We start from the raw sequence: 57671 nt of genomic DNA on the forward strand, positions 1-57671 counted from the left end.
ATTATGTATGTACTTCAATCCTGAATCCTTTACGCCTGTTCCCGTACCAACCACACCAACGTCATCCAGATACGTCATACGTCTTAGTTGATTGATAAGCTTACCCGTTACTTTCGGATGGATGTAGGCATGTCCTGCAACAACAGAACGAATCGCATTAATCAGCGACTCTGCTTCCATATCCTTCAGCAAGTAACCTGAAGCCCCTTTACGAAGGGTCTCAAACACATAGCTTTCATCATCATGAATAGATAGAATGATGACTTTAATATCTGGAAAAATAAGTTTCAGACGTTCTGTTGCAATTACTCCGTTCTCAAGAGGCATGTTGATGTCCATGAGCACGATATCAGGCGTAATTTGATTACACAATTCAATAACTTGGATGCCATCGCCACACTCACCGATAACTTCCATGTCATCTTCCATATTAATAATCCGTTTAACACCTTCACGAAAAAGCTGATGATCGTCTGCAATGACAATATGCACATTGCGTTTGTGACTCGCCGTGTTGTCCATTCTAGTTATCCTCCTTGTTCTCTCCAACGCCGCCGATAGGGATGAGCATCGTAATTTTTGTTCCTGAATCTTTCTCGGACTCCAGAACCATGGTACCTTCTAGCAGCTCCACACGCTCTCTCATTCCCAGTAAACCAAAGTTATTCCCCTTGGCTATTCTTTGTTCTGTTAGCGGAACATCAAAACCGATTCCGTTATCCACAACATAAATCTGTACTTGATCTGGTTCTAGCGTGAGTTCAACAGATAAGAAGGTTGCTTTAGCATGTTTGTTTATATTCGATAAAGCTTCCTGTACCAAGCGGAAAATAGCAATTTCCAACCCAGACGGTATGCGTGTTTCTTTTCCGACCAAGTTAAACTGTGTGTGAATTCGATGTTTATCTTCGAAATCCTGCACATATTTCCGTAATGTAGGTACAATCCCTAAATCATCGAGCGCCATTGGTCGGAGGTTGAAAATAATTTTGCGCACCTCTTCAAGGCCATTTCTGACTTGTCCCTTTAAATCAACTAACTCATCCTTCACCGCAGAAATATCTTCCTTGACGAGCATCCGATGGGCAATCTCAGTCCGAAGGACAACATTCGCAAGGGTTTGAGCCATCCCATCATGAATTTCTCTCGCGATCCGTTTGCGTTCTTCTTCTTGGGCCAAAATAATTTTCAACCCCAGCAGTTGTCGATTCTTAGCAGACTCAATAATACGCGTTAGCTGATTGAGATCGCCCGATAAATATTCTAAAGCAACATTCATCTGTGAGACGATCGTTTCGGCCCGTTCTACCTGTTTGTCCACATTCTTCATGCGAACCTGCAAGTCATTGCGGCGGATCTTGAGATTATTCTCCTTTTCCCGCGCAATAGTTAACTGTAATTGAAAAGCGATAGCGGCTTCATAAGCAATCTTGATATCTTCTTCACGATACTTATTGAAATCCCGACTAACTTCCGTAAGCCTAATCCGCGACCGCTTGTATTCTTTCTCTAACATATCCACGAGATCAATCGTGACACCCGTCTCATGCTTAATGTCATTAAGCTCCCGAGTAAGCGACTCCTTCTCTAAGCGTGATGACTCAGCAATCTCAAATAATTGATATTTGCTGCTTTCCATGACGTTAATGGCGTTGGTTATGACCTTGTCTATAGCGTCTGGTTGCACATGAAACGAGCTCCTTTTATTGAAACCTTATAATAGTAAGTTGTCTACCCCATATTGTAGCATAGTTCTCGCCATTTGCCGTGTACTTCTAGTACTATTTATTCAATAGAAATTCCGTAATTTTGGGGATCCCAGCCTACTTTGAACCCTAACCTCTCTGAAATGAGGCGTAATGGGACCATTGTCACATTATTCATGATCGCTGGAGCTACTTCTGCCGTGACGCGAACGCCATTTACAAGCAGATCCGCTTGGTCAATCCATAGGTCAATTAATTTATCGCCACGCAGGACGGTTACCTTGCGCTCTTTATCGTCCCACTTCACAGTGCCACCCAATGCTTCTGTAACAAAACGAATCGGAACCAACGTATTATCCTTCACGATCGTCGGTGCTTGTTCCAATACCATCGGTTTGCTATTTAGTGTTGCTTGTTTCTTATTGACCGTCAGTTTAATTGCATTCTTCGGCAGTGTTGGCAATTGTCCTTTATAAATAAATGAAATATCGTCAATATTAATTTTCCCTTTAGTGGCTCTTTCATCCTGCCCGTTGAGTGGATTAGCCACATAAATACTTTTTACAACAAGGGGAGCCTTCAGACCCGAAACATCCGCCGTCACCTTGCGCCAGCCTGTCCAGTTCATATTTTCCGTAAAACTGACATAATTCAGCTTGCCATCCGCATCAATAACCTCTGCACGTACCCAATTGAAGCTGCCATCTCCCATGACTTTAGCCGTGATAAATTCAGGAGCACCTTCGATCGGAGCGCCATTTCCATTATTAAACCTTGCATAAGCAGCTTTCGTCCCTAGCCCTTTGGAGAAATCATAGGCGATTTCCAAGTTCTTGTTGCCATTGTTAGGAACGATATTAACCGTCGAAACAACCTCTGCCGGATATTTGTCCCCTGTTGTCATGACAGCAAACTTATCTAAATCGTACCACACTTTCTCCTGCCCTACAGGCAAAGTTACCATAGTGCTGTATCCATCATAGTGTGCAATGACCTGCGCCGTCTGCGCACCAGCAGTGCTATCTACGTGGAGGACTCCGTTGGTGATTGTCCCCTTAACTCCGCTTAGCTCCCAAGTCGCTGATGCCGCGGGTAATTCTCTTGTTGCTCCACTTCGTGTTGTAACGGTAATCGGAAGCTTGAAATCGCCGCCCTCTGTCAATGAGAAGGACCCCGAGCTGAATGCCATCGATGTAATCTGGTCACGCCCGACAACTTCAACATCCATCGTTGCGGATCCTTTGCCTGACTTGGCGACAATTTGGTTTTTTCCAGGCATTGTAGGTGTATAAACATTATCCTTGAACGAGCCATTAGCAACCGTGCTGCTCCATTGTGGAACAACTCCTGTTACAGCGATCGGATTATAATAATCATCATAAGCTTTAAATTGATAAGTGCTGGATTCATTTACGAATAATAAGGATTGTCCTTTTAAAATAAGACCTAACAACTCGCCCTTCGGCGCTGTCGAATATACGCCCAAACCATTGGCTACCGCACGTTGATTCCCATTCTGTGTTTTGTTCACCAGCTTCGGATCTACATCCCCAAGTGGCCTAGACACCATCTGTGTCGATCCACCGCCATCGAGGACCATCCCTCGCCAAACTCCAGCATCGATCATGAATTGCTGCAACTCTGGCAGCGTCATCCCGGCACTAGGACCGTTCCGATCTGCTGTAATGATATATGCCTTCTTCAGATCCTTGGAGTAACCGACTGCTGTCCTAGAAACAGGACTATATCCGCTAAAATCATTAATATTCCGCGTAAAATAACTCGGCTTCGCTTCATCAACTAGCAATGTGCTCCCACCGATAAGCATTTTGAAGTTCTTCCAATCATAGGTCTTCGACGCATCATGTGGAATCATGTCGTACTTCGTCGTGATTTTATCGCCAACTTTGAGATGGTTTACAATAAACTCTCTAGCCAAACCGGAGCCCCTTAGGATATAACCATCCGCTGGCGCAATCATTTTCACATTCGTATCCACTTGAATTTCCTTGACGATATCATTCTGAATGAGAGCCTCAGTAGGCACATGCGTGCCATCCACAGCGCGCTGCGTCATCGCCCAAGCACTTGTATAAAGGAAAAGACCGTCTGCAATAAGGGGAACGTCATTATCATCCCAGTAGAACGTTTTATTCACGCCACCCAGCTCGAACTTAGTCCCATCCTTGGCCGTAACCGTACCTTGGAAATCGAAAATATCAATAATCGGCTGATTCGTCTTCGTAATAGCAAAAGAATACAGCCCCGAAATCTTCGCCGGCGTCGCCATCACCTGACCGTTCGTAATCTGTGCACCCTCTGGCACTCCTTCTGCCTGGGTATTGTAGAAATCCCCGTTTACTCCGGCTACAGCACCTGTATCCTTCACCATGCCGAGCACACTCTGGTTCTTCGTGAATTGATTATTCGTTCCTGCCATTGCGTCTATCTTCACGTTCGGGTTCGTCAGATCCACTTCGATCACATTGGCGTTCACCGATACTTCCTTATTGCTTCGCGTTGTCGACCATACGTAGTTCTTCATAATTGCACCTGATGTGATCGTCTCCTGCGAGCTCAATGTTAGCTTTGATCCCGCGGCGCTCACTGTTACTCCCGACACCAACTGCCACACCATAGCGCAAGCCAATGCAGCCACTCCTACTTGCCTCTGTACCTTCACGTTGCCGTTCCACTCCTCTTATTATCTAATTCTTCCATGTCTATCTTTATAGCGATAACTATATAGACTCTTAAACTATGGAAAAAGTTACGATATTCACCATGTTGTATTCATATGTCATAGATAAGCTGTGAAAAAGTAAAAAAGAGCACAACCCTCCGGGGTCTGCTCTCTGCTTGAGATGCTTATATGTGATATTTATATGATCTTTTTAAGTTTGGCTTCTTGTTCAATCGAACGCGCTGAAAGGAGCTCAATAATCCTGTGTTGTTGCTCTTGCACATTTTCCAAACGCTTCACAATTTCATTCGTTTCCAGCACGGCTTGTTTGATTTGGGATTGTTCTAATTCTAGTCTGTCTAGTCTTGTGTCAATGCCATCTAATCGAGTATCAATTCCATCTAATCGAGAATTAATTCCAACAAGTAGTGGTGATAATTCTGCCTTAAGTATAGCGGTAAGTGCGTCTTTCAATTCGTTTTCCAATACATCGCTCTCCCTTCTCTTCTAATAAAACAGAACTTATCTAATATTCATCATAACATAATTCCCTATGAATTAGCATCAGATGACATATACATATTATACCACATATATTAGCAAAAGAATACAATAATATTTACTGTAGCAAATTATTACTTGGCGAAATGCACAACAAAAAAGCCGCCCTATAAAGGACGACCTCTCTATATTAATGCTTAAGCTCTAATGCTTGTGCTTTCAACGACTCAGCTTTATCTGTACGCTCCCAAGGAACATCTAGATCGTTACGGCCAAAGTGACCATAAGCCGCAGTTTGACGGTAGATCGGACGACGAAGATCAAGCTCTTTAATGATACCCGCTGGGCGAAGGTCAAAGTTATTGTGGATCAGCTCAACTAGCTTCTCTTCACTCACTTTAGCCGTACCAAATGTATCTACAGCAATAGATACAGGGCGAGCAACACCAATAGCATAAGCCAATTGAACTTCACATTTCTCAGCAAGACCAGCTGCTACGATATTCTTCGCAACGTAACGCGCCGCGTATGCGCCAGAACGGTCAACTTTTGTCGGATCTTTACCGGAGAACGCGCCGCCGCCATGACGAGCATAACCACCGTACGTATCAACGATAATTTTACGACCTGTAAGACCTGCATCCCCTTGAGGTCCGCCAATAACGAAGCGTCCAGTTGGGTTAATGAAGTAATTCGTCTTCTCATCCAACAAGTGAGCTGGAACGATTGGAAGGATAACATGTTCTTTAATATCTTTTTGGATTTGCTCCAAAGTTGTGTTCTCATCATGCTGTGTGGATACAACAATTGCATCTACACGAACTGGTTTATCATCGATGTATTCAACCGTTACTTGTGTTTTACCGTCTGGACGCAGGTATGGAAGAGTCCCATTTTTGCGAACTTCAGTCAAACGACGAGCCAACTGGTGAGAAATTGAAATTGGAAGAGGCATAAGTTCAGGTGTTTCGTTAACTGCGAAACCAAACATTAAACCTTGGTCACCAGCTCCAATTGCTTCGATTTCTTCATCAGACATAGAACCTTCTCTTGCTTCAAGAGCTCTGTCAACACCTTGTGCAATGTCAGGGGATTGCTCGTTCAACGAAACGAGAACCGCACATGTTTGGGAGTCAAAACCAAATTTCGCACGTGTATAACCAATTTCTTTAATTGTTTGTCTTGCAATAGCTTGAATATCAACATATTCAGACTTCGAAGTGATTTCACCAATTACCAAAACCAAACCAGTTGCTACAGATACCTCACATGCTACACGAGCATTCGGATCATTAGCTAGAAATGCATCCAAAACCGAGTCAGAAATTTGGTCACAAATTTTATCTGGATGACCTTCTGTTACGGATTCGGATGTAAATAAACGACGTCCACGAACTTGAACCATATTATTCATCCTCCTACATTACAATTAGTATGTTTGAAAAGCTTCTACTCGATGCCTCTATGATAAAAAAAGTGGGCCCGGCTTTAGCGGAGCTTTTCTCGCCAAACGGAATCCCTCTTTTGCGCTCATGCGCTGACAAGATCTTTGAATTCCGCACTGTTACAAATGGATAACACATAAATAAAGACAATACATGAATAAAGACAATACATGAATAAAGACAACATTAAAATGAACCTTCCCCTATAGGAAAAGGTTAAATTGAATATTGACCTTCAATTAACCATCCTACTTTATTTGTCGTGTATTGTCAATTTATAATTTCAAAACTAAGCAATTTTCTTATTAAGTTTACTTTAAGGTACGCTTCACTTTTTTTTCACAGCTAATATCTATAATACTCTTTATATGAAACTACAGCATTCGATAATTTTCGTAATCTCCTCAATTTGAAGAAAGAGGTCAGCCTATAGCCGACCTCTTTCTCATTACAATAATAAAAAGAATAATACCTCTTACAATGTAAATAAGGTTTCTTCTGCTCTTTGAATCAGACGCTGTGTCATGCGGCCACCAACGGCCCCGTTATCTCTAGACGTGATATGGCCCCAGTAGTCTTTTTTCGTGGGAGCTGAAGGGATAGAGCCAAGCTCACCAGCAAATTCAGTATCAGCATGAGCTGACATCGAATAACCTACTGGGAGACCTAACTCAGATGCAATTTCGTATTTTAAGATATCTAACGCCTTTTTCGATTCCGGAACCACTTTACTTCTAGCCATAGCCAAACGCCTCCCTAAGAGTTTTAGTTCAGATCATGCACTCGATAAGCAGCTACCCGATCTATGGGGTACGCTAATAGTATGGCTAGAATCGGCTTGCTGAAACGAATAAGAAGTTGTCATTTTGGGTAAAATTATGGAGTAAACATTTATTGCGAAACTTTACTTCCATCCGCATTTAAAATCAAATATGCACCACGTACCATGACATAAATGGTCGTGTCATTTTTTGGCGAAGGCTTGATGCCGCGGCCCTCGGTCGGGAAAATCAAAAGATGATTCAGCGCGACTTCCGTCCCCGCTGGCAGATCTTTGCCTCCCGTGACATCCGGGATGCCGTTCTCATCGTTGCTCACTGCTAACACCTTGCCGCTTCGCACGATAAATTCAGAGCCAGCGCCAGCATACAACGTTTGTCCATTTGCCAATTGGACAACCTTCATATTCGCCGCTGCCGTAGGGGTAGTGCTCGTGCCTCCGTTGCTCCCGCCAGCATTCGCTGCGATCGCGGAGGCCACAATTTCCTTCACCCTTGCTTCGCTTAAGGTGTTTTGCACGAAATAGCTCTGCGTGATCAACGGGTCGGTTGTTCCTGGAGATGGGGCTTCGGCTTGGGAAGTCGACGAAAATGTTAAAACTATAAAACTGCAAGCACTCAGAAGTAGGAGCTTTTTCTGTTTGTTCATTTGGCGTTCCTCCGTTTGAATGAATAAGAAAAGAGACCCCGAAGGGTCTCTCTCTGTTCTTATACTATACCACAGCTCTTAAGATGCAGGTACAGTTACAAGAGTTGTAGTAGTTTTACCATTGCTGGAAATAGCTTTCAATACAAACTCGTTAACAGTTCCAGTAAGTACAACTTTACCATTAACTACTTTAGCAGTACCTCCGCCTTGAACATTAGAGATAATGTACTGAACACCGAAGAAATCGTTGTAATAGTTGATGTAGTTTACATCTGCTGCTCCACCAGTTCCAACTACATATTTGTACTCAACACCATAGTTGTCAACAACTTTAGCATTAATAAATTGTTCGATATCTTTTGTTGAACTGTATGGCGCGTTCGCATCAGCAGTCAATGTTGCAACTACAGGTAAATCAGCTTTTACATTTACAGTGTATGTGAAGTCTTGTGTTTCGCCGTTTGCTTTGTAAACAACAGCAGTAACAGTAGTTGTACCTACTCTTTGACCAAGCACTTTACCAGCAGGTGTTACAGTTGCAATATTAGAATCTACAACATAAGCTGTCTTAACTTCTTTCAAAGCATCTGTAACTGCAACAGTATCGCCAGCTTTATCTTTAACTGTGACACCTACAGCTTTAGCAAACTTACTTTTACTTCCAACAGAAGAGTCGCTAGTAGTTGATTTTGCTTTGTCATTTGTTTGAATAGCAAACAAATCGGAAAGCGTGTTAGCGGAGTAAGTCAAATCTTTATTCTCGATTACTTCTACAGTTCTCTTGAACGGAGTAGAAATTTCTGCACCACCAACGTTTTTAGTAATCGTAAATTTAAGAGTAGTTTTACCTAACGTGGAGTTCGCAGTAAACTTAATCTCTTTATCATTCACTTTACCTTTAAGGTCAGTATAAGTATCCCCATCATGAATATCTACACCACCAATTGTGATTGCAGAAGTAGCGCCTTCGATATTAGCTTTAACTGTATAACCAGATGTTGTTGTGTCTAGGTTCTCACCGTACTGGTCTTTTACTAGTACTTTGTAAGTTGTACTTGCACCATTCAATGCTTTTTTAGCTGGTTCAGTTGTTCCAGAAAGAACTACGCTTTCAGGTGTACGAGCAGCTACAACCGTTAATGGTAATTGAGCTTGCGTTTGAATGTTAGCATTGTAGATTGACATGTAGAGGTAAACTACACCTCTCTCTTTTGCAACTACATTGTTAATTTTCAATTTACCTTTGTTCTCACCATACTTAACAATACCTTTAGAAGTTACATCTGGACCAGTACCAACAGATGCGCCGGAAACTGTGAAGCTAATGCTATCGGAATTATCAACAATATCTTGTGTGGAAAGTTGTTTACCTTCAGCATCGTAAGCTACGATAGGAATAAATTTATCAGCTGTATCACCATCTGCAATTGTTCCAGTGAAAGTACCAAATTCTAATTTAGTAGGCACGCTTGCTGCTTTCAAGGATAGTTTTCCAGTTGCTGAAGCACCTGTATCATAATACGTTACAGTGTAATCAGCAGTTTTATCCACTTTTTTACCTGCAGCAACTGTAACTTTCAACTTGTTATCTTCAACTTTTTTATCTAGGATATTCATGTCAGTTGGTGTGATAACAGGAGTGATTGTTGTTGAAGCATCGTCTACCATTTTGAAACCATATTGGTCATATCTTGTGATATCGAATGTAGCTTGGTCGCCTTCTGAAGATAGCGCAGTTTTACCATTTGTATAAACTGCATCTTTAAGCTCAACTTTGGATACTAGCTGTTTTGTTCCAATTTTAAACGTTTTGGATACAGAAACAGCAGATTGATTCAAACTTACTGTAACTGGTAGAACGCCAATTTCAGTTGGATATAATGTTGCGTCATGCGTGTCTACTTTCAAATCAAGGTAGCCTGTGTCAGCATTACGAGTCAATGCGCCAGAAGTTGAAGGGAATACGGAGTAGTTACCACCGTTCAAAGTAGCATTCTCACCATATTGGTTTTCAGCTTTAATTGAAAGAACAAGGTTAGCTGCTTGTGGAATCTTGTCACTAGCGTTAACGAAGCTAAGTTTAGTAACTTTTTCGTTTTCAGCTGTGAATGTTGCAGTCGTTTTGTCAACATTAGCTGCATCAAGACCGGATAGTGTAGCTGTGTAGCTACCTTCAGTAAGTTTTACACTTGTCAAAGTCAATACTACGGACTTCTTGTCATCTGCAAATTTTGCAGTTGTTGCTACTGCTAGGCTACCTTTTGTCAAAGCAACTTTAGCTTTAGTATCGTCAACTGGTTTGTTGAAAGAAACAGTTACTTGTTGTACGCCAGTAGGTTTCGCCTCGGAAACGGATACTTTACCTGGGGATACGTATTGAGCTTTCGCTTCGTAAGCACCAGTCAAAAGAAGATCGCGAGTCGCGTTGGATGTACCACCGAATTTACCGTCTGCTCCATTGGAGAGAAGTTTCAATTCAAGTGCAAGTGCTACATAACCTTGTGCCCAATTAGTTACTGTTGTATCAGTACCTGTTTTGCCTTTAGCATCAGCATCTTTACCAAGAACGCGAACCAAGAAAGTAGCAAGTTGTTCTTTTGTTACTTTACCAGCTGGGTTGTAAGTGCCTTCACCGTAACCATCAGTGATACCAGCAGTTTTCAAAGCTTCGATGAAAGGAAGCGCGTAGCCGTTAGCTGCGTCATCAGCTTTAACATCGGAGAAGCTGGAAGTTTTAAGGTCTTTGTTAACTTCGATACCTGTGATCAAAGCTGCAACTTTCGCAAATTGAGCACGGTTCATTTCTTCTTTCAAACCGAAAGTTGATTCGCTCACGCCATCGAAAATACCAGCGCTGATAAGAGCGTCAAATTTTGCTTTTGTAGCTGCGTCAAGATCTTTAAGATCTGTGAAATCAGCGGATGTTTTACCGAATGCTACGGAAGAAAACATGGATAATGCCATTGCTGCTGTTAGAACTACGGATAAACTTTTTTTCATAACCTTTTTTTCTCCTCCTTGAATATCTGTATAATTTTTTTCTTTAAAACCATCATTTTTTGAGCTCGATGTACTCATTTTTGGTTCACCTCCTTTCCAGAGTTAGAGCAAAAACTATAACTAAGTTCATTAGTAGCTCTATTGGCTACTTTAGAAACTAGTAATTTCGCGATAATATCCATTCATACCAATTCACATTATACAATGGTCGAATAGCTCCGTAAAGTTTTTTTTATTTTATACACATCATTTTGTTTTCAAAGTATTAAACGCATATAATCTTAAAAAGTTGCGTTTACTACGAAATAAATTAAAAATATTTTAAAATCACCTCACCTTCTATAATGAATGAAACAAAAAGAGCCATCCTCGGGATATTCCCAAAGATGACTCTTTTTTATTAATTATTAGTTCGACACTACAGTGCTTGTTGTTTTACCATTAGATGCGATTGTTTTTACAACAAACTCATTAACAGTTCCACTAATTGTTATTTTATCAGTGCTAGGGTTGTATACTACAGTTCCGCCACCTTGAACATCAGAGATAATATATTGTACCCCTAAGAAGTCTTGGTATGCCTTAACTTCATTTACACCGCCATCTGTATATTTGTATTCTGTGCCATAGTTATCAACAGCTTTTACATTCAACATTTGAGCAGCATCTTCAGTTGAACTATATGTTGCACTTGCATCAGCTGTTAATGTCGCTACAGTCGGCGCGTCTGCTTTAACATTTACTGTGTAAGTGAAATCTTCTGTTTCTCCATTTGCTTTATATACAACAGCAGTAACTGTCGCAGTACCAACGCGTTGGCCTAATACTTTACCATCTGTCGTAACGGTAGCAATGTTAGAATCAGTTGTATAAGCTGTTTTCACTGCTTTAAGATCACTTGGCACAGCAACTGTGTTACCCGATTTATCTGTTATAGTAACACCTAATGATTTTGCAAATTTACTTACTGAACCATTTGCAAAGTCACCTGTTTTTGCTAGTTCATTTGTTGTGATTGCGAATACATCTGATACAGCTTTTGCTTTATAGACTAGATCAGAGTTTTCTACAACTTCGACAGTTCTTTTCAACGCAGGCGCTACTTCTTGCCCACCTTTTGTAAGTACTACTTTAACTGTAGTTTTACCCAAGGAAGCTGCTGTGAATGTAATTTCTTTGTCATTGAGCTTTCCTTTTAGATCAGTCTTGAAGTTATCTCCAGCTGCTTGTGCTACGGAATCCACAGTCACACCAGCAGTTGCTCCATCTACATTTACGTTTACTTCGTAGCCTGTAGGAACTGTATCAAGCGTTTCACCATATTGATCTTTTACTAGAACTTTAAATGTTGTTGTAGCATTCACCAATGCTTTTGTTGTTGGCTCATCACCTGTTAACAGTACGCTCTCTGGAGTACGAGCAGCAACCACAGTCAATGGAAGTTGCGCTTGAGTTTGTACATTAGCATTGTAGATCGACATGTACAGGTATACGACGCCTCTCTCTTTTGCTTCGATCGAGCTTAGTTTTAGTTTACCCTTGTTTTCACCATATTTTACAATACCATTCGAAGTTACATCTGTACCTGTCGCTACTGTTGCACCAGAAACCGTAAAGTTAATGCTGCCTGCATTGTCAACAATATCTTGTGTGGATAGAGCATTACCTTCAGTGTCATATGCTACGATTGGAATGTATTTCGCACTAGTATCCCCATCAGCAACAACTCCGTTATAAGTGCCGAATTCTAGTTTAGTTGGTACAGCTCCTGCTTTCAGAGATACTGTAGCCGTCGCAGAAGCGCCGCCTTCGTAGTAAGTTAATGTGTAATCAGCTGTTTTATCAACTTTTTTACCAGTTGCTACTGTAATTACTACTTTGTTATCTTCAACTTTTTTGTCAAGAATATTCATGTCAGTCGGTGTAATAACAGGCATAATTGATGCAGATGCATCCGCTACTACTTTATAACCGTATTGATCATATCTTGTGATATCATAAGTTGCTTTATCGCCTTCACTTGATAGAGCTGTTTTACCGTTTTCGTACGTTGCAGTTCCTAGCTCAACTTTAGAAACACGTTGTTCAGTACCAATTTTAAACGTTTTGGATACCGATACAGCAGATTGGTTCAAGCTAACTGTGATTGGTAAAACACCAATTTCAGTAGGATATCTAGATGTGTCGCTTGTATCTACTTTAAGCTCAAGGTAACCATTATCTGTGTTACGCGTAACTGAACCTGTGTAGCCGAATACTGAGTAGTTACCACCATTTAATGTCGCATTCTCACCATATTGGTTCTCAGCTTTCAGTTGAATTACGAAATCTTTCACTTGTGGAACTACATCACTTGCATTTACAAAACTTAGTTTTGATACTTTTTCATTTTCAGCTGTAAATGTTGCCGTAGCTTTCGCTACACTGCTTGCATCAAGACCAGAAAGTGTTGCTGTATATTCGCCCTCTGATACTTTAACATCCGTCAAAGTTAGAACAACTGATTTCTTATCATCTGCAAATTTAGCAGTTGTTGCAACGCTAGTACTACCTTTTGTCAAAGCAACTGTCGCTTTCGCAGTATCAACTGGTTTGTTGAATGTTACTGTTACTTGTTGTATGCCAGTAGCTTTCGCTTCAGTCACTGAAACTTGGCCGGCTGGTACGTATTGTTGCTTAGCTTCGTATGCACCAGTTACAAGAAGATCACGAGTTGCATTCGTGATACCACCGAATGTGCCGTCTGCATTGTTGGAAAGAAGTTTCAGTGAAAGCGCCTCTGCAACATAGCCTTGTGCCCAACCAGAAACTGTCGCATCTGTGCCAGTTAAACCTTTTGCTTCAGCGTCTTTACCAAGAACACGCACCAAGAAAGTAGCTAATTGTTCTTTTGTAACTTTACCTGCTGGGTTGTATTGACCTTCTGCATAACCGTCAGTTACATTAGCATTTTTCAAAGCTTCGATGTAAGGAAGTGCATAACCATTTGCCGCGTCGGTTACACTAACATCAGTAAAGCTTGAAGTTGTAAGATCTTTATTTACATCTAGACCCATAATTAAAGCTGCTACTTTAGCGAATTGAGCACGGTTCATTTCTTCTTTAAGACCAAACGTTGTGTCACTTACGCCATCAAAGATACCAGCAGAGATCATAGCATCAAATTTCGTTTGTGTTGCAGCATCAAGATCTTTCAAATCAGTGAAGTCAGCCGATGTTTTACCAAAAGCGACAGCTGAGAACATGGAAAAAGCCATTGCGGAAGTAAGAACTACTGATAATGTTTTCTTCATAAGGGGTATTTCCTCCTAATATTTTAAGTTTTTGTTATAAACTTATAACTAAATTGATGTAACACTTTCTATTAAATCTGCAATATCTTTCGTGTATAATTTCGTATATCATTATTTCCTGCAAACTGAGTATACGATAATATATGCGATTTTTCATTGCTAAGTATTTTCCAAACATGGTCGTCACCGTCGTCCACATCCAGACTACTTAATTAAATTGTAATCCTAGATTGTAAAAAAGATTTGAATAGAAGCTTAATAGAACTTAAAAGTTACCTGAAAGATTGCTGAATGCTACCAGTACCAAAATCGTCCCTTCAGATCTATTAGTACTACATAAAAACAAAAAGAGACCGTTACCGGTCTCCTTTTTGATATCAATGTTATTTAATTATTTTGTTACTAGTGTTGTAGTTGTTTTACCATTAGATGCAATTGTTTTTACAACAAATTCATTAACAGTTCCAGTTGTAGTGATTTTATCAGTGCTTGGATCGTATTTTACAGTACCGCCACCTTGAACATCAGAGATAATATATTGTACCCCTAGAAAACCTTGGTAAGCCGTTACTTCATTTACGCCGCCATCTGTATATTTGTACTCTGTGCCATAATTATCAACCGCTTTTACATTCAACATTTGTGCTACATCTTTAGTCGAACTGTAAGTAGCGTTTGCGTCAGCTGTTAATGTTGCAACAGTTGGTGCATCAGCTTTTACATTTACTGTGTAAGTGAAGTCTTGCGTTTCACCATTTGCTTTGTAAATCACGGCAGTAATTGTTGCAGTACCAACACGTTGCCCTAATACTTTACCGTCAGTTGTCACTGTAGCAATATTAGAATCAGATGTGTAAGCTGTTTTCACTGCTTTAAGTTCACTCGGTACAGCAACTGTATTGCCTGCTTTATCTGTTACTGTAACATCTACAGCTTTAGCAAATTTACTTACTGAACCTTTTGCAAAATCACCAGTTTTCGCAAGTTCATTAGTTGTGATTGCGAATACGTCTGAGATTGCTTTTGCTTTGTAAGTTAGATCTGCGTTTTCTACAACTTCTACAGTTCTTTTCAAGGCTGGCGCTACTTCTTCTCCACCTTTTGTAATTCCTACTTTAACAGTTGTTTTGCCTAGGGAAGCTGCAGTGAGCTTGATCTCTTTGTCATTCAGCTTACCTTTTAGGTCAGTTTTGAAGTTATTACCAGCTGCTTGTGCTACGGAATCCACAGTAACCCCTGCAGTTGTTCCGTCTACGTTTACGTTTACTTCGTAACCTGTCGGAACTGCATCAAGCGTTTCACCATATTGATCTTTTACAAGAACTTTAAATGTTGTTGTAGCATTTACTAGAGCTTTTGTTGTTGGCTCGCTACCTGATAGCACTACGCTCTCTGGTGTACGTGCAGCAACTACAGTCAACGGAAGTTGTGCTTGTGTTTGTACATTAGCATTGTAGATGGACATGTATAAGTATACGACACCTCTCTCTTTTGCTTGAATAGAGCTTAGTTTCAACTTACCTTTGTTTTCGCCGTATTTTACAATACCGTTTGAAGTTACATCCGTACCAGTAGCTACTGTTGCACCAGAAATTGTGAAGTTAATGCTACCTGCATTGTCAACGATATCTTGTGCAGACAAAGCTTTTCCATCAGCATCATACGCTGTAATTGGAATGTATTTCGCATTTGTGTCGCCTTCAGCAACTACTCCGTTATAAGTGCCAAACTCTATTTTAGTTGGTACTGAACCAGCTTTTAGCGATACTTTTGCTGTTGCAGAAGCTCCACCCTCATAGTAAGTTACTGTATAATCACTCGTTTTATCTACTTTTTTACCAGCTGCTACTGTAACTACTACTTTGTTGTCTTCAACTTTTTTGTCAAGAATATTCATGTCAGTAGGTGTAATAACAGGCATAATTGATGCGGCAGCATCTGCTACTACTTTATAACCGTATTGATCATATCTTGTGATGTCATAAGTTACTTGATCGCCTTCACTTGATAGTGCCGTTTTACCGTTCTCGTATGTTGCAGTCCCTAACTCAACTTTAGAAACGCGTTGTTCAGTACCAATTTTAAACGTTTTGGATACTGTTACAGCAGATTGATTCAAGCTAACTGTGATTGGTAATACACCAATTTCAGTTGGATATTTGGATGCGTCACTAGTATCAACTTTAAGCTCAAGGTAACCATTATCCGCGTTACGCGTAATTGTGCCTGTATAACCGAATACTGAGTAGTTACCACCATTTAATGTAGCATTTTCACCGTATTGATTCTCAGCTTTAAGCTGAATTACGAAGTCTTTTACTTGTGGAACTACATCACTTGCGTTTACAAAACTTAGTTTCGATACTTTTTCATTTTCAGCTGTAAATGTTGCTGTACCTTTAGCTACATTAGCTGCATCTAAACCAGTAAGAGTTGCTGTGTAGTTACCTTCTGTTACTTTAACGTTAGTCAAAGTCAGAACAACTGATTTCTTATCATCTGCAAATTTAGCTGTTGTTGCAACGTTAGCTGTTCCTTTTGTTAGAGCAACTACTGCTTTAGTAGTATCAACTGGTTTGTTGAATTTTACTGTTACTTGTTGAACGCCAGTAGCTTTTGCTTCAGTTAAAGAAACTTGACCAGCTGGTACGTATTGTTGTTTCGCTTCGTATGCACCAGTTACAAGAAGATCACGAGTTGCATTTGTGATACCACCGAACGTGCCATCAGCATTGTTGGAAAGAACTTTTAATGCAAGTGCTTCAGCTACATAACCTTGTGCCCAACCGGAAACTGTTTTATCTGTGCCAGTCAATGCTTTTGCTTCTGCGTCTTTACCAAGTACACGAACCAAGAAAGTAGCTAGTTGTTCTTTCGTTACTTTACCAGCTGGGTTGTATTGGCCTTCTGCATAACCATCAGTTACGTTAGCTGTTTTCAAAGCTTCGATGTAAGGAAGTGCATAACCATTCGCTGGGTCGGTTACACTAACGTCAGTAAAGCTGGATGTTTTAAGATCTTTATTTACTTCAAGACCCATAATCAAAGCTGCTACTTTAGCAAATTGCGCGCGGTTCATTTCTTCTTTAAGACCAAACGTTGTGTCGCTTACGCCATCAAAGATTTCAGCGGAGATCATCGCGTCAAACTTTGCTTTTGTTGCTGCGTCAAGGTCTTTCAAATCCGTGAAATCAGCAGATGTTTTACCAAAAGCTACAGCTGAAAACATGGAGAAAGCCATTGCGGACGTAAGAACTACAGATAGAGTTTTCTTCATAAAGGGTATTTCCTCCTAATATTTTAAAGTTTTTTTGTTATAAAAACTTATAACCAACGGGGCGACTTTTGAATCTACTCGCTCAATGAGCTCTGATTCGCTTTCGTGTAGCTTCGCGTCTATCACCTCGGCTACAAACTTAGTATACGACACTCTATACTACATTTCATTGATAAGTATTTTCCAAATGTGTGTCTCTCGCTGCATTCCTATAATGCATCAAAAAAACAGCCCCATCACCTAATAAGTGATGGGGCTGTTAGACTAATGCTTCCTTTATGGAACCATCTTCTGTTGTTTCATAACACGATATCCGATTATGGATGCTTGGGCACGTGTTAGCAGCTCAGTTGGGTCAAATCGCACTGTTTCTTTCTTCTCTCCTGGAAGCAATGCATTCGGAATGCCTTCAATGAGCCCCGCTTTGGACACAGCCTCAACAGCAGGTCTGGAATAGGACTCAATCCGATCTCCATCTGTGAACGCTTTTTGCAACGTAGTGAGAGATTTAGCAAGATCAGTGTTCATTTTCATCTCAGCGGCTCTAGCGATCATTACAGCAGCATCTTGACGCGTAATGGATCCTCCGGGATTAAACCGGTTACTCGCCTGACCACGGATAATACCGGCTCTTGCAGCTGTCTCGATGTACTTATAGTCGTAAAGCATACCAATTGCGTTATCAATTTTCAGAACATCGGAGAAAGTTGAGTTACCAGCATAGTTCATAGGAAGTTTAAAAATTTTGACTAATACTTGAGCAAATTCGCCACGTGTAATGTAATCATTTGGGCCAAATGAGAACGTAGTTTTTGCTCTCATTAATCCTTTGGAGTACAGTGTCTCGAGCTCAGTTCTTGCGAATGAGTGCCCCGTCATATCATCGAAGCTGCGATCCATGTACATGACTTGATAGTACCCGAACTTCCGGAATGGCACTGTGATCGTGTTGTTTTTGTTATCTACAACGCCGCCGAGGTTCTTCCAGCCATAGTCTGTTGTATTTGAATAGTTCGCATAAATATCATAGAAGAATACAGTAATGTACTTGCCAGCATCTTGACGGATGGACTGATCAAACTGTAATGTCAGTTCTCCATCTTGCGTAGGTACAACGATCTCATCATTTAGACGGTTAAAATAGGCTCTTCCTGAGTTCGTAGTGTCATATGGATCAACACCAGTGCCGTTAAGTCCTTTAGTTAAATCTTCAGGCGTTGTCGTAGTTGAGTTAGGTGCTGGAATGAAACCTGCGTCCATATAGTAGAGATTACTTGCTGGATGGAAGGTATCTTCTACAACTTTGACATTAATCTTGGATTTATAGTATCCATTCGGTACAGGAAATAATGCTTTATCTACTCGGCCATCATCTGTATCCGCGATACCAAACAATATCTTACGCCCTGTTGTAATATATTGATTGTTATTGCTATCGGGAGCATTTCTCATTAGTTTAGTGTCTTTAGGGAAAGATAGTTGTAGACCACTATTAAAGAGTTTAAACTTCGTATTCATATTTTGAAGCGTAGCTGCACCTTGAACATTGGTATTGGTATTGAAAAGAATAAAACTACCATTCACCTTAGCCCCGTTACGATTAATCGTAAACTTAATTTGATTTGCACCAGGCTTCAAATTCGTGACTTGATATAAATATTGATCCACAGAATTCACTGTACGTTTGGTTGCTTCATTTTTATCGAATAAAACACTCTCAGCGTTCTCAGCTTCAATAATGATATTGTAAAAATCACTATTAATGTTGGACTGCAACTCCCCTTTAGGATTCTTAATCAAGAGGGGTTGGACAACCGTGTAAGGAACATTCTGTCTTGTAATAGTAATAGACTTCGTTGCTGTGATATTGGAATTGTTGGTGATTCTAAACTCGAAAACAACATCTGAGTCATCCAACAATTTAAAAGCTGTTGTTTTAAAGTCTGTACTGCTAATCGATGTAAAATAATTAGTGCCTGCGGAAGTCACAGATTGTGAATTCAGCGTTTGATCAATAACATTAATCGAGCTGGAACTACCAATCGTTTGCTGAAAAACCAGCGCATCTCCCTTAGCATCCTTCGTATGCACAACCAGCGTTAAAGCTTTAATTGGTGATGCCAAGCCATTCGCATCTAGACTTGAATATAACCCGTCAAATGATACAGTACGCTGTGTAGTCGTATAAGTATCTGGATTGCTGTTTGAGATAAACTGAATTCCTGAAGTACCACTTTCCACTGGTTTAATAGCCGTAAATTGTGGAGCGTCTGTTGAGAATAAATAGATATCATAGGACTGCTCAGTGATAAAGACATTATTGACGTAAATTTTGAACTTCAACGTATTTTTGCCTTCAACCATTACCTTCGTGAGATCAGCATTAAATAAAGTCAAAGGTAAGGTGAATGTATTCAATGTCCCTGGAACTGTTGGTGTAGAAGGGACTTTTCCAAATATCGCTTCAACAGTCCTAGAATCAAGTGTATAAACACTTTCATTCATAGACACTTCCACCTTATTAACAGGTACCGCGGGGGCAGTTACTGGATCTTGATAGAAGTTAACAAGTCTACCCGAAATACATGCTTCTGTTGCTCCACATGTTAGGTTCTTGATATTCTTGATCGTCATGCTGTTAGAGATATTATTAACCAGAACATAAGGAGCGTTACTTATGTTCAACTTATATTCAACCGTGCTATATTTTGTTGTTGCTCCCGCAGTGTCACTATAGAGCTCAATACTCAATTTTTTGTTGCCATCCGTTATGCCTTGAAGTTTAAGATCATACTTAAATAATTGGGCTACATTATCCCATGTTCCTACAATAGGATCTGCATTAGGGTAATAAACCCCATCAACTAAAGCCCTGATTGAGCGGGTTTCGCTATTTGCATACACATGAATATCAGCCGGAAGCTCATTGACTAGCGTTGCATCACTTAGGCTAAGTTCATTTTCAATTGTTCCATTACTTATAGTTGATCTATCGATGTAAGGATGACTAGGATCAACATATTTAAATTTATATTCTGTTATGGCTGGAATTAGGCTATTCGTAACATCTCTAAAAGTAAATGTTAGACGCTGCTCATTCGCGGCTAAAGAAGTAAAAGTAGGTATCGCAATCTTCAAATCTTTCACTAAATACTCATTGCTTCGTGACAATGAAGGATTAGTAGCAGCCGAATAGGTAACTAGTGATACTGTGTTCGTCCCATCAGCTCCGCCTAAATCGATTGTAGCAACCGAAGATCCGTTAACTGCCACTTCTACATAGCGGTATCGTAAGGACCCCGATGCTTCTAAATCGCTTTTTACACTAGCTGTAAAAGTCAAAGCACTTGTTTGGAATGTTGGAATCGTAATTAAATCTTTTTGAGGCAGTGTCGCTGCTGTATCTTGTATTTTCCCGTTAAAAGCAAACGGTTGACCATTATCGTACCAAAGCTTCTTGACTACTTGATATTTATTCGTATCATTGCTCGCAATGAAATTAATGATGTTGTCTCCTGGATTCAAACAGAAACTGGTAACAGATGCACAAGTTGATGCAGATTTGTTCTTGTCATCCCCAGTAAAATAGAAGTATCCATCATTACTTTTGAAGCCTTGTTTAGGCAGACTATCGCCAGTTAATGTAGCTTGAACAGCACTAGCATTGGATGCCTTCGTTTTAATTTGAATACCTGTTGTCCCAGCTTTCAAAGGACCACGGTCGACCGGATAGATCTTTCCTTCTTCCAATTGAGCGTTATTTACCGTAATATCGGATAAATTGGTTGTTGGAGCGTAGTATAACCAACCTGGTGCAGAAGCAATTGCATTGGAATCCCCTAGATAAACGACGACTTTATTCAAACCTTCTGTTAACTGGATATTATCAAATTTCACAAGATTCGTACCAGTAATGACTGCTTTATTGTTCTTCTCTGTTGAAACTGCGCCTGAATTCATATTCGTAATCTCGAAATAGATAGATGGAATCTGCGAATCTGTTACATTGGTCGTTTCTACATTTAATGTGAAAGGCAATTGCGTAATTCGGGTAACTAAATTGTTATCCTTCGGCTTTGCCAAGGATGTGCCGGCATTATCCGTATCCGTGTATAAATTTTTGATAACTAGCGTTGAAGCTGCACTCGCTGTCATCGCAGGCATTAAACTAATCATCAATGACATGATCAACAGTATGCTTGCTAATTTGGTCCGTAATCGTTTCAAAACAAGTTCCTCCTTATGTAATCTAAATGTTATTAGCTGTTATGTGGGGACGGAATGTACCACCTATCAATCATCACTTACTAGATTTCGACAATCCCTCCCAAATTCTTCTATCATTCTACATGATTAGACGCGGCTAATCGCCAAAAGTTACAAGTTACTGTATATTACTTATCGGTTGATTGCAGGTAAATGTTTAGAGAAAGAAAGGTTTTTCCTTATAAATACAAAAAATCCAGCCTCAAAGGCTGGATTACATACTTGCTATCATTGGGAAGTTATTTACCTACACGATCGCTCTGTACTTGCTTACCAACTAGTTTTTGCAGGAAGTTGATCACAGGCTTGCGGCTTTTGCTAATAATACCGATAGCCTCTGCTCCAACCAGCATAACAAGAAAGAGCGCAACGATGATCATAATAAGTCCCCATGTGGAATCCTGGGAAATAAATACCGAGCAAACAACCGCGCTGCCACCGAAAATAGCAGCAATTCCATAGATGATCAGGACGCTTGTACGATGGCTGAAGCCCATTTGCAATAAGCAGTGATGCAAGTGGCTTTTGTCCGGTGCCGAGATCGGCAGTTTATTCACATAACGGCGAAGCATTGCGAAGAATGTATCAGATAAGGGCACGCCTAGAATCATAATCGGAATTAACAGTGAAACAACAGCAGCTTGTTTGAAGCCGAGAATCGATAGTGTCGCAAGGGCGAAGCCCAGGAACAAGGCGCCGGAGTCGCCCATGAAGATTTTGGCCGGATGGAAATTAAAGAACATAAAGCCTGAAATACTTCCTAGCAAAATCACACAAAGTAAAATTACGGTGACATTCCCCATCATTAAAGCAAGAATGAGAATTGTAGTTGTTGCAATACCCGACACACCTGCCGACAAGCCATCTAGGCCATCAATCAAGTTAACTGCATTGGATACACCAACAATCCATACGATCGTAATCGGGATACTCAACCAACCAATTGGCAAGTTAGTTTCACCAAACGGAATATTGACCAAATCTATTTTGAGTCCAAAAGAAACAACGATACAGGCAGCGATAAGCTGTCCTAAAAGCTTCCATTTGGGAGATAATTGAAAGCGATCATCCAGAGCACCTGTGACAACAATCACAAAGCCTCCGAGCAGAAGTCCAAAAGCAGCATCCGAGTTCACGGCATCAAGTGCTGGAGAGACGACGAAATAAGCTCCGACGAACGCAAGGAAAATCGCTAATCCTCCTAGACGCGGCATAATTCGCGTATGTACCTTCCGATGGTTGGGGGCATCAACAGCTCCTACCCAGAAGGCAAATTTTTTGACCAGGGGTGTCAGCAACAACGCCATAACGCACGCAGCAATAAACCCTATCGCATATAATCCATACATGTCTTCTTCACAGCTCCTCTTATCATGGGTGGCAGGTCTCCGCCGAAATGAATTATACTCCCATTCCGTCACAAATACTACTGCTAAATTCATCTGAAATGACCGTTTTCAGCCAATTTTCAAAGATATTTTCATGGTTTTGTGACGTTCTCTTTGTCGCGCATCACTTTCACTGCGAATTTCGGGAGTAGAAGCATTCTTTTATAGCGCCACGGCTCCTGAAGAAGGCGGTAAAACCATTCCAGACGTAGTTTTTGAAAAAAAAGTGGTGCTCGCTTTAGTTTACCCGAAAGCACATCAAAACTTCCGCCAACTCCCATCATGACTGGCACACCCAATTGTTCTTTGTATTTCCCGATCCAAGGCTCTTGGTTAGCTGCCGCTCTACCTACTAGAAGTAGGTCAGGTTCAGCATCCTTAATCGCTTGGATCACTTGCGCATCCTCGGTATCGCCGAAGTAGCCATCTCTTACACCCACCAGGTTCACCTTGGGATACGTCGTACGAATTTTCTCAGCCGCTGCTTGTATCACTTCATTTGATGCCCCTAAAAGGTAAACCTTCCACGCTTTCTTCTCCCCGACCTTCATGAGTTCGTGGATTAAATCGTAGCCAGGCACTCTTTCTGCCACAGGTTGACCCACGTGATTAGCTGCCCAAACAACACCCGTTCCATCTGGAACGATTAACTCTGCGCGCTGCATCATCTTCAGATAAGAAGGATCATCCTGCGCAGCCATCACCATGATTGGATTAGCCGTAATAACCTGATGCGGCTTTCTCAGCTCGATGACTTTCGATAAGTAATCGACGGTTTGTTTCATGCTCATTTTGGAGATAGGCACACCGTAAATGCGCACTTTCGGTACAGCTTGCAAAGTGGCCAGTGTTCCTGGCTGATTGGTAACAGAAGTAGAGCTCATCTTATCTCTTCCTTATTATTGACGTTGTAGGTTACGTTTTGGTTGCTAATTAGCAATAAGTTGTAATTAATAGGAAAGTCGAACTAATCAACTTCCACTCCTCTTATAAAAAGAAACAATCCGCTGCGCGGGCAGCTGGGCTTGCGCCTTCAGCTGCTCGATGGCGGCGCGCGAAGCAGCCGCCCACTGCTCGCGACCATCGAGGAGGCCCAGCGCCTCCTCGGCAAAGGCCGAAGCATCGAAGCGAGCTGTCGATGCGGCAGCTTTCATACCAAGCCTATGGAGGAACTGGTCGATCTTCGGATCGTACGAGATCCCCACCATAGGCACGTATTGCGAGGCTGCATAGATCAAAGAATGCAGCCTCATTCCGATCAGCAGGTCGCACCCCGCGACCTGCGCGAGCATATCCTGCGGATGCGTGATGCCACGCACCATCTCCGCCCTGCTCTTGTGATCGCCCAAGCGGTCGATCACGAACTGCGATGCCACCTCATCCGAGGGGAGGTGGAAGGGCAAGAACCGCAGCCGCACATCCGTGCGGGCTGCGAGCAGCTCTTGCAGTGACCGCGCGAGAGCTTCCAGCTCGGAGCGGTCCTCGTTCCAGAAGCGGACGGACACGCCGATCGTCCGCACCGCACTAACGCTGCCGTCCGCCGCGGCAGCAACACCGTCCCGGAGGGGCAAGCCCATCACCGGGTCAGGCACGACCGTGATGCGCTCCCGCGGGAGGCGCATCGTACCCAGCAAGTCCGCGGACTCCGTGTCGCGGACCGATACGAAGGCGCAGCGCTTAAACACGCTGCGGATCCAGCCAAAGAACATCGGCCGGTTCACCGGCCCGATGCCTTGCGAATAAATAAACGTTGGCTTCCCGAGCCATTGCGCTATTTTTAACACAGCCAAGTAATACGGAATCGTCTTCGAACTTGTGGCATCTTGCAGTAGACTGCCGCCACCACTAATCAAGCCGTTCGATTCACGCAGCGCCTTTAGCAGCGGACCCGGCTTCATCCGATGATAAGCTTTCACCCCGTACATGGCTGCCGTTTTCTCTGGGTTGGCTGAAAGCACGATAGGTTCAATCTGAATGCCCTGTGCCTGACTTTGCTCCTGCAAAGCGAACAGTATCGACTGCAGTACAGCCTCATCCCCGCTATTATCGAAACCGTAGTAGCCGGATAACGCTATTTTGACAATTGGGGCTGTACCCATCGTTTCCAACTCCTTGCGAGTATTTCCCAAGCTGCAATGAGGACTAAGCCGATGATTGCACCTAGCACAAGTCCGTAGAAAATACGGATTAAGGAAATGTGCAGCGGCGTGTGCAGATGAGCAAACGTATCCACTAAGGAAAGTTGGCCGACGACACCAATGAACAACAAGTACACCGCATGACGATATCGAACAGATAAGTAAGCTCCCAATACGAATATCGGATGAGCAACCAGGAACTCCTTCGTTCGTGGGCGCACGCCTAAAGTATTTTCCAAGAAAGAACGGAATAACTTCTCAATCGAAGAAGCTTGTCCTTCATTCCCCGTACGGGACAAGTAGTAGTAAACAGCTGCAAGTCCTACGCCTGCGATCACAATCCACAACACACTTATATAGGAAGAAAGCAATTGGCGAATATTCGCGATCTTTTCCTTATACGTATTATTCTCACTAAAGAATAAGAGATACACACCAACTATGGCAATTGGAAGCAAATGCAGCATCCCAACCCCTCTGAACTGTTGCAGCACCAAGGAATAGGTCACATGATTGAGCAACGCAACGACATAAACAATGCCTAAGCAAGAAATGAGCGATGTTCGAAGCAGTTGCCATAATCCATAAGTGAGTCCTGATTTCCACTTCGCTGCAACACCCGATCGCACTGATCGAATGGCCAGCATGACGGCAACGCTAGGTGCACTAATGGCCGTCGCCAAGGCAAGGCCTTGCGCGTACAAATTCGCCGATAGCGTGTGCAGCGCAACCAATCCAAGTAAACCAACTACGAAGAAAACAATGGTTAATTCAGGCAGGAAGAACGAAATCATCCATACGATTAAGCTTAATCCGCCTAACAGCAAGAAGAAGCGAGCAATCTTCTGCCACCCTGTCGTCTGTACCTCGAATGCCTCAGCCTGTCCTAGCGTAAAGCCTACGTCTTGGATACGGGGAATGGCACCATCTTTCCCCTGCAAGGCTGCATAATAGGACGAAAGTGGATCAACAAGCTTGCCTTTATCTAAGCTTTTCACTGGTCTGGCATTCAGGAACACCATGCGGATATTGCGATCCTTCACAGCTAATACAAGTCGATCTGACACGCCTTGCACACGATCTGCAAGCTCGGCTTTCTTCAGCGGTTCTGTCAGTTTCTCGCCATCCTTCTCTGTAAAAGAGTGGAGACGCACAACGTTGTAATTCGTTTGTTTCGCTAACGTACTAAACCCTTTTTGCGGTTCCTTTAATAACTCAATTGCTGCGAGTCCAATGCCGTACTTATTAAGCAGATCCGCCATTTTATTCAAATTGACTTCTGTATCCTCTTCGGTATACCCAGGAACTTCGTTCCCGTCCACGATGATGCGTTTAACTCCATAACTATGAAATTGCTTTAACAAAATATCCATCTCGTTCGTATGGAACGGCCTGCGATTCGCTAACCTAACGACGATTTGGAAGCCTTGCTCCTTTAACATTTGCATCGTGATCGGATCTGGATCCATCGCCTTAATATTCGCGTCATCCATGCTCATCTGAATGATAAGTCCGTTCCGATTCTTGAAGCTCCACGGCTTCACGCCTACTTGCAGATCCGCAAACGTCTTCTGAATTAGCGGCTCTAACTTCTGTTGCGTTTGGTTATCCGCGAACAGCACATATGTATAGTTTTCGCTTGGGTTCCCCAGTGTTTGGGTCAGCATAGCCGCGTCACGAGAGTTGTACATCTCAATACGACGGCTTTCCTTGAACTCGGCTAATGTACTCTCGTAGACAGCCATAGAGCTAATGCCCGCGGCTTTCATGTTCTTCAGCTCTGTGTTCACAAAGTTCTGAGGATTCGTCTGCACATCGGCAATATCTAATAAATCACGATAGTCGAAGACGAATTCAACTTGATTCGCCGACGTTTCCGTTTGGTGACGTGTATAAGCGAGCGGCAAGGAACACAGCATCCCTACAATCACAATCCACCACAACATATTTCTTAACGGGTTATTCCAGGTTTGATACAAATTCACTAGTTCGTCCACTCCTTAGAGCATTTTACTTTCCAATCCCGTATACACTCGAAAACCTCTCCGCCCCCAAACGCGGGGAATACGCCCAATCCATGGTAGACACGTATCCAGCCATGAATTAGACGAGCTATCCCTCACTTAGGTTCTGAAGAGGTTTTGTAACACCTATTAGGTTATTCGTCTATACGATTAAGCACGTATTGAATGATACCGTCTAGTTGCTGCGCAGCCTCAGGCCGTGTTGCTCCTTGGACTGCAAAGTAAAATTTAATTTTCGGTTCCGTACCGGATGGACGTAAGCAGAACCATGAACCGTCCTCCAGTTTGAACTTCAATACGTTCTCCCGAGGTAAGCCATTAATCCCTTGTGCATAGTCTTCAACGGAGCTTACACGTGTGCCACTAATCTCGGTTGGCGGATTCGTCCTCCACGCTTCCACCATGCGGCCAATTTGCTCCACGCCATCTTTCCCTTTAAGGGTTCTTGATTCCAGTTTTTCCAAAAAGTAACCAAAGGATTCGTATAGCTCTTGCAGCACCTCATACAAGGTTTTGCCTTGCTTCTTATAGTAAGCCGCTGCTTCCGCGATTAACATCGCTGCGATGACAGCATCTTTATCTCTTGCATAATCGCCAGCTAAGTAGCCATAGCTCTCTTCATAGCCGAACAGGTACGTGTATTCACCTGTTTTCTCGAATTGCGACATTTTTTCACCGATATACTTAAAGCCTGTCAAGGTATTCAATGTTGGAATACCATAATGATTCGCAATAACTGCGCCCATCTCACTTGTTACGATCGTTTTGATCACAACACCATTCGCTGGAAGTGTTCCACGTTCTTTCATGCTCGACAATAAATAGTTCACAATGATCGCACCGGATTGATTGCCCGATAACACGACGTATTCACCATTCGGATCTTTCACAACAGCGCCCATACGGTCAGCATCCGGATCAGTTCCGATAATGATATCGGCATTCCAATCCTTCGCTTGTGCTATGGCTAGCGTGAATGCTTCGCGCTCTTCCGGATTCGGCGATTTAACCGTTGAGAACTGTGCATCTGGCAACTCTTGTTCGGCAACAACACGCACTTGTTCGAAGCCAACAGCTTTCAAAACCTCACGGACCGGTATATTGCCTGCGCCATGCAGTGGCGTGAAAATCACACGGAAATCATCGCTGATTTCCTTAATAATGTCTGGATTTTGACTAACAGCCGTCACAGCCTTGATGTAAGCCTGATCGACATCTTCGCCTAACCAAACGAGAAGCCCTTGCGCTTCTGCTTCCTGCTGAGACAATTTCTTCACTTTATCAAAAGTATTGATACTTTGTACGTGGTCAATGACTTGCTCTGCGAATTCAGGCACCAATTGACCACCGTCTGCACCGTACACTTTATAGCCATTGTATTCTGGCGGATTGTGACTCGCTGTCACAACAACCCCCGCTGTTGCGCCTAAGTATCTCACGGCAAAAGAAAGCTGCGGTGTCGCATGCAACGTCTTGAACAAATACGCCTTAATCCCATTACCCGCAAATACTAGCGCGGACTCCAATGCGAACTCAGGTGACATATGACGGGAATCATAAGCTAGAACGATAGCTGGATTAACCGCGCCTGTCCCGTTTACATATTGGGCTAAGCCTTGGCTTGCACGACCCACAGTATATACATTAATACGATTGGTACCCGCGCCAATGACCCCACGGAGACCGCCCGTCCCAAATTCAAGATCTTTATAAAAGCGATCCTCGATTTCTTTCTCATCTTCCCGAATAGCTTGAAGTTCTTGCTTCGTTTGCTCATCGACAGCTGGATCTTGGAGCCATAATTGATACTCTGTTTGCACACGCGTCATCGTCGTAGGTTCATCTCCTTTATATGTATGGGCTATTTATTAGCAAGGGCGAACATAAGTTCACCTTCAACTACCACTTTATCGCCAACTTTTGCTACAGCTTGACCTTTAACAATGGTTCCTTTTACCCGTGTAATGGTCATTTCTAAGGTAAGCGTATCGCCAGGCACAACTTGTTGACGCCAGCGAATACCATCTGCACCTGCGAAAAGGCCGATTTTGCCTTTATATTCAGGCATGGACAACACAGCTACAGCACCAACTTGCGCTAAAGCTTCCACAATCAGAACTCCCGGCATCACCGGGTAACCAGGAAAATGCCCTGCGAAGAAAGGTTCATTAATTGTAACGTTTTTGATTCCTACCGCTCTAACCCCTTCTTCTACCTCCAAAATACGGTCAACCAGAAGGAAAGGCGGGCGGTGAGGAATAATCTCTTGAATTTGATTAATATCTAACATCGTTGTTCTTGCTCCTTTCAAACACTTGTCATAAAACACAAGAAAATTACCCACAATAGGGAAGTCCCTTCATATCCTGCAGAAGTGAAGGTTCATATAAGGGGAGCTTATGTAACGGTCTGTATCACAGACCCCTACATAGGCTCTTTTTTCAATTTAATTATACTTGTTATTTAGCTCGAGCCCCACGATTTAATAGAAGGAACTGGAAAATATAGATGAATGATGTCAAAAAAGAGACCCCGATCACGTACCATAAATAGGTGATGCCAAAGGTGAATTCAAACACAATAAAGAGGATGGCGAAATAGTAGAGCACCGTCGTTAGCTTCCCCATAACATTCGCTGGAACGGTCAGTTTGCCTCTGAAATGAAAAAAGGCGGAGCCAATAATCATACCTGCATCACGAATGAACATAGCCACTGCTGCCTGCCAAGGAATCATCTCTGAGATGAGGAGAGAGAGGATGACCGCAATCATCATGCATTTATCTGCTAACGGGTCTAACATGACACCCATCGGAGTGATCATCTTACGTGTTCTAGCGATGTAACCATCTAGAATATCCGTTAATCCCGCTACAAGTAGAATGATGAAAGAGGTTCGGATGTAGCCATTAAAAAAAAGCACGAGGTACACGGGGATTAGTACAAACCTGCTGATCGTGAGCATGTTCGGTATATTCAAGGTACTCCTCCTGCGCCTAAGTATCCGATCCAAATTTCATTTTTTGGTAGATAAAGTCTTTCTCCATTATACAACTGCTCTTACAAAAATAAAACTCCCATAAGGGAGTTCGACTAATTCGCAAAAACGAGATCGTATAAATGCCGCCATGTGCTTACATGTAAGATTTCTGATGAAGGTTGATTGCCGAACTTCGTGTAACCCACCCATAAACCAATATAAATCGCTGCAATAGCCAACACGGGAATGCGTACGATTTTGAAAATAAGCCATAGAATCTTCTGCCATCTCGGCCTAGGCTTCTTCTTAACTGGAGCAGGCTTATCTGCCACCATGGCCTATCCCTTCCTTCCTACGACTACCCACGTAAATTGTTAGCCATGTTCATCATCTGGTCAGAGGATGTGATAGCTCGGGAATTCAGCTGCAATGCGCGTTGAACAATAACTAGGTCTGTCATTTCATCCGAGAGTGTCACATTGGATTGTTCGAGAAAGCCCTGCATTAAGCTAACGCGAGTCGCTTCTGTTGCGGCCACACCGTTCACATCTTGCAGGATATTCGCTTTCTCACCCGCTGTAATTCCCGCTGGAAGTGTGTATAAATTATCCCCCACGTCTTGAAGAAGCTGTGGGCGTACGACACGCACCAGCTTGATTTGACCTAATGTTACGGGTGGTGCTGTTGGATTTTGTTTGTTGTAACCTTGGATAGTACCATCTTGCTCAACGACAGGTCGAAGTCCCGTTGGTATATTAATCGGGCTTCCATCGATATCAGCAACGAAATGACCTTCTTTGGTCGTCAGTACCGTTCCGCCTTGACCGTCTGGTGTTAAGCTGAATGCCCCGTTACGAGTCCAAGCGGGCTGAAAAACTTGATCACCATTCTCGTCAACCTTGCTGACGGCTACTTCAAACAAGCCGTCGCCTTGAATGGCGAAGTCGGTTGTATTACCTGTCGACTGAATCGGCCCTTGTGCCAAATTCGTTTGAATTTGTACAAGTCTCGATCCCCAGCCTTGGTTGAAACCAAGCGGCGAGAAGCGGCCTTGTTGGCGAAACCCTTCAGGCTGTGCTTGCACGTTCGTCAACACATCCTCGAAGGAAGCTTCTTTCTTCTTGAAGCCGTTTGTATTAACGTTTGCTATGTTATTGGACAGAATATCCAGCTTTTGCTGTAAGCTATGCATGGATACCGATGAATTAATCATGGAATTGTTCATGTTGGGCTCCTCCGCAAGCTAGATTTAGACGCGTCCTACTTCGTTTGCTGCTTTGTCCATACTTTTATCATAGGATTGAATGACCTTCTGATTAGCTTCATAGGCACGAAGCGCAGACATCATATCAACCATCGATTGTGCGGAATCCACGTTCGAACGCTCGATAAAGCCTTGGCGCACTTCAACTTCGTCGCCCGGTGCTACTTGTGTGATCGTCGCTTCATCCCCTGGATTAATACGTAATAACCCATTCCCCTCGCGAAGCAACAGATTCGGATTCTCAGCACGCGAAAGCATCAAACCGATTGGAGCGCCTGCCGCATCCAGAAGCGGTCTTCCTTCGCTGTCCATGAACTCGCCCTTACCTGTTACTTTGAAATTGGAGATTGGTTGCCCCGTGCCATCCAACAAGACTAGAGCTTGTCCATCTCGGCCCAACACTTGTTCACCGTTGGCATTTACGAGCTGACCTGCCGCATCGACTGTAAATTTCCCGTTCAGGGAGTAACGCTGCTCGCCATTCGGGTTCAAGACGGTAAATAGTGCCTGCGGTTGGAATGTTCGCTCCCCTTCCGCATTTACATATTTACCGGTTGCATCGAATGTAATTCCTGGCAGTTGAATGTTAGACACCAATGCAAAATCGAAGGGATTCTTTGTTTCCTGCAGATCACCTTGGGTGTGAACAGCGATGCTCTCCTCTGAGAACACACCTAGACTCATTCTTCCAAGCGGCGCTGGAGAGGCATCTTTTCCACCGCGAATCGTAGAAATCAGCATTTCTGGAAATGAACGCGACAAGGCATTACCCTGTTTAAAGCCCGGGGAATTCAAATTGGCAATATTGTTCGTTATGGTATCGTGTCTACGTTGCTCAGAAATCATCCCTGCGGTCGCGGTATACAGTCCTCTTAACATCTAGTCACCTCTTAGATAGTCTTAATTAAGTTATCTTTTAAAATTTACGCTTGGTTACTTTATCTAAATTATCCAACATGATCCCCGTGCCTTTAACGACACAAGACATCGGATCTTCAGCGATAAGTACAGGCACTTTCAACTCATCCGCCAGCAATTGGTCAAGCCCGTGCAACAAGGCACCGCCGCCTGTCAGAATAACGCCACGGTCAATAATGTCCGCAGATAACTCAGGTGGTGTCCGCTCAAGTACGCTCTTCGCCGCTGTAACGATGGAATACACCGGATCCCATAGCGCTTCCTGTACTTCACTGGAGTGAATGGTAATCGTCAATGGAAGTCCAGAAACCATGTCTCTTCCGCGAATATCCATTTCTTGATCACGACCATGTGGATATACCGTTCCAATTTTCAACTTAATGTCTTCGCTTGTCCGCTCACCGATCAATAGCTTGTACTTATTTTTGATATACTTCGTGATCGCTATATCGAACTTGTCTCCAGCGATCTTAATGGAAGAGGAGGTGACGATGTCGCCCATGGATAACACGGCAACATCCGTCGTCCCTCCGCCAATATCAACAACCATGTTACCGCTAGGTTGGAAGATGTCCATGCCAGCGCCAATTGCTGCCGCCTTCGGCTCTTCTTCCATGAATACCTCTCGGGCACCGCTGCGCTCCGCTGCTTCGCGAATCGCTTTCTGCTCAACGGAGGTAATGTTGGTAGGGGCGCAGATCAGTATTCTCGGATGAGAATACCAATTCTTGCCCCCAATTTTGGCAATGAAATGCTTCAACATCATTTCCGTAATATCAAAATCCGCGATAACACCGTCCTTCAGAGGACGAATCGCAATAATGTTACCAGGTGTTCTACCTACCATGCGGAAGGCTTCTTCCCCAACAGCTAACACACGTTTCGTATCGCTTTCAATCGCAACAACAGATGGCTCATCAAGCACAACTCCGCGACCTTTTACATGAATAAGCACATTTGCCGTGCCCAGATCTATTCCAATATCCTTGCTGAACATTTCTAATTAATCCTCCCTAAACCTACCGTCCATCCCGTGAAGAATCGGCGCTCTGATATACAGTTCTAATTATAAGCTAAATTCGCTATAAATGCATGTTTTCCTCTTTTTCCGTGAAATTTCGACATGCCCAGTTAAAGGAAACATAGGAAACATCTCGGGATGAAGGGTATCTTAGGACTTAACCGTAACCAGGATTTCGGAAAGCTTGGGATTACGGGTCTTACGATACTTAATTTTCGTCGCTTCTCCTCCCCTAAGGTGCCGAATTGACTTGTGATACTCCAGAATGTGCTTCACCTGATTGGCCAGGTCCGGGTTGATTTCCGGTAGTCTTTCCGTCAAATCCTTATGCACTGTGCTTTTGGAAACGCCGAATTCCTTAGCAATGGTGCGAACCGTATTCTTGGTCTCGACGATACAGGTACCAATCTTAATGGTTCGCTCTTTGATGTAATCGTGCACTCCCCTCGCCTCCCTACTCGAGATAGTTTGGTAAAGTATATGAGGGGCATGACTAGATATTCTACGTAACCAAGCCTGACAAGCTCATTTCCCATATTTATTTTCAAAATAATCACCGTTAATGGGCTTTAGGCGCCAAAACGGGTCCAATTTTCAAGAAAAATGTGAAAAAGCAGCAGGAATATCCCCGCTGCCGTTCACTATATGTAGGCCTTAACCCCATGCATCGTAATGCTCGAAATGCTGCTTATTGCTTAGCGTTCAAGAGGCTTTCTGGGTTAACGGCTGCATTGTCGCTAACTTGACGTACTTCAAAGTGTAAATGCACGCCATCTTCCTTCTCGAAATCGTTGCTGCCAGCTTTGGCGATAACATCGCCTTTCTTCACTTCAGCACCCTTCGTTACCTTCACATCAGATAAGCTCTGGTAAATACTGATCAAACCGTTGCTGTGCGTAATCTCAACGAGCTTACCAACAACAGGGCTTTGCTCAACTGCTGTAACTTTACCACCTAGTGCGGCTAGAACATCAAATGCTGCACCATCTTTGGCTTTCAAGTCGATTGCGGTGTGCGGTGTTAGTTGATCAAGGTATTCGATCATAGCCGCTGCCTTCACATCATTGGATGCATTCGTGTCATAGTAAGGAATTGCTACTTCGACTGCAGCTCTGTCCTTCACAGGCCACTGCATGGCTTCCGTAGTTCCGTTAACCGCGAGAGCACCATCTAGTGGTGCTTTGGGATTATCGGTTTGTTCGCTGCTGCTAACCTTAAGACCTGGATCATCTAGGCTGACTGTTTTCGTTCCTGCTCCCTGGTACACCCACATTAAGGTTAAGATAATTGCTGCTGCTGCCACATACGTCGCTGGGAATACCCATTTCTTAGCAATCAATCTCTTCCATGCAGATGTTGAACCTTGTGCTCCTTGAACAGTTTTAGGAGCTTCTTCTTTCTGAAAACCTTTGTTATTATCACTCATGGTTATCACCTCATCAACCATTCTTGACACTTTACAAGGTTTTATACTTGAAGAAAGATATTTTTATAGAAACATTACAAGTTTACGATTTGTTAAGAAAAGAGGCTGCATTTTCAATAGAGATGCCCGTGTAATAATAGGTTACAATCTCCTCCGCAGTTTTCCCTTCTTTCGCCATACCGTTGGCGCCCCATTGACTGAGACCTACGCCGTGGCCGTATCCGTACGTGGTAATCGTAATTTGAGATCCCGCCCATTTCCAAGCGAATTGAGAGGATGCTAGACCTAGCTTCTCTCTGACTTCACGTCCTGTAAATACCTTGCCTCCGATCGTCATGCTTTTAATCCGATGTCCCGTAGACCAAGAGAGGACTTTCATGCCTTTGGCACTGGTATCTGTCGTTGCGATACTCGGCACACCTAGCTTCTGGAGCATTGTTTTATAAGAAATCGTGACACTATCTTGATAGCGAGAGGACAGCTTAATATCCCATGGACTAGGCACGCTACGCAAATAAGGGCTCTTGAAAGGCCAATATTCTTCCGAATTCTCGGTATATCCATTACTAGTTGAGAAGAAAGTCGCATTAATCGGCACATGTCCATAAGTAAGTATTTTATCCTTAGTCTCATTGACAGCTCTATCAATTTTTGCCATATTCGTTTCGTACTTGGCCTTGTCCCACTTCGCTCTAAGTTCTTCGTCAGTCAGATAGGCTTGATGGGCTGTTGTGTCTGTCACAAGTGCATCATCCACTGGCATATTGCTATAATCCTTCTCTATGACTCTACGCACGACATAAGTTCTCGCTGCCATCGCTTGTGCCTTGAGTGCTTCCAGTTCGAAATCTACTGGCATTTCAGCAGCTAACACACCTCTTACATATTGTTCTAGTGGAACGGTTTGAATGGTGGCCTGTTTCGTTAAATACACTGGAATCATCAACCCTTGTTCTGTGCTAGTCTCTTGCAGGGTTGAGGAGTTTTCAATAGGCACCGGGTACACCTGATCAGTCGGAATCTTCTTGACTAGCAATCCAGGAACAATGATAGTGACACACAACATGGAAGACAAGCAAACAGCCATCCACAGGATGACTTCTTTTCTGAGCACGCGTTTCTTTTTGAACATATGTCTGAGCAGCCTCCATTAGCGCGATTACTAGCAGCAACTTTGGTATGTCTTAGCTTATGAGAGGGGTTGCTAGAATAGAACACGAACGAGACTTGAAGAAATCCAAACTGCCTAAATAGATACCTGTCTGTTGAGCAAAATGTGAGGTGAACGCGTTCTCTGTCTAGTATTTTTAACTGGAACGTGTGCGAGACAGAGCCGTTGAATGCCACGTTCTACTGGCTACGATTTAACTGGAAAACCTCCAGCTATTCTGGATGCAAACACCTGAAATTACTGAATAGGTGGAAAATCTACAGGTAAATTCACCGCAATTGCCTATATCAGCAAAATCTCGCGAAATTAACTACAGGAAATCCATTTAGTTTATGGGTTACGAGAAAAGGGAAGGAATTAACTGTAGTTTTTACAGTTAAACATGCGAGTTCGGATAGTCAAGCTGCCAGGTGGGTACGCTTCGAGGTTTATTCAAAAAAAAGAACCATCAGGTCCGTTCCCTGATGATTCCTTTAACTTACGCTAGCGTTGGTTGGATATTGAAAAATCCAAGCTCTGCCACTTCTTGCTCAATCTCTTGTGGAACCGAGCGATGAATATCAGCACCTAGTTCACGCAGAACGTCCGTGATATCGACATAGCCACGATCAATGTGGTGAACACCCGTGATCTCCGTCTCACCATCAGCCGCTAATGCCGCTAGAATGAGCGCTGCACCCGCGCGCAAGTCGGTCGCGCAAACCTTGGCGCCACGAAGCTTGGAGTTGCCGCTAATAATCGCTGTGCGGCCGTCCACTTTAATATTTGCATTCATATTCGCGAATTCTTCTACATGCATGAAGCGGTTCTCAAAAACCGTCTCCGTAACAAGGCTCGTTCCGTCCGCTACCATCAACAGTGCCATCATTTGTGACTGCATATCTGTTGGGAAGCCAGGGTAAGGCAACGTTTTCACGTCTACCGCGCGCAGCGGGCCCGTAGCTCGAACGCGAATACCATTCTCATCTTCTTCAACCGTTACACCCATTTCCTGCATTTTGGAAATGACAGGACGAAGGTGGTCTCCAATTGCGCCCTCCATATACAAATCACTGCCCGTTATAGCCGCGGCAATCATGTATGTACCAGCTTCAACACGATCTGGAATCACCGTATGTACGCAACCACGAAGCTTCTCTACACCCTCAATACGAATAACACCCGTTCCCGCACCGCGGATCACAGCGCCCATCGCATTGAGATAGTTGGCTAAATCAACAATTTCCGGCTCTTTGGCCGCATTTTCAATTGTCGTTGTACCTTCCGCAAGTGATGCGGCCATCATAATATTCTCGGTTGCACCTACGCTGGCCACATCCAAATAAATCTTGGCACCCTTCAGGCGCCCTTTCACCTTGGCTTCAATATAACCTTGACCTAGTTCAATATCGGCACCCATCGCTTCAAAGCCTTTGAGATGCTGATCAATCGGTCTTGTGCCAATCGCACAGCCACCTGGAAGCGAAATTCTCGCTTGACCCAACCTAGCTAACAAAGGACCCATCACGAGGAAAGAGGCTCTCATTTTACGGACCAGATCATAAGAAGCTTCACAGGTATTAATCTGCCCAGCTCTTACTCGAATCACCTGACGGTTGTATTCGACTTCAATTCCCAAGCTTTGTAATACTTTATTAATGACTAGTACATCGTCAAGGGGAGGCGCATCATGGATGACGCTTTCACCTTCCGACCCCAGAATGGAAGCCGCAATAATTGGCAGTACCGCATTTTTTGCTCCATTGATTTTCACATTGCCAGCTAGCTTTCGGCCACCGCGGACGATAATTTTGCTCATCATGGTCCCTCCGCGCACTTATTTTAAAAGACAGGTTTTGCACATTTCCTAAGTTTATCATTGGAAGCCACATAGATACAACTGTGTTCTTTTGGCAGTCAGAGATGCCCTACATAGAGTTCGAAGCGTAATGTGATTTTCATGCCGTTCTATTATCCATTGTTGACAACAAACTTGTTCATTATTCGGAAAATCACATTAAAACATCTTACTGAAGCTCATCGAGAGACCTAAATACTGAATGATAAAGCCTGCAACCAGCTGTCCGAGTCCAATCGAAAGTAAAATTTGCAGCATAATCGCTTGTGCACCTTTGGAATTTCGTAGGAAAACATCAAAACGGAACGCCTGCAGCGACCACCACGCTAAACCAATGCAAAGAATATAGACAGCTATACTAGCTATGTTCATCAGCGACGCGTATTGCGCCACTTCACTCCATTTGTCCGTCTCGCCCATAGGTCACTCCTCTTCGATTCTACCGATTAACGACTCTGTCCAGCATAGTTACAAATTCAGCACGTGTTGCTTGATCTTCTGGATGGAAGGTACCATCGGGAAATCCGCTGATCCAACCATCTGCTGCCATCTGTTTAAGTATACCTATGCCCCAGTAAGATTCACTCACATCGCTATATGGTGTATTGCCTCTTAGCTTCCCTGTCATATTCATGCTGCGTGCAAGCATTTGCGTCATTTCCATACGCGTCAGCTTGCCGTCCGGCTTAAATGTCCCATCCGGGTAACCATCTACGATGGCGGCCTGAACGGTTTTGGCTATATCTTCGTAAGCCCAATGCGAAGCGGCTAGATCGCTGAATCGCAAATCCTTGCGTTTCGATAAGCGCAAGGCACGCGATAGCACAGTAGCCGCTTCAGCCCTTGTAATGGATTGATTTGGTGCAAAACGATAATCCCCATAGCCACTAATCATTCCTTGCTCAGTAAGCTTACTAATGGCATCCCTTGCCCAATGTCCAGCAATATCAACATACCCGCTAACCAGCCCATAACTGCTCACTTGCAAGCGATACATCTGACTCATGAACCACTGATTGGCCTGGAGTTTAATATAATAGGTCCCCTCGGGCAACGGCTTCTCGAAATTTAACTGATTCGAACCGCTTTCGCTCCGGTAAGTGCCCTGTTCCTGCAATGAATTATTATACAAAGTAGCGTATAACGTCCGTGAGGTAGGGATATTGGTTAATCTAATTTGGGCCAAACTATTTGAATTTAATCGAAACTCGAACCAATCCACGTCCTCATTTTTATTAAAAACACCTTCATAGCCAGCATTCATCGCAACAAATGTAGCTTGATACGATTTGTCATTCGGTTCATTCGCATCGATCAGTTTAGGCGTATACTCAATCTCTAACGTATATTCACCCGTGATGGGCCCAACGTAATCTTTCACATTACTAACACGAATATAGTATTGCCCAGGCAGTACTTCCATCAGCGAGCTCACTTCGATACCGCCATCACCCGCCTGATCGATGGTCGTTGATTTCTCCCCTTCTTTCTGAAAAAGAAGCATCGGATCAATTCGTCCCGTATCCGTCGATAGTCTAAGGCGCATCGTGCCTGAGTGCTCCAGCGTCATAGCGAACCAATCGATATCGTCTGTATCATGAAACGTACCTCGAATAGTCTGACTGCGTTCTGGTAATGTAAAAGCCTTATACTGCTTATCATTATCCTCAAACGGATCCGTATAAATAATAAAATCCGTTCGCAACGTATAATTAAGCAGGGTCTGGCGTGCGCGATCAACATTCTCCAATTGCACATAAGTAATGCCTTTGGTCACAGGCACAGTGAACGACTGTTTGCTTTCATCAGTACCACTTACTGCATTGAAGCTCTGTCCTGAATCGAACTTCACGCGAATACCTGCCCCGTCTTCGGGCTGTACGACTACCTGAATGAAACCGTCATACGCTGCATCAATCGCATACCAGTCTAGATCCTGCCCCGAGCTAAGATTCGCTTTGACGATTGTATGATTAGGCAGCGAAGCCGCCTGACTAGCGAGATCATTCGGTTCGAAGCGATCTTGCTTATAAGGTTCTGTCAACGCCTTCTCAATATTTAGCAGACCGTAACCCGTCTTGGCATCCCACCCTTTGGACATAAGGTCCGTGGCTGTTTGCTCCAGCTGTGAGCGTACTTGATACGCCGACATAGCCGGGTATTTGCCCCATACTAGGGCAGCGGCAGCGGCCACTTGTGGTGCGGCCATGGAGCTTCCATCTTGATACTGATAGCCACCGCCAAGTGCGGTCGTGTACACATCCCAAGGCGCCATAATATCGAGCTCAGGGCCGTAGTTAGATCGTGAATCTGCCTGTTTATTAGGGCTTACACCACCCACAGACAGCACAGTTGGATAAGCAGCCGGGTATTTGACACTCGTGCTTTCATTGCCAACAGCAGCAACGAGTAATACGTTATGATCCTCTGCGTACTGCACAATGCCCGCCAGATAGTCTGAGTATTTGTTCAAGCCCAAGGAAAGCACAACGATTTTAGCCCCGTGATCGACTGCATATTTAATGCCTTCGCCCAGCTTCGCCTCGCCGCCAGTTCCATCTGCTTCTAGTGCCTTAATTGGCATAATTCTAGCATTGGGAGCAATTCCCGCAATACCTTTATCGTTATTAACCACAGCGGCAATCAAGCCAGCTACGTTCGTTCCATGTCCATTATCGTCAAAAGGCTTCTTCGAAGCCTGAAGTAAATTCACACCATCCACTAGATTACCTGTTAAATCGGGATGTCCAAGATCAACACCTGTATCAACAACAGCGACAACAATTGGCGTACGAGCATCGCCTGCTGCAGCCCATGCTTGATCGACGCGAATCATATCCAGATAAGTTTGTTTCACTCTCATGGGATCCGTAGATACCGCATATGCCGCATCTACATTAGGCACGAAACTCGTTAGTCCTAGGACCAGCATTGATATCAGTATCATGGGGCCTACGTATCGCAAATAAGTCATCAGATCAGGTCCTTTATCCCAAATTAATCTCTTTGTCATTTCCTTACCACATAAGAAAATATACGTTTTCGGTTTGCGAAAACAGATTTCTTATTGGCGATAAAACTTACATCTAAATGCGGTCGCTCATCTTCGAGGATCCTCGATAAAAGTTTTCTCATATATCTATACCATATTAAACATCTTCTCGATACCTATAACGGCTTAACTTCGCAAAAAGTTCAGATATTATGAAATATTTTTTAATGTATTTTATGGGAATTGATGAAAGTTTGTCTATTGAAGCGTACAAACACAAAAGCCCTCCCTACATTTAAGTAGGAAGGACTTCTTAATACAAGAATTATTGGATAATAAAATCCTTGGTCAACATAAAGACGTTCTCGATACCTTTGAGCACCAAATGTGGAACCACACCAAGCGCTACGCTGATTAGCGCACATAACCAAACAGTTATGCCTAATGGCACAGACACCTTGATCGGAGCTGGTTCATAATCGCTGCGCATGAACATTTGACGCACAATGCTGAAATAATAGTAGAACGAAACAACGCTGGTGGCGATCATCAAAGCACCAAGCCAGTATTGCTGTGTCTGCATCGTTCCAAGGATGATGTAGAGCTTACCGAAGAATCCGCCTGATAACGGTATACCAGCTAAGGAAAGAATGATCAATACCATCGCTACTGCTGTTAAAGGAGCACGATAGTAGAGTCCTGCGTAGCCCTTGGCTTCGGTGTGACCCTCTGCCTGCTCGATAATCATTAATACGGCGAAAGCGCCGATGTTCATAAACATATACGCAATCAGGTAGAAAATGAATTCAGAGAAGTTGGCATAATGCGTGGCCGAGAAGTACGTTCCAATCGGAACGAGTAGATAACCGGCATTCGCAATTCCCGAATAGGCAAGTAGCCTTTTCATATTCGTTTGCTTCAGCGCAATGAAATTCCCCACGACCATCGCAATAGCCGCCATAACGGATATCGCTAGGAATACATCGGATTGCAACTTGCTCTCTCCGAAATCGCTAAATCCGAATAAGACGTAAAAAACACGGAACAAGATAGCGAAACCAGCCGCTTTGGACACGACAGCCAAGAATGCCGTAACTGGTGTTGGCGCACCTTCATAAACATCCGGCGCCCAGCTATGGAAAGGTGCGGCGGCAATTTTGAAACCGAATCCTGCTAGCAGCAAGAAGAAAGCAACATAGAGCAGCGGCTCGTACGAAGTGACCAATGTCGGAAGGGCTGCGCCAATCTCTTGCAGATTCGCAGAGCCAACCATCCCGTACAAGAAGGACATGCCATATAGGATAATCGCGGATGAGATACCGCCCATCACCAAGTATTTGAATGCTCCTTCATTGGATTTCTTGTCTTTCTTCTTCATAGCCACCATGAGGTAAGACGTAATGCTCAGCAATTCCAAACCAACATAGAGTGTAATCAAATCACCCGAGGATGACATGATCATGGCTCCTAAGGCTGCCGGCAAATAGAAGTAATAATATTCCCCGACATGCGGGATGCTTTCTTCTTTCACGAAGCCTAAGCTCATGAAGACGATGAGTCCCGTACCGACAAGGGTACATAATTTAAGTAAGTTGGAGAAATCATCGACGCGATAACTTTGATTCAACAGTTGAATCGCTTCATCCGGATTCAATTGTAGGACAACGAAGACGGCGGAAATCGCGATGCCGACCAGGGTCAACCATCCGATCATTGAACGATTGACTCGGTTCGGCAGAACCAAATCCAAGAGAGATAGGATGATCGCAGTAGCAACCAGCGCAAGCTCAGGGAGCAGATACGATAAATCACTAGCATGGAGTCTAATCTGTTCCACTGGACTAACCTCCTATCTTCCCGGCTACGCTATGGATCAATTGATCCAAGCTGCCAATGGTTTGTTGAAGCGGCTGGCTCAGCACGCTTGGGTACACGCCCAGCAAGAGAATGAACGCGACCAAGGCAATCATCGGCACAGCCTCGATGAGACGCGCGTCGCGCATCCCTTGCTGCAATAGGCTCGGCTGCTGAGGGCCGAATGTGATGTTCAGTACCCCACGCAGCACGTAAACCGCTGCGAAGATAATACCCAGTGTACCGACAATGGCGTACACGCGGTGTGTTTCAAAGAGTCCGACGAACGCGAGGAACTCACTGATGAAGCCGGATAAGCCCGGCAATCCGAGCGAGGCCATGCCCCCAATCAGCAGAATACCGCTGATGAAAGGGATGTTCTTCGCGAGGCCGCCCAAGCGATCGAGCTGCGTGGTTTCGGTTCGCTCGTAGATGCTGCCGACGAGCAAGAACATCAGGGCTGAGATCAACCCGTGTGAGATCAACTGGAACACGGCCCCTTGCAGACCTGCGATGTTGAACGCAGCAAGTCCCAACAGGACGATGCCCATGTGGCTGATACTCGAGTAGGCAAGCACGAGTTTGAAGTCCTTTTGGACCATCGCGAGAAGCGCGCCGTACACGATGTTAATGACGCCAAGGAGTGCGAGCACCCACGCCCATTGCTGGGCTTCTGCCGGGAAGAACAGAATGCCGAAACGGATGAGGCCGTAGGCCCCCATTTTGAGCAAAATCCCGGAGTGAATCATAACAACAGCAGGCGGAGCCTCTGTATGTACTTTCAGCATCCACGTATGGAACGGGAAGATCGGCAGTTTGATCCCGAATGCGACCAGCAGCATGATGAACACGGTCCATTTCATGTTTTGACTCATAAAGAACGGCGTACCGCTCTGATTCACATAAGCCTCAGGAGCCTGCAAGAGATTATGTGCAATCGTATGAATATCCCCGCTGTAGTAAATGATAGCCTCTGTCTGCGATGGATCTTGATTAAACCCTGCCGTCGTAACCAGAATGAGGAAGGCAATCAGCATAATCGCCGATCCTAGACCGTTATACAGCAAGAAGCGATTCGCTGCCTGCTCTCGGTTCATATACCCCCAAATTCCGATCAAGAAGAACATCGGTACGAGTGTAATTTCGAAGAACAGGAAGAACAAGAACAGATCCTGCGCCATGAAGACGCCGAACATCCCCACTTCTAGCAAAAGAAACAGAATGAAATACGTCTTCCAACGTTTCTTGATGTAAACGGACGCCAATGCGGCCATCGACGAAATTAGTGCTGTTAAGAAGACCAGCGGCAACGAAATGCCATCGACCGCTAACGAATATTTAAACTCGAAGAAGAATTGTGTGATTTGCTGAATACCCTCATGATTTAAAGGGACTTTGATCCAACTCAATTGCTCCTTGTACTGAAGTGGATCCCCTTGATAGTTATAGTCCACATACAGCCATGCGGCTAGAATTAATGGAATCAGCGTCGTGACAATACCAACGGTTTTGATCAGGCGTCCACGATCTCCCCGAAGGAAGAGCAGGACAAGCACACCAAGCAGAGGTGAGAAGGCAATCATACTAAGAATAGGTAAGTTAGCCGGCATGTATGAACCTCCTTCCTGCGATGGCAAGTGCCAGAATCAGCATCCCGAGTAGCATGATGATCCCGTAGGACTGCAGTTGACCATTTTGGAGTCGAGAGCCTAAGCGTCCAAGACTGACCACTGTGAAAGCAACTAAGCGCACAATCCCGTCAATGATATAGATATCGATGAATTCCAAGATGAAGCCTAGACCGCGAAGCGGTTTGACAACAATAGCTTCATAGATCTCATCGATGAAATATTTGCGATTCAGCAACGTATATAACCAAGGCATTTTACCCGAAACGATGTCCCGAGGGATCGTGCGTTTGAGGTACATCAGATAGCCCAGTCCAATTCCTAACAAACCAGCTAACGTGGACAAAATAATAACCATCCAATTGGCCGTTTCCTCATGCTCCTGCCCTGTCAGCCAGTGGCCCAGCCATTCGTTGAATGGCGTATTCACGAAGCCTGCAATGACAGCAAGCACAGCCAGAATAATCAGCGGTGTCGTCATGGACGCAGGTGATTCATGCGGCTCGTGCACGTGGCCATGCCCATGATCATCGTGATCCTCCGAAGCCACTGGTTTCGCTCTAGACGAGCCCATAAACACGAGAAAGAAAAGGCGTGACATATAGAATGCGGTGAAGAACGCCGCGATCACCCCAACCCAGAACAGAAGCTGGTTATGCTCGTACGCTTCAGTCAGAATCATATCCTTGGACCAGAAGCCTGCGAATGGGAAGATACCAGCTAAAGCCAGCGTACCAATCGCGAAGGTCCAGGTGGTGATTTTCATTTTGCGGGATAAGCCGCCCATTTCGTTAATATTCTGCGTATGAACGGCGTGAATCACGCTACCTGCACCCAAGAAGAGCAGCGCTTTGAAGAAGGCGTGCGTGAACAAGTGGAACATGCCAGACGTAATCGAAACGCCAATCCCCAGCGCCATCATCATGTAGCCGAGTTGACTCACCGTAGAGTAAGCGAGAATCCGCTTAATATCGTTCTGGGCCACACCGATTGTTGCTGCAAAAATGGCGGTAAACCCACCTACATAAGCAACGACCATCAAGGCATCCGGTGAGGCGTGGAAAATATCAAACGTCCGTGCCACAAGGTACACCCCTGCAGCAACCATTGTTGCGGCATGGATCAGCGCCGAGATCGGCGTTGGCCCTTCCATGGCATCAGGTAACCACGTGTGCAGCGGGAATTGACCGGATTTCCCCATCGCTCCGATGAAAATCAGAACGGCGATCCATGTGACGATCGTAGGGTCTATTTTGCCAGTAGTGAAGGCGTTATGTATCGATGTGAAATCCAGCGCGTGCCCTGGCATGTAGAGATACAACAACAGGATCGCGATAAACAAGCCCACATCCCCGATGCGGGTGACGATGAATGCCTTTTTGGCAGCAGCCTTCGCCTCCGGCTTAAAGTACCAGAATCCGACGAGCAAGAAGGAACATACCCCGACTAACTCCCAGAAGATGTAGAGTTCTAGCATATTTTCAGAAATAACAAGGCCTAGCATAGAGAAGGAGAACAGCGCAATATAACTGAAGAACACGTGAATGCGCTCGTCGCCTTTCATGTAGCCCTTAGAATAAATGTTCACCAGAAGGGAAACGAGGGTGACAATTACAAGCATGAGAGAGTTCAAATTCGTGACCTCAAACCCCATTTTCAGCGTAAAATCGCCGACCTGCAGCCAGTTCATTTTATCCCATGTGAAATCCTCGACATTGCCGCCAATCCGCTCCACGAAGATGAGCAAAGCCACAATAAACGAAAGCAGCATCGCAAAAATGCTAATGTAAATCCCTAAATCTTTAAGTTGACGCCCCATTGCCGTAAGCGCTAGAAAAGCAAGCAACGGAAACAATGGAATGAGCCAGGCGTACTGTGAATAGTCCGATACCATAGCCTTGTTAGCCTCCTAGCGCTTCATAGAATCCAAATCTGTCACTTCGACGGTACCTTTATTCCGGTAAATCGTGATCAATATCGCTATTCCCACAGCCGCCTCAGCAGCTGCAATCGTAATGTTGAAGAGGGAGAAGATATGTCCCGTCAATGCCGGGTGATCTCCCAGCTTCGAGAAGGCAATCAAATTCAAGTTCACCGCATTGAGCATAAGCTCGATGGAGAGCAGGACGATAACCGCGTTTTTCTTCGTTAATGCACCGTATAGCCCAATGCAGAATAGGATCGCCGCTAATGTCAGATAAGGAGTAATTAAGTTACCCAACGTTAATCCTCCTCTCTCTTGGCAACTACGATAGCTCCAATGAACGCTACCGTCAGCAGCACGGACATGATTTCGAAGGGAATGACATGTGCGTTATACAGCAACTTCCCGATTTCGAGCGTATTATCCTTGCCAGCATCCAATGTCCCTGAAGAGACGAAAGTCGATTTCTGAATCGCATAGAACAAAACACCGAACAATCCCACTGCGCCAAGTATGGCCAGGCCTTCATGCCATGGACGTTTAGGTCCCTCATCTTCACCTTGTCTATGCTTCGTCATCATAATGCCGAAAATCATCAGAATAGAGATGGCGCCGGCATAAATCAAGACTTGCACGAAAGCAACAAACTCCGCTTCAAGGATGACATACAGACCAGCCAAGCTGATAAACGTGAGGGCAACTGCAACAACCATGTGCACGACTTTCGTAAAAGAGATCATAAAGATCGCCCCACCGATCGCGAGCAGCGCGAAAATGAAGAACGCCCAACTCGTACCGCTGGATAAGAAATCGCCGAGTCCACTAAACATCTTTCTTCGCGCCCCCTTTAGGCATCGCAGAATTGTTCTCTTGACGAATGTTTTGGGTGTTGTTGCTCAACCACTCCATATTTTTGAACAGATCATCCCGACTGTAGGAACTCAGCTCAAAATTGTTCGTCATCACGATCGCTTCTGTCGGACACACCTCTGTGCACAGGTCGCACAGGATACAAATTTCGAAGTTGATGTCATACGTATCAATGACCTTCCCCTTCTTCTCAGGGTCTGGGTTTGCTTTTCCAGTTAACGTAATACACTCCGTTGGGCATACACGCGCACATTGATTGCACACAATGCATTTCTCAGGATCAAAATATTGAATACCACGAAAACGATCCGGCATTTTAATCGGAACTTCGGGATATGCGTACGTTACTTTCTTCTCAGTCAAATGCTTGAACGTGAAGCCTAAACCTTTCATAATGCCCTTCATGTGTTTCAACTCCTTCAAGTTTCGCGAGAGCAAAACTAACTACTTCTTAAGCAACTCTACTTAAAAGATGGTCATGATAATCGCCGTCACCAACATGTTGACTAGTGCCAATGGTAATAGCACCTTCCAGCCAAACCCCATCAATTGATCAATCCGAACACGTGGCAATGTCGCCCGCAGCCAGAAGAGGAAGAACACGACAGCCGAGAATTTCAACAGGAACCAGAGAACGCCTGGAATGAAATCAAGGAATCCGAATGGCGCATGCCATCCACCTAGGAATATCAGAGAGATCAGAGAAGCAATAACGAAGACGTACACATACTCGGATAGCATGAAAAAAGCGAAGCGGAATCCGCTGTATTCCACATGGTAGCCCGCAACGAGCTCAGATTCTGCCTCAGGCAAGTCAAATGGCGTCCGATTAAGCTCCGACACACCTGCAATCACGAAGATAACGAAACCTAGGATCTGAGGAATGAAATTCCAGTGCCAGAAGCCGCCTGTTTGATGATCAACAATGGTATGCAGATTGAGACTGCCCGTCATCATAATGACACCAACAACGGAAATAACTAACGGAACTTCATAACTAATCATTTGGGCTGCGGAACGCATGCCGCCGAGTAACGCATATTTATTGTTGGATGCCCAACCGCCAAGAATAATCCCGATGGTTGAGATCCCTGTTAGGGCTACGTAATAAAGCAATCCCACATTCAAATTCGCGTTAAACATCCGATCAGAGAAGGGAATCGTCGCAATGATCGTAAACGACGGGATAAAGGTAATGATCGGTGCAAGTATGAAAAGTTCACGTTCAGCCTTCTTAGGAATCGTATCTTCCTTGATGAGAAGCTTGAATACGTCTGCGACGCTCTGCAACAGCCCGAATGGTCCTGTCCGGTTCGGCCCAATCCGCAATTGCATCCATCCGATAACTTTACGCTCGAAGTAGATCGCATATGTAACGAAACCGAGCACGAGCATGAGCATCACGACGCCCCAGAATAGAAACACGAAGAAGTTCGTCCATGTCAGACTCTCTTCTAATAAATTGACCATTAGGCATCCACCTCCCCAACGACAATATCGATGCCGCCCAGAATCGTAATTAGATTGGTCATCGACTCGCCGACCAGCAGCTTGGGCAATATTTGCAGATTCACGAAGGATGGTCTACGGAATTTCAGGCGGTACGGCTCTTGCTTACCTCGGGAAATAATATGGCAGCCAATTTCCCCACGCGGGGATTCAATTGCTGCATAGATTTCGCCTTCTGGCGGGCGGATGACTCTCGGCACTTTGCCCATCGTTTCCCCACCCTCAGGGAACACTTCTAGGGCTTGTTCCAGGATGCGAAGAGACTGTTTTATTTCTTCCATACGAATCAAATATCGGTCATAGCAATCCCCGCCACTGCGCACAGGCACATCGAATTTAAAGCGGCTGTACAGGCTGTAGGGCTGCGTTTTGCGAATATCCCAATCTACACCCGTACAACGCAGGTTCGCTCCGCTAAGGCCATACGCAATGGCTGTCTCTGCGTCATATTTGCCCACGCCCTTGATACGTGAAAGGAAGATCTCATTTCCAGTGACAAGTGTGTGATATTCTTCTAATTTGCCGTACATATAGGGCACGAATTTCCGGACCTTTTCGATCCAACCATCAGGTGCGTCCCATTTCACGCCGCCTACACGCATGTAGTTGTACGTTAAACGCGCGCCGCATAATTCATTGAATAGATCGATAATAATTTCGCGGTCACGGAATGCATACAAGAATGGGCTCATAGCCCCAATATCCAGCAGGTATGTCCCCCACCACACCATGTGAGAGGCGATTCGCTGCAGCTCCATCACGATTAATCGGAGGAATTCTGCGCGTTCTGGGACTTCTAATTGCATCATTCTCTCTACGGCGTTAACTAACGCGTAGTTGGTCGTCATCGCCGATACATAATCCATGCGGTCTGTGTACGGGATGATTTGGGTATAGCTGAGGTTCTCAGCCAATTTCTCTGTTCCTCTATGTAAGTAGCCCATAACGGGTATGGCTTCTCGAATGACTTCACCATCCAACTTTACAATCACGCGGAAAACGCCATGTGTACTTGGATGCTGAGGACCAACGTTTAACAGGAGCTCTTCTGTCCGTAACACGTGCTACACCTCCGGGTCAAGCGGTTCGTAGTCTTTGCGCAGTGGATGACCCACCCAATCATCAGGCATCATGATCCGTACTAAGTTCGGGTGGCCAGGGAAATCGATGCCGAACAGGTCAAAGGCTTCGCGCTCGTTCCAGTTGGCCGTCGGCCAGACATCAGCTACCGAAGGTATGCTGGCTTGCTCACGGTCTGTCTTCACCTTCACACAATACTCATGCTTGTGTGTGAGCGAAAGCAGATGATACGCCACCTCGAGGTGCGTTTCTTGGTCTACACCCGAGAGATTGCGCAAGTAATCACAGCGCAACTCTTCGTGATCGCGAAGCGTCAGCGCGGCCTGCGGCCAGCGCGAGCTATGGATGACCACGTAAGGACGATGCGCGTCCCTTTCGTTGATGAATGCATCGACGACGGCGTCTTCGCCTGCCTCGGCCTTCAAGATCGCGACCAGCCGGTCCAGCAGCGGCTGGTTCGGGGAAGGCTCCTTCGGCGCGGCTGGTTCCGCCGATTCGGGCTTCGCTCCGCGTGCAGCGGCTCGCGCAGCGCGGGCTTCTGCGGCGGCCTGGGCTTTGGCCGCCTTCTCTTCGTCAGAGCCAGCGTCTGCGGACGCTGGCGTTGCTGCTCCGGCGGGCGCAGCCTCGCCGGACTCTGCGGCCGCGCGCGCTGCGAGGCGCGCGGCTCTTGCGGCGGCGCGCTCTGCCGCCGCGTCCGTGGCTGGCGTGCTCGCGCCAGCTGCCAATGAGCTCTCCGCTTTAGCAGGCTCATTGCCTACTGCTTTGCCTTCCTCTTTCCCATCCTCACCAACAGGAGGAGTCGGAACCGTGGTTTCATCCGGCTTGTTCTCCTCACTCATCGATTGATCACCTGCTTCCCAGTCTTCGCTTCATAGCGAATCTTCTCTTGAAGCTTGTTAATCCCATAGATCAGTGCAGCTGGATTCGGCGGACAACCAGGAATATACACGTCCACTGGAACAATCTGGTCAACACCCTTCACGACCGAATACGATTTGACATAAGGTCCACCTGCTGTTGCACAAGAGCCCATGGCAATAACCCATTTCGGTTCAGGCATTTGTTCATAAAGTCGGCGCAACAAAGGAGCCATTTTCTTCGTAACTGTCCCTGCTACAATCATGACATCTGATTGTCTTGGTGACGTACGGAAGATGACTCCGAATCGGTCTAAATCATAGTGAGAACCACCTGTTCCCATCATTTCGATGGCACAACAAGCCAAGCCAAAAGTTAATGGCCAAAGCGAATTACTGCGAGCCCAAGCTTTCACCTGCTCCAGTGTTGTCATAAATACATTACGGTTTATTTCTTCCCGTTCCTCGGGAGAGATTGACTCTAGACTGAAGTCCATCGTAGCACCTTCTTCTTCCAAGCGTATATTAATCCTATGGCAAGCAAGGCTACAAAAATACACATTTCAATTAAAGCAAATAACCCAAGTTGATTAAAGGCAACTGCCCACGGATAGAGGAACACGGTTTCCACATCAAAGATAACAAACATCAAAGCGTACAAATAATATCGAATGTTAAAACGGATTTGTCCCTCACCTACAGGCTCATTACCACTCTCATACGTCGTATACTTCTCATCGATGGGTTTACTCGGTCTTAACCATTTGCCAATCGTCAGCGCTGCTATGGGAAGGAAAATACCTAACCCTAGAAAAACCGCTACGATTACATAGTTATTTGTATACATCATGTGAATGTAACCGCCTCCATTTCTTATTTGCATTTCTTACGATACCCGGCATTTTGGTAATAATCACCTATATTAGTATAACAAAAAGGGGTTTGGGCGTCGACACTAATTCTTTTCACCTATGAGTAGCATTACACAATTGTGGGTAATACTATTCACTGGGCATTCCAGTTTTGTCCAAATTCCCTACTTTACGATACGAAAGGAATGATTTTTATGGCAAATGCATCAAACGCTAATCACCAACATAGAACCAATGACAAAGTTACTGAGACTGGTCGCTATCGCGATGCCGACGGGCAAAGCGTTGAACTTGTTGCAGGTCAAACCTTTCCGCCTTGCCCGAAAACAGGAGAATCCACAGTCTGGCATCACGCTTAAAAAGAATTCATCAAAGAGCTGTCCTCTCCTCCGAGAGGAACAGCTTTTTTTGCGCTTCAAACGCAAAAAAGCGAGAGAACCGAAGTTCCCCCGCTTTTGACTCATCTATTTATTTCCCGGACACACCGATACGATTCAATGCTCTTTGTAAAGAAGCTTCAGCACGTTTGAAATCTACATTATCTTGCTTCGTTTCTGCAAGACGTTTCTCCGCACGCTCTTTCGCTGCTCTCGCACGATCGATATCAATTTGTTCAGGTAGCTCGGCGCTTTCCGCCAAAATAACCACCTTATCCTTGCGCACTTCCATGAAACCGCCGTTCACTGCAAGAACTTCGTCCTTAGAACCTTGTTTCTTCACAGTAATCGGAGCAATTTTCAAAGGCGTGACAAGTGGAATGTGATTCGGCAGAATTCCAAGCTCACCTTGGACACCCTTTACGCTAACCATATTTACTTGTTCAGCGTACACTTTGCGTTCCGGTGTTACAATTTCCAATAGGAATGTACTCACTTGGATTCTCCTTCCTAAGCTAACTTAGCGAATATGCAAATGCAATTTACAGCGTTTTAGCTTTAGCAATCGCATCTTCAATTGTTCCCACGTTGTGGAAAGCAACTTCAGGAAGATTGTCGTGCTTACCTTCAAGAACTTCTTTGAAGCTGCGCACAGTATCTTTCAATGGTACGTACAAGCCTGGGAATCCGTTGAACGGCTCAGCAACGTGAAGCGGCTGAGACAAGAACAAACGAAGACGACGCGCACGAGTAACGACCAATTTGTCCTCATCAGACAACTCATCCATACCCAAGATCGCGATGATATCCAGAAGCTCTTTGTAACGTTGAAGAATTTGTTTAACACCTTGTGCTACTTTGTAGTGCTCTTCGCCTACGATTTCTGGCGTCAAGACACGAGAAGATGAAGCAAGTGGATCTACCGCAGGGAAGATACCTGCAGCCGCGATGCTACGCTCCAAGTTCGTTGTTGCGTCCAAGTGAGCGAAAGCCGTTGCAGGAGCCGGATCCGTATAGTCATCGGCAGGAACATAAATCGCTTGAATGGAAGTAACGGAACCTTTTTTCGTGGAGGTAATACGCTCTTGCAATTGACCCATTTCTGTAGCTAGTGTTGGTTGGTAACCTACCGCGGAAGGCATACGGCCTAGCAAAGCGGAAACCTCTGAACCTGCTTGTGTGAAACGGAAGATGTTGTCGATGAAGAGAAGAACGTCTCTTCCTTCTTCGTCACGGAAATACTCAGCCATTGTCAAACCGGACAAAGCTACACGAAGACGTGCGCCTGGAGGCTCGTTCATTTGACCGAATACCATCGCTGTTTTTGCAATAACGCCGGAGTCTTTCATCTCGTGGTAAAGGTCATTACCTTCACGAGTACGCTCACCAACGCCCGCAAATACGGAGATACCGCCGTGCTCTTGTGCAATGTTGTGAATGAGCTCTTGCATCGTTACCGTTTTACCTACACCGGCACCACCGAAGAGACCAATTTTACCACCTTTTGCATAAGGAGCCATCAAGTCAATAACTTTAATACCTGTCTCAAGAATCTCTGATTTTGTCGACAAGTTGTCGAAAGCAGGAGCTTCTTTGTGAATTGGGCTAGATAGCGTACGGTCAACGTTGTCGTCGCCGTCGATTGGATCACCCAATACGTTAAATACACGACCCAGTGTTGCTGCACCAACAGGTACAGTAATTGCTGCGCCAGTATCTGTTGCTACTGCGCCACGAACAAGTCCATCAGTCGAGGACATTGCTACGCAACGAACGAGGTTGTCACCAAGGTGAACAGCCGCTTCAACCGTCATTGTGGACTGTTGTCCACCTTCGGTTTTTTCAATTTTGATTGCATTCAGAATTTCAGGGAGTTGTCCGCGTTCGAACTCAATGTCGACGACAGGCCCTGTAATATTCACAACGCGCCCTTTGCTCATGGTTTCCCTCCTAAGTAAAGCTTGTGTCTCCATCGAGACCGTTTATTCATTAAGCGTTCGCGTTAGCTCCAGCGACGATTTCGGAAATTTCTTGCGTAATCGAAGCTTGGCGCGCACGGTTGTAAGCCAATGTGTAGCTGCTGATCATCTTCGTTGCATTCTTCGTTGCAGAGTTCATCGCTGTCATTCTCGCGCCAAACTCACTTGCTTTACCTTCCAGAACAGCACTGTAAATAAGCGTCTCAGCATATTTAGGGAGCAGTACTTCCAGAACGCCTTCCGCTGACGGCTCATACTCATAGCTAGCAGTTGCCGCAACCTTAACTTCCTCCATAGGAAGCAGACGAATCATGGTTGGAATTTGGGTAATCGCGTTTTGGAACTTGTTGTAAATCAAGAACAGTTGGTCATACGTACCGTTAACGAAATTAGCAACCGCTGCTGTTGCAACAGGCTTAATATCCGAGAACTTCGGCGTATCCGGAACACCGGTTACTTCCTCAACAATCGGAATATTGCGTTTCGAGAAGAAATTGCTTCCCTTACGTCCAATTACGAAGACGGAGTATTCAGCTGTAGATTTATGATTTTCACGGATCTCAGTCATTGCTTTACGCAACACGTTTGCATTGTAACCACCAGCTAGACCACGGTCGGAAGTAATGACCAAATAGGCCGTTTTCTTCACTTCACGTGATTGCAGCATCGGGTGCTTAACGCCTTTCGTGCCCGCTGCAATGCTTGCAACCACTTCCTTCAACTTCTCGGAGTACGGACGTGCCGCTTCCGCTGATTGCTGTGCTCTACGTAAGTTCGCTGCTGCAACCATTTCCATTGCTCTAGTGATTTGCTTCGTGCTTTGTGTGGATTTAATTTGGCGCTTAATCTCGCGCATTCCTTTTGCCATACCTGCTCACCTCTCTTTTGAGGCTTAGAAAAGCCTTCATTCGAAGACCTGATTCAGGCGTCCGCCTGCCCAGGATTCACATGGTAGCAAGAGCTTCACTTGCATGAAGCTCTGCCTTCATGATTTATTCAGAAACTGCAAAGCTCTTTTTAAATGTATTGATTGCATCAACCAATGCTTTATCGTTATCCGCAGTAATATCTTTCGTGTCACGAATGCTATGCAGAACTTCAGGACGGTTGGATTCCAAGAAAGCCAAGAATTGAGCTTCGAAACGAGTTACGTCTTGAACTGGAATATCATCCACATGGCCTTTTACAACTGTGTAAAGGGAAGCAACTTGCTTCTCCAAAGACATCGGTTGGTGAACGCCTTGTTTCAAGATTTCTAGTGTACGAACCCCACGATCCAAACGAGCTTTAGTCGCTCTATCCAAATCGGATCCGAATGCGGCAAACGCAGCAAGCTCACGATATTGTGCCAAGTCAACACGAAGTGTACCGGCAACTTTTTTCATCGCTTTTGTTTGAGCGGAGCCCCCTACACGGGATACAGAGTTACCAACGTTAACCGCTGGACGCTGACCGGAGTAGAACAAATCGGATTCCAAGAAGATTTGACCATCCGTGATGGAAATTACGTTCGTTGGAATGTATGCAGAGATATCGCCTGCTTGTGTCTCGATGAATGGAAGCGCCGTAATGGAACCGCCACCTAGCTCATCGTTCAATTTCGCAGCACGCTCTAGCAAACGGGAGTGCAAGTAGAATACGTCCCCTGGATAAGCTTCACGACCTGGTGGACGACGAAGCAAGAGAGACAACTCACGGTATGCGGCAGCTTGTTTGGACAAGTCATCGTATACGATAAGAACGTGCTCGCCTTTGTACATGAAGTACTCAGCCATAGCACAACCGGAGTATGGAGCTAACCATAGCATCGGTGAAGGCTCGGAAGCGGAAGCTGTTACTACGATTGTGTAGTCAAGCGCACCAGCAGCACGAAGGGTTTCAACAACACCTACAACTGTGGATTGTTTTTGACCGATAGCAACGTAGATACATTTCACGCCATTGCCTTTTTGGTTAATGATTGCGTCGATCGCAATCGCCGTTTTACCTGTTTGACGGTCACCAATGATCAACTCACGTTGACCACGACCAACTGGTACCATCGCGTCAATCGCTTTAATACCTGTTTGCATTGGTTCATGTACGGATTTACGAGCCATTACGCCTGGAGCCATGTTCTCTACAGGGCGGAATGCTGTTGTGTTGATTGGACCTCTGCCATCGACAGGTTGACCAAGTGCGTTAACAACACGGCCAAGAAGTTCTTCACCAACAGGAACCTCCATAATACGTCCAGTACGTTTAACTTGGTCGCCTTCACGGATGTCTTTGTAAGGTCCGAGAATAACGATACCTACGTTGCTTTCCTCAAGGTTAAAAGCATAGCCTAGTACGCCGCTTGGGAATTCAAGCAGCTCGCCTGCCATAACGTTTTCCAAGCCGTGAGCACGAGCAATACCGTCACCTACTTGAATGACTGTACCTACATCAACTACTTGGATATCGGAATTATAGTTTTCGATCTGTTGTTTAATCAATGAGCTGATTTCTTCAGGTTTGATACTCAACGAACTTCACCCCTATTCTTACAGTGGTTATATTAAACTAACGCTTTGGCCAAACGATCAAGTTTGCCTGCCAAGCTTCCATCATATAGACGATCACCGATACGCACTTGAATGCCGCCGAGCAGCTTAGGCTCAACTACAGACGAAACACGGATCGTTTTACCTGTTACTTTACTGAAATGTGCAGCAATTTCAGCTTGTTGTGCATCCGAAAGTACATATGCGGAGTAAACGGTCGCACTCGCTTGTCCAAGCGCCTCATTCGCAACCTTGGCATAATCAAGAGCCAAAGCGGAAAGAATCGACTGTCTACCTTTATCGATCAAGACAAGCAGCGTGTTCCACACCGGTTCGGAAACTTTGCCTTCGAAAATCTGCTTCAGCAGGTCCGTTTTAGCGGTATTCCCGATGTTCGGATGGTTCAGGAACTTCTGCAAGTCTGCATTATCCCTAATCGCACTAGCTACAGATTTAAGCTCATCCTCAACTTGGGAAATGATATTCTTTTCCTTCGCTACTTCGAATAAAGCTTTGGCATAACGCTTCGCTACGACGATGTCACTCATACGTTGCCTCCTACCTCTTTGAGGTAATGCTCAACAAGTTCTTCTTGTGACTTTTCGTCGATTTGCTTTTCAATAATTTTGGATGCGATCAGAACGGACATCGCGCCAACTTGGCTGCGAAGAGCGGCAACCGCTTTGTTCTTCTCATTTTCGATATCTTTCAAAGCTTCGTCTTTCAGACGGTTTGCTTCTGCACTGGCAGCATGAATAATATCATCCGCTTGCTTGGAACCAGTATGCTTCGCTTGCTCGATAATATCGTAAGCTTCCTTACGCGTTTGTTGCAGCGCTTGCTTTTGTTCCTCTAACAGTTGATCAGCTTGTTTACGGCTTGCTTCAGCTGTTTGAATCTGTTCTTTAACCAATTGTCTGCGTTTTTCCATCATGCCAAACAGAGGACCGAACGCAAATTTGGAGAGAAGTAGATACAGAATCAAAAACGCAACTAATTGTATGAAAAATGTGGACCATTCAATATGCAAGTAACGTCACTCCCTTCTGATAACGTGGGCAAAACGAAGGCGTGGTGGCGACTATGGCCATCAACGCCAAACGGTTTCTTAAGCTTTTCCCATAAAGATGAACGCAAGTACCAATGCAACGACTGGCATAGCCTCAACTAGACCTACCCCGATAAACATTGTTGTTTGAAGCGTACCACGAAGTTCTGGTTGACGGGAAATACCTTCCAAAGCGCGACCTACGATCAAACCGTTACCAATACCTGCACCTAGTGCTCCCAAACCGAATACGATACCTGCTGCTACTAATGCTATTGCTCCCATTGATAAAATCCTCCTCTAAACTCTTAGGTTTTGTTTGTTTTATAAGTGACTCGAGACTAACCCGAGGTAAGTCTAATACTTAGTGCTCTTCTTCGTGAATCAATGTT

The 57671-nt window shown here is 44.6% G+C and carries 47 protein-coding genes (2 of these 47 cut by a window edge); all 47 read right to left on the minus strand.

The features are described 5' to 3' along the window. Nucleotides 1-522, minus strand: partial view of a response regulator gene (locus AC58PV_RS27070; protein ID WP_056611570.1) — the 5' portion only. 204 nt of this gene lie to the left of the window's left edge; only the first 522 of its 726 coding nucleotides appear in the window; it begins with the start codon at nucleotides 520-522; the stop codon falls past the left edge of the window. A gap of 1 nt (nucleotide 523) precedes the next feature. Further along, nucleotides 524-1687 (minus strand): sensor histidine kinase, encoded by a 1164-nt coding sequence (locus tag AC58PV_RS27075; protein ID WP_497435784.1) that lies wholly within the window; start codon nucleotides 1685-1687, stop codon nucleotides 524-526. 98 nt (nucleotides 1688-1785) lie between these two features. Further along, nucleotides 1786-4389 (minus strand): stalk domain-containing protein, encoded by a 2604-nt coding sequence (locus tag AC58PV_RS27080; protein ID WP_497435785.1) that lies wholly within the window; start codon nucleotides 4387-4389, stop codon nucleotides 1786-1788. Between the two features lie 198 nt (nucleotides 4390-4587). Continuing rightward, nucleotides 4588-4875: a hypothetical protein gene (locus AC58PV_RS27085; RefSeq protein ID WP_497435786.1), complete on the minus strand. Its 288-nt coding sequence runs from the start codon at nucleotides 4873-4875 to the stop codon at nucleotides 4588-4590. Nucleotides 4876-5080: 205 nt separating this feature from the next. After that, nucleotides 5081-6295 carry a methionine adenosyltransferase gene (gene metK / locus AC58PV_RS27090; protein WP_497435787.1) on the minus strand — a complete coding sequence of 405 codons (1215 nt, stop codon included), beginning with the start codon at nucleotides 6293-6295 and terminating at the stop codon, nucleotides 5081-5083. Nucleotides 6296-6810: 515 nt separating this feature from the next. Then, the gene (locus AC58PV_RS27095) at nucleotides 6811-7077 is read right to left on the minus strand and encodes an alpha/beta-type small acid-soluble spore protein (RefSeq protein ID WP_497435789.1); all 267 of its coding nucleotides are present in this window, start codon (nucleotides 7075-7077) and stop codon (nucleotides 6811-6813) included. 149 nt (nucleotides 7078-7226) lie between these two features. Beyond that, complete coding sequence (locus AC58PV_RS27100; RefSeq protein ID WP_497435790.1) at nucleotides 7227-7763, minus strand: hypothetical protein; 537 nt, start codon at nucleotides 7761-7763, stop codon at nucleotides 7227-7229. 78 nt (nucleotides 7764-7841) lie between these two features. Further along, nucleotides 7842-10841, minus strand: coding sequence for an S-layer homology domain-containing protein (locus tag AC58PV_RS27105; RefSeq protein WP_497435792.1), 3000 nt, complete (start codon nucleotides 10839-10841; stop codon nucleotides 7842-7844). A gap of 329 nt (nucleotides 10842-11170) precedes the next feature. After that, a complete protein-coding gene (locus tag AC58PV_RS27110) occupies nucleotides 11171-14056 on the minus strand; it encodes an S-layer homology domain-containing protein (RefSeq protein WP_497435793.1) in 2886 nt (961 codons plus the stop codon). A gap of 391 nt (nucleotides 14057-14447) precedes the next feature. Further along, nucleotides 14448-17333 (minus strand): S-layer homology domain-containing protein, encoded by a 2886-nt coding sequence (locus AC58PV_RS27115; protein WP_497435795.1) that lies wholly within the window; start codon nucleotides 17331-17333, stop codon nucleotides 14448-14450. A 276-nt stretch (nucleotides 17334-17609) separates the two neighbouring features. Then, the gene (locus AC58PV_RS27120; protein ID WP_497435797.1) at nucleotides 17610-21560 is read right to left on the minus strand and encodes an S-layer homology domain-containing protein; all 3951 of its coding nucleotides are present in this window, start codon (nucleotides 21558-21560) and stop codon (nucleotides 17610-17612) included. A 278-nt stretch (nucleotides 21561-21838) separates the two neighbouring features. Further along, on the minus strand, nucleotides 21839-22948 hold the full coding sequence (locus AC58PV_RS27125; RefSeq protein WP_068669550.1) for a glycosyltransferase family 4 protein: 1110 nt from the start codon (nucleotides 22946-22948) through the stop codon (nucleotides 21839-21841). Nucleotides 22949-23079: 131 nt separating this feature from the next. Next, nucleotides 23080-23871, minus strand: a complete 792-nt coding sequence (locus AC58PV_RS27130; RefSeq protein WP_497435800.1) for a WecB/TagA/CpsF family glycosyltransferase — start codon at nucleotides 23869-23871, stop codon at nucleotides 23080-23082. An 87-nt stretch (nucleotides 23872-23958) separates the two neighbouring features. Continuing rightward, the gene (csaB, locus tag AC58PV_RS27135; protein WP_497435802.1) at nucleotides 23959-25086 is read right to left on the minus strand and encodes a polysaccharide pyruvyl transferase CsaB; all 1128 of its coding nucleotides are present in this window, start codon (nucleotides 25084-25086) and stop codon (nucleotides 23959-23961) included. Continuing rightward, the gene (locus tag AC58PV_RS27140; RefSeq protein ID WP_497435804.1) at nucleotides 25059-27110 is read right to left on the minus strand and encodes a DUF5693 family protein; all 2052 of its coding nucleotides are present in this window, start codon (nucleotides 27108-27110) and stop codon (nucleotides 25059-25061) included. Before AC58PV_RS27140 ends, csaB begins: the two co-directional genes overlap by 28 nt. A 173-nt stretch (nucleotides 27111-27283) precedes the next feature. After that, nucleotides 27284-28978: a phospho-sugar mutase gene (locus AC58PV_RS27145; RefSeq protein WP_497435807.1), complete on the minus strand. Its 1695-nt coding sequence runs from the start codon at nucleotides 28976-28978 to the stop codon at nucleotides 27284-27286. A 32-nt stretch (nucleotides 28979-29010) separates the two neighbouring features. After that, a complete protein-coding gene (fabZ, locus tag AC58PV_RS27150; RefSeq protein ID WP_029195635.1) occupies nucleotides 29011-29439 on the minus strand; it encodes a 3-hydroxyacyl-ACP dehydratase FabZ in 429 nt (142 codons plus the stop codon). Nucleotides 29440-29608: 169 nt separating this feature from the next. Continuing rightward, nucleotides 29609-30127 carry a CDP-alcohol phosphatidyltransferase family protein gene (locus AC58PV_RS27155; protein ID WP_497435809.1) on the minus strand — a complete coding sequence of 173 codons (519 nt, stop codon included), beginning with the start codon at nucleotides 30125-30127 and terminating at the stop codon, nucleotides 29609-29611. 113 nt (nucleotides 30128-30240) lie between these two features. After that, nucleotides 30241-30462 carry a DNA-directed RNA polymerase subunit beta gene (locus AC58PV_RS27160; protein ID WP_068669561.1) on the minus strand — a complete coding sequence of 74 codons (222 nt, stop codon included), beginning with the start codon at nucleotides 30460-30462 and terminating at the stop codon, nucleotides 30241-30243. Nucleotides 30463-30485: 23 nt separating this feature from the next. Continuing rightward, complete coding sequence (locus tag AC58PV_RS27165; RefSeq protein WP_497435811.1) at nucleotides 30486-31352, minus strand: flagellar hook-basal body protein; 867 nt, start codon at nucleotides 31350-31352, stop codon at nucleotides 30486-30488. A 24-nt stretch (nucleotides 31353-31376) separates the two neighbouring features. Further along, nucleotides 31377-32270 (minus strand): flagellar hook-basal body protein, encoded by an 894-nt coding sequence (locus AC58PV_RS27170; RefSeq protein WP_497435812.1) that lies wholly within the window; start codon nucleotides 32268-32270, stop codon nucleotides 31377-31379. Nucleotides 32271-32307: 37 nt separating this feature from the next. After that, nucleotides 32308-33306, minus strand: a complete 999-nt coding sequence (locus AC58PV_RS27175; protein ID WP_056611625.1) for a rod shape-determining protein — start codon at nucleotides 33304-33306, stop codon at nucleotides 32308-32310. A 174-nt stretch (nucleotides 33307-33480) separates the two neighbouring features. Continuing rightward, nucleotides 33481-33771 carry a sporulation transcriptional regulator SpoIIID gene (gene spoIIID / locus AC58PV_RS27180; protein ID WP_056611628.1) on the minus strand — a complete coding sequence of 97 codons (291 nt, stop codon included), beginning with the start codon at nucleotides 33769-33771 and terminating at the stop codon, nucleotides 33481-33483. Nucleotides 33772-34018: 247 nt separating this feature from the next. Next, nucleotides 34019-34756: a peptidoglycan DD-metalloendopeptidase family protein gene (locus tag AC58PV_RS27185; protein WP_497435813.1), complete on the minus strand. Its 738-nt coding sequence runs from the start codon at nucleotides 34754-34756 to the stop codon at nucleotides 34019-34021. 82 nt (nucleotides 34757-34838) lie between these two features. Beyond that, the gene (gene spoIID, locus AC58PV_RS27190) at nucleotides 34839-35888 is read right to left on the minus strand and encodes a stage II sporulation protein D (protein ID WP_497435814.1); all 1050 of its coding nucleotides are present in this window, start codon (nucleotides 35886-35888) and stop codon (nucleotides 34839-34841) included. A 517-nt stretch (nucleotides 35889-36405) separates the two neighbouring features. After that, complete coding sequence (gene murA, locus AC58PV_RS27195) at nucleotides 36406-37725, minus strand: UDP-N-acetylglucosamine 1-carboxyvinyltransferase (protein ID WP_497435887.1); 1320 nt, start codon at nucleotides 37723-37725, stop codon at nucleotides 36406-36408. Between the two features lie 198 nt (nucleotides 37726-37923). Beyond that, entirely contained in the window at nucleotides 37924-38184 is a 261-nt protein-coding gene (locus AC58PV_RS27200) for a DUF1146 domain-containing protein (protein WP_497435816.1), read from the minus strand. A gap of 19 nt (nucleotides 38185-38203) precedes the next feature. Then, entirely contained in the window at nucleotides 38204-40777 is a 2574-nt protein-coding gene (locus tag AC58PV_RS27205) for a S8 family peptidase (protein WP_497435817.1), read from the minus strand. Between the two features lie 304 nt (nucleotides 40778-41081). Beyond that, nucleotides 41082-42593, minus strand: coding sequence for an NADH-quinone oxidoreductase subunit N (locus AC58PV_RS27210; protein WP_497435819.1), 1512 nt, complete (start codon nucleotides 42591-42593; stop codon nucleotides 41082-41084). Between the two features lie 4 nt (nucleotides 42594-42597). After that, nucleotides 42598-44220, minus strand: coding sequence for a complex I subunit 4 family protein (locus tag AC58PV_RS27215; RefSeq protein ID WP_497435821.1), 1623 nt, complete (start codon nucleotides 44218-44220; stop codon nucleotides 42598-42600). Continuing rightward, nucleotides 44210-46132: an NADH-quinone oxidoreductase subunit L gene (nuoL, locus tag AC58PV_RS27220; RefSeq protein ID WP_497435823.1), complete on the minus strand. Its 1923-nt coding sequence runs from the start codon at nucleotides 46130-46132 to the stop codon at nucleotides 44210-44212. The genes AC58PV_RS27215 and nuoL overlap by 11 nt, the downstream gene beginning before the upstream one ends. A 15-nt stretch (nucleotides 46133-46147) precedes the next feature. After that, nucleotides 46148-46459 carry an NADH-quinone oxidoreductase subunit NuoK gene (gene nuoK / locus AC58PV_RS27225; protein WP_497435824.1) on the minus strand — a complete coding sequence of 104 codons (312 nt, stop codon included), beginning with the start codon at nucleotides 46457-46459 and terminating at the stop codon, nucleotides 46148-46150. Between the two features lie 2 nt (nucleotides 46460-46461). Further along, entirely contained in the window at nucleotides 46462-46992 is a 531-nt protein-coding gene (locus tag AC58PV_RS27230; protein WP_497435826.1) for an NADH-quinone oxidoreductase subunit J, read from the minus strand. After that, the gene (gene nuoI / locus AC58PV_RS27235) at nucleotides 46985-47437 is read right to left on the minus strand and encodes an NADH-quinone oxidoreductase subunit NuoI (protein ID WP_056611658.1); all 453 of its coding nucleotides are present in this window, start codon (nucleotides 47435-47437) and stop codon (nucleotides 46985-46987) included. The genes AC58PV_RS27230 and nuoI overlap by 8 nt, the downstream gene beginning before the upstream one ends. A gap of 60 nt (nucleotides 47438-47497) precedes the next feature. Beyond that, nucleotides 47498-48502, minus strand: coding sequence for an NADH-quinone oxidoreductase subunit NuoH (gene nuoH, locus AC58PV_RS27240; RefSeq protein WP_497435827.1), 1005 nt, complete (start codon nucleotides 48500-48502; stop codon nucleotides 47498-47500). After that, complete coding sequence (locus AC58PV_RS27245) at nucleotides 48502-49602, minus strand: NADH-quinone oxidoreductase subunit D (protein ID WP_497435828.1); 1101 nt, start codon at nucleotides 49600-49602, stop codon at nucleotides 48502-48504. Before AC58PV_RS27245 ends, nuoH begins: the two co-directional genes overlap by 1 nt. Before the next feature lie 3 nt (nucleotides 49603-49605). After that, nucleotides 49606-50460: an NADH-quinone oxidoreductase subunit C gene (locus tag AC58PV_RS27250; RefSeq protein ID WP_497435829.1), complete on the minus strand. Its 855-nt coding sequence runs from the start codon at nucleotides 50458-50460 to the stop codon at nucleotides 49606-49608. Further along, entirely contained in the window at nucleotides 50457-50975 is a 519-nt protein-coding gene (locus AC58PV_RS27255) for a NuoB/complex I 20 kDa subunit family protein (protein WP_056611667.1), read from the minus strand. Before AC58PV_RS27255 ends, AC58PV_RS27250 begins: the two co-directional genes overlap by 4 nt. Then, on the minus strand, nucleotides 50960-51325 hold the full coding sequence (locus AC58PV_RS27260; protein WP_057313434.1) for an NADH-quinone oxidoreductase subunit A: 366 nt from the start codon (nucleotides 51323-51325) through the stop codon (nucleotides 50960-50962). The genes AC58PV_RS27255 and AC58PV_RS27260 overlap by 16 nt, the downstream gene beginning before the upstream one ends. A 493-nt stretch (nucleotides 51326-51818) precedes the next feature. Continuing rightward, nucleotides 51819-52223 carry a F0F1 ATP synthase subunit epsilon gene (locus AC58PV_RS27265; RefSeq protein ID WP_497435831.1) on the minus strand — a complete coding sequence of 135 codons (405 nt, stop codon included), beginning with the start codon at nucleotides 52221-52223 and terminating at the stop codon, nucleotides 51819-51821. A gap of 46 nt (nucleotides 52224-52269) precedes the next feature. Continuing rightward, nucleotides 52270-53667, minus strand: a complete 1398-nt coding sequence (atpD, locus tag AC58PV_RS27270; protein WP_497435832.1) for a F0F1 ATP synthase subunit beta — start codon at nucleotides 53665-53667, stop codon at nucleotides 52270-52272. A 49-nt stretch (nucleotides 53668-53716) separates the two neighbouring features. Further along, a complete protein-coding gene (gene atpG / locus AC58PV_RS27275) occupies nucleotides 53717-54574 on the minus strand; it encodes an ATP synthase F1 subunit gamma (protein ID WP_497435833.1) in 858 nt (285 codons plus the stop codon). A gap of 124 nt (nucleotides 54575-54698) precedes the next feature. After that, nucleotides 54699-56213 carry a F0F1 ATP synthase subunit alpha gene (atpA, locus tag AC58PV_RS27280; RefSeq protein ID WP_497435835.1) on the minus strand — a complete coding sequence of 505 codons (1515 nt, stop codon included), beginning with the start codon at nucleotides 56211-56213 and terminating at the stop codon, nucleotides 54699-54701. Between the two features lie 32 nt (nucleotides 56214-56245). Further along, nucleotides 56246-56779: a F0F1 ATP synthase subunit delta gene (locus AC58PV_RS27285; protein WP_497258870.1), complete on the minus strand. Its 534-nt coding sequence runs from the start codon at nucleotides 56777-56779 to the stop codon at nucleotides 56246-56248. Next, complete coding sequence (gene atpF / locus AC58PV_RS27290) at nucleotides 56776-57261, minus strand: F0F1 ATP synthase subunit B (protein WP_497435836.1); 486 nt, start codon at nucleotides 57259-57261, stop codon at nucleotides 56776-56778. The genes AC58PV_RS27285 and atpF overlap by 4 nt, the downstream gene beginning before the upstream one ends. A 78-nt stretch (nucleotides 57262-57339) precedes the next feature. Beyond that, nucleotides 57340-57564 (minus strand): F0F1 ATP synthase subunit C, encoded by a 225-nt coding sequence (gene atpE / locus AC58PV_RS27295; RefSeq protein ID WP_028556930.1) that lies wholly within the window; start codon nucleotides 57562-57564, stop codon nucleotides 57340-57342. Nucleotides 57565-57643: 79 nt separating this feature from the next. Then, nucleotides 57644-57671, minus strand: partial view of a F0F1 ATP synthase subunit A gene (atpB, locus tag AC58PV_RS27300; RefSeq protein ID WP_497435838.1) — the end only. It continues 671 nt past the right edge of the window; 28 of the gene's 699 nt are visible here — the last part of the coding sequence; the start codon falls outside the window, past its right edge — the gene reads right to left on this strand; the stop codon is at nucleotides 57644-57646.

The organism is Paenibacillus sp. J22FR83, from assembly GCF_059691955.1.

Excerpts from the sequence above, each read along its gene's own strand:
- metK (WP_497435787.1), bottom strand. The coding sequence starts at position 6,295 with ATGGTTCAAGTTCGTGGACGTCGTTTATTTACATCCGAATCCGTAACA.
- AC58PV_RS27095 (WP_497435789.1), bottom strand. The coding sequence starts at position 7,077 with ATGGCTAGAAGTAAAGTGGTTCCGGAATCGAAAAAGGCGTTAGATATC.
- AC58PV_RS27100 (WP_497435790.1), bottom strand. The coding sequence starts at position 7,763 with ATGAACAAACAGAAAAAGCTCCTACTTCTGAGTGCTTGCAGTTTTATA.
- AC58PV_RS27105 (WP_497435792.1), bottom strand. The coding sequence starts at position 10,841 with ATGAGTACATCGAGCTCAAAAAATGATGGTTTTAAAGAAAAAAATTAT.
- AC58PV_RS27110 (WP_497435793.1), bottom strand. The coding sequence starts at position 14,056 with ATGAAGAAAACATTATCAGTAGTTCTTACTTCCGCAATGGCTTTTTCC.
- AC58PV_RS27115 (WP_497435795.1), bottom strand. The coding sequence starts at position 17,333 with ATGAAGAAAACTCTATCTGTAGTTCTTACGTCCGCAATGGCTTTCTCC.
- AC58PV_RS27125 (WP_068669550.1), bottom strand. The coding sequence starts at position 22,948 with ATGTATGGATTATATGCGATAGGGTTTATTGCTGCGTGCGTTATGGCG.
- AC58PV_RS27130 (WP_497435800.1), bottom strand. The coding sequence starts at position 23,871 with ATGAGCTCTACTTCTGTTACCAATCAGCCAGGAACACTGGCCACTTTG.
- csaB (WP_497435802.1), bottom strand. The coding sequence starts at position 25,086 with ATGGGTACAGCCCCAATTGTCAAAATAGCGTTATCCGGCTACTACGGT.
- AC58PV_RS27145 (WP_497435807.1), bottom strand. The coding sequence starts at position 28,978 with ATGACGCGTGTGCAAACAGAGTATCAATTATGGCTCCAAGATCCAGCT.
- fabZ (WP_029195635.1), bottom strand. The coding sequence starts at position 29,439 with ATGTTAGATATTAATCAAATTCAAGAGATTATTCCTCACCGCCCGCCT.
- AC58PV_RS27160 (WP_068669561.1), bottom strand. The coding sequence starts at position 30,462 with ATGGTGGCAGATAAGCCTGCTCCAGTTAAGAAGAAGCCTAGGCCGAGA.
- AC58PV_RS27165 (WP_497435811.1), bottom strand. The coding sequence starts at position 31,352 with ATGAACAATTCCATGATTAATTCATCGGTATCCATGCATAGCTTACAG.
- AC58PV_RS27170 (WP_497435812.1), bottom strand. The coding sequence starts at position 32,270 with ATGTTAAGAGGACTGTATACCGCGACCGCAGGGATGATTTCTGAGCAA.
- AC58PV_RS27175 (WP_056611625.1), bottom strand. The coding sequence starts at position 33,306 with ATGTTCAGCAAGGATATTGGAATAGATCTGGGCACGGCAAATGTGCTT.
- AC58PV_RS27185 (WP_497435813.1), bottom strand. The coding sequence starts at position 34,756 with ATGAGTGATAATAACAAAGGTTTTCAGAAAGAAGAAGCTCCTAAAACT.
- spoIID (WP_497435814.1), bottom strand. The coding sequence starts at position 35,888 with ATGTTCAAAAAGAAACGCGTGCTCAGAAAAGAAGTCATCCTGTGGATG.
- murA (WP_497435887.1), bottom strand. The coding sequence starts at position 37,725 with ATGAGCAAAATTATCGTCCGCGGTGGCCGAAAGCTAGCTGGCAATGTG.
- AC58PV_RS27200 (WP_497435816.1), bottom strand. The coding sequence starts at position 38,184 with ATGGGCGAGACGGACAAATGGAGTGAAGTGGCGCAATACGCGTCGCTG.
- AC58PV_RS27205 (WP_497435817.1), bottom strand. The coding sequence starts at position 40,777 with ATGACAAAGAGATTAATTTGGGATAAAGGACCTGATCTGATGACTTAT.
- AC58PV_RS27215 (WP_497435821.1), bottom strand. The coding sequence starts at position 44,220 with ATGCCGGCTAACTTACCTATTCTTAGTATGATTGCCTTCTCACCTCTG.
- nuoL (WP_497435823.1), bottom strand. The coding sequence starts at position 46,132 with ATGGTATCGGACTATTCACAGTACGCCTGGCTCATTCCATTGTTTCCG.
- AC58PV_RS27230 (WP_497435826.1), bottom strand. The coding sequence starts at position 46,992 with ATGTTTAGTGGACTCGGCGATTTCTTATCCAGCGGTACGAGTTGGGCG.
- nuoI (WP_056611658.1), bottom strand. The coding sequence starts at position 47,437 with ATGAAGGGCATTATGAAAGGTTTAGGCTTCACGTTCAAGCATTTGACT.
- nuoH (WP_497435827.1), bottom strand. The coding sequence starts at position 48,502 with ATGGTCAATTTATTAGAAGAGAGTCTGACATGGACGAACTTCTTCGTG.
- AC58PV_RS27250 (WP_497435829.1), bottom strand. The coding sequence starts at position 50,460 with ATGAGTGAGGAGAACAAGCCGGATGAAACCACGGTTCCGACTCCTCCT.
- AC58PV_RS27255 (WP_056611667.1), bottom strand. The coding sequence starts at position 50,975 with ATGGACTTCAGTCTAGAGTCAATCTCTCCCGAGGAACGGGAAGAAATA.
- AC58PV_RS27260 (WP_057313434.1), bottom strand. The coding sequence starts at position 51,325 with ATGTATACAAATAACTATGTAATCGTAGCGGTTTTTCTAGGGTTAGGT.
- atpD (WP_497435832.1), bottom strand. The coding sequence starts at position 53,667 with ATGAGCAAAGGGCGCGTTGTGAATATTACAGGGCCTGTCGTCGACATT.
- atpG (WP_497435833.1), bottom strand. The coding sequence starts at position 54,574 with ATGGCAAAAGGAATGCGCGAGATTAAGCGCCAAATTAAATCCACACAA.
- AC58PV_RS27285 (WP_497258870.1), bottom strand. The coding sequence starts at position 56,779 with ATGAGTGACATCGTCGTAGCGAAGCGTTATGCCAAAGCTTTATTCGAA.
- atpE (WP_028556930.1), bottom strand. The coding sequence starts at position 57,564 with ATGGGAGCAATAGCATTAGTAGCAGCAGGTATCGTATTCGGTTTGGGA.